The sequence below is a fragment of the Sinomicrobium pectinilyticum genome, from assembly GCF_003725735.1.
GTDB classification, from domain to species: Bacteria; Bacteroidota; Bacteroidia; order Flavobacteriales; family Flavobacteriaceae; genus Sinomicrobium; species Sinomicrobium pectinilyticum.
This window is the reverse complement of sequence record NZ_RJTM01000166.1, coordinates 1-40,837: the sequence shown is the minus strand read 5'-3', so window position 1 is coordinate 40,837 and position 40,837 is coordinate 1. Positions and strand designations below refer to the sequence as shown.

At 45.3% G+C, this 40,837-nt stretch carries 34 protein-coding genes; 18 read left to right on the top strand and 16 right to left on the bottom strand.

Going from position 1 to position 40,837, the window contains the following annotated elements:
• Window positions 1–869 precede the first annotated feature (869 nt).
• Window positions 870–1,574: a hypothetical protein gene (locus ED312_RS21350; RefSeq protein WP_123218048.1), complete on the top strand. Its 705-nt coding sequence runs from the start codon at window positions 870–872 to the stop codon at window positions 1,572–1,574.
• A 68-nt stretch (window positions 1,575–1,642) separates the two neighbouring features.
• Here the strand turns inward: ED312_RS21350 and rpsA are convergent, their stop codons facing one another.
• Window positions 1,643–3,415 carry a 30S ribosomal protein S1 gene (rpsA, locus tag ED312_RS21345; RefSeq protein WP_123218047.1) on the bottom strand — a complete coding sequence of 591 codons (1,773 nt, stop codon included), beginning with the start codon at window positions 3,413–3,415 and terminating at the stop codon, window positions 1,643–1,645.
• Between the two features lie 312 nt (window positions 3,416–3,727).
• Between rpsA and aroB the strand changes: the two genes are divergently transcribed.
• Window positions 3,728–4,807: a 3-dehydroquinate synthase gene (gene aroB, locus ED312_RS21340; protein ID WP_123218055.1), complete on the top strand. Its 1,080-nt coding sequence runs from the start codon at window positions 3,728–3,730 to the stop codon at window positions 4,805–4,807.
• Between the two features lie 5 nt (window positions 4,808–4,812).
• Here the strand turns inward: aroB and ED312_RS21335 are convergent, their stop codons facing one another.
• Complete coding sequence (locus ED312_RS21335; protein WP_123218046.1) at window positions 4,813–5,205, bottom strand: lipocalin family protein; 393 nt, start codon at window positions 5,203–5,205, stop codon at window positions 4,813–4,815.
• Between the two features lie 267 nt (window positions 5,206–5,472).
• Between ED312_RS21335 and ED312_RS21330 the strand changes: the two genes are divergently transcribed.
• The 11 genes from ED312_RS21330 (at window position 5,473) to ED312_RS21280 (ending at window position 17,763) form a co-directional block, all read left to right on the top strand.
• Entirely contained in the window at window positions 5,473–6,921 is a 1,449-nt protein-coding gene (locus ED312_RS21330; RefSeq protein ID WP_123218045.1) for a glyceraldehyde-3-phosphate dehydrogenase, read from the top strand.
• 262 nt (window positions 6,922–7,183) lie between these two features.
• Entirely contained in the window at window positions 7,184–7,807 is a 624-nt protein-coding gene (locus tag ED312_RS21325) for a tRNA (guanine-N1)-methyltransferase (RefSeq protein ID WP_240643167.1), read from the top strand.
• A 102-nt stretch (window positions 7,808–7,909) separates the two neighbouring features.
• Window positions 7,910–8,587 (top strand): tRNA (guanosine(37)-N1)-methyltransferase TrmD, encoded by a 678-nt coding sequence (trmD, locus tag ED312_RS21320; protein WP_123218044.1) that lies wholly within the window; start codon window positions 7,910–7,912, stop codon window positions 8,585–8,587.
• Window positions 8,588–8,678: 91 nt separating this feature from the next.
• Window positions 8,679–9,596 (top strand): bifunctional metallophosphatase/5'-nucleotidase, encoded by a 918-nt coding sequence (locus ED312_RS21315; RefSeq protein ID WP_123218043.1) that lies wholly within the window; start codon window positions 8,679–8,681, stop codon window positions 9,594–9,596.
• A gap of 252 nt (window positions 9,597–9,848) precedes the next feature.
• Window positions 9,849–10,601 (top strand): GIN domain-containing protein, encoded by a 753-nt coding sequence (locus tag ED312_RS21310; RefSeq protein ID WP_123218042.1) that lies wholly within the window; start codon window positions 9,849–9,851, stop codon window positions 10,599–10,601.
• 135 nt (window positions 10,602–10,736) lie between these two features.
• Complete coding sequence (locus ED312_RS21305; protein ID WP_123218041.1) at window positions 10,737–11,318, top strand: superoxide dismutase family protein; 582 nt, start codon at window positions 10,737–10,739, stop codon at window positions 11,316–11,318.
• Between the two features lie 80 nt (window positions 11,319–11,398).
• Entirely contained in the window at window positions 11,399–12,613 is a 1,215-nt protein-coding gene (locus ED312_RS21300; RefSeq protein WP_123218040.1) for an LETM1-related biofilm-associated protein, read from the top strand.
• A 387-nt stretch (window positions 12,614–13,000) separates the two neighbouring features.
• A complete protein-coding gene (locus ED312_RS21295) occupies window positions 13,001–14,551 on the top strand; it encodes a sodium/sugar symporter (RefSeq protein ID WP_123218039.1) in 1,551 nt (516 codons plus the stop codon).
• Between the two features lie 67 nt (window positions 14,552–14,618).
• The gene (gene galK, locus ED312_RS21290) at window positions 14,619–15,791 is read left to right on the top strand and encodes a galactokinase (protein ID WP_123218053.1); all 1,173 of its coding nucleotides are present in this window, start codon (window positions 14,619–14,621) and stop codon (window positions 15,789–15,791) included.
• 97 nt (window positions 15,792–15,888) lie between these two features.
• Window positions 15,889–16,722 (top strand): prolipoprotein diacylglyceryl transferase, encoded by an 834-nt coding sequence (lgt, locus tag ED312_RS21285; RefSeq protein ID WP_123218038.1) that lies wholly within the window; start codon window positions 15,889–15,891, stop codon window positions 16,720–16,722.
• A 15-nt stretch (window positions 16,723–16,737) separates the two neighbouring features.
• Window positions 16,738–17,763, top strand: coding sequence for a UDP-glucose--hexose-1-phosphate uridylyltransferase (locus ED312_RS21280; protein WP_123218037.1), 1,026 nt, complete (start codon window positions 16,738–16,740; stop codon window positions 17,761–17,763).
• On the opposite strand, the gene ED312_RS21275 is transcribed toward ED312_RS21280, so the two are convergent.
• From ED312_RS21275 to bcp, 10 genes are all read right to left on the bottom strand, one after another.
• Window positions 17,755–18,507, bottom strand: a complete 753-nt coding sequence (locus ED312_RS21275; protein WP_123218036.1) for a LytR/AlgR family response regulator transcription factor — start codon at window positions 18,505–18,507, stop codon at window positions 17,755–17,757. The two genes, ED312_RS21280 and ED312_RS21275, sit on opposite strands and share 9 nt — an antisense overlap.
• 28 nt (window positions 18,508–18,535) lie before the next feature.
• Entirely contained in the window at window positions 18,536–18,853 is a 318-nt protein-coding gene (locus tag ED312_RS21270; protein ID WP_123218035.1) for a 2TM domain-containing protein, read from the bottom strand.
• Window positions 18,854–18,886: 33 nt separating this feature from the next.
• Window positions 18,887–19,183, bottom strand: coding sequence for a 2TM domain-containing protein (locus tag ED312_RS21265; RefSeq protein WP_170164589.1), 297 nt, complete (start codon window positions 19,181–19,183; stop codon window positions 18,887–18,889).
• A gap of 40 nt (window positions 19,184–19,223) precedes the next feature.
• Window positions 19,224–20,567 (bottom strand): 2TM domain-containing protein, encoded by a 1,344-nt coding sequence (locus ED312_RS21260; RefSeq protein WP_123218052.1) that lies wholly within the window; start codon window positions 20,565–20,567, stop codon window positions 19,224–19,226.
• 495 nt (window positions 20,568–21,062) lie between these two features.
• Complete coding sequence (locus tag ED312_RS21250; RefSeq protein WP_123218032.1) at window positions 21,063–23,921, bottom strand: zinc-dependent metalloprotease; 2,859 nt, start codon at window positions 23,919–23,921, stop codon at window positions 21,063–21,065.
• A 349-nt stretch (window positions 23,922–24,270) separates the two neighbouring features.
• A complete protein-coding gene (locus ED312_RS21245; protein WP_123218030.1) occupies window positions 24,271–24,738 on the bottom strand; it encodes a protease complex subunit PrcB family protein in 468 nt (155 codons plus the stop codon).
• A 70-nt stretch (window positions 24,739–24,808) separates the two neighbouring features.
• Entirely contained in the window at window positions 24,809–24,994 is a 186-nt protein-coding gene (locus ED312_RS21240) for a hypothetical protein (RefSeq protein ID WP_123218029.1), read from the bottom strand.
• Window positions 24,995–25,262: 268 nt separating this feature from the next.
• Window positions 25,263–25,757 (bottom strand): hypothetical protein, encoded by a 495-nt coding sequence (locus ED312_RS21235; RefSeq protein ID WP_123218028.1) that lies wholly within the window; start codon window positions 25,755–25,757, stop codon window positions 25,263–25,265.
• A gap of 9 nt (window positions 25,758–25,766) precedes the next feature.
• Complete coding sequence (locus ED312_RS21230; protein WP_123218027.1) at window positions 25,767–27,644, bottom strand: ABC-F family ATP-binding cassette domain-containing protein; 1,878 nt, start codon at window positions 27,642–27,644, stop codon at window positions 25,767–25,769.
• A 100-nt stretch (window positions 27,645–27,744) separates the two neighbouring features.
• Window positions 27,745–28,206: a thioredoxin-dependent thiol peroxidase gene (gene bcp, locus ED312_RS21225; RefSeq protein ID WP_123218026.1), complete on the bottom strand. Its 462-nt coding sequence runs from the start codon at window positions 28,204–28,206 to the stop codon at window positions 27,745–27,747.
• Between the two features lie 104 nt (window positions 28,207–28,310).
• Between bcp and ED312_RS21220 the strand changes: the two genes are divergently transcribed.
• Window positions 28,311–28,982 carry an endonuclease III domain-containing protein gene (locus tag ED312_RS21220; protein WP_123218025.1) on the top strand — a complete coding sequence of 224 codons (672 nt, stop codon included), beginning with the start codon at window positions 28,311–28,313 and terminating at the stop codon, window positions 28,980–28,982.
• A 90-nt stretch (window positions 28,983–29,072) separates the two neighbouring features.
• Here ED312_RS21220 and ED312_RS23955 read toward each other — a convergent pair whose 3' ends face one another.
• Window positions 29,073–29,216 carry a hypothetical protein gene (locus ED312_RS23955; protein WP_170164588.1) on the bottom strand — a complete coding sequence of 48 codons (144 nt, stop codon included), beginning with the start codon at window positions 29,214–29,216 and terminating at the stop codon, window positions 29,073–29,075.
• A gap of 61 nt (window positions 29,217–29,277) precedes the next feature.
• Complete coding sequence (locus ED312_RS21215) at window positions 29,278–29,862, bottom strand: RNA polymerase sigma factor (protein ID WP_123218024.1); 585 nt, start codon at window positions 29,860–29,862, stop codon at window positions 29,278–29,280.
• A gap of 316 nt (window positions 29,863–30,178) precedes the next feature.
• On the opposite strand from ED312_RS21215, the gene uvrA reads away from it, so the two are divergent.
• Window positions 30,179–32,980, top strand: coding sequence for an excinuclease ABC subunit UvrA (gene uvrA / locus ED312_RS21210; RefSeq protein ID WP_123218051.1), 2,802 nt, complete (start codon window positions 30,179–30,181; stop codon window positions 32,978–32,980).
• Window positions 32,981–33,319: 339 nt separating this feature from the next.
• Here uvrA and ED312_RS21205 read toward each other — a convergent pair whose 3' ends face one another.
• A complete protein-coding gene (locus ED312_RS21205; protein ID WP_123218050.1) occupies window positions 33,320–34,537 on the bottom strand; it encodes a multidrug effflux MFS transporter in 1,218 nt (405 codons plus the stop codon).
• 351 nt (window positions 34,538–34,888) lie between these two features.
• On the opposite strand from ED312_RS21205, the gene ED312_RS21200 reads away from it, so the two are divergent.
• On the top strand, window positions 34,889–37,366 hold the full coding sequence (locus tag ED312_RS21200; protein ID WP_123218049.1) for a M14 family metallopeptidase: 2,478 nt from the start codon (window positions 34,889–34,891) through the stop codon (window positions 37,364–37,366).
• Window positions 37,367–37,508: 142 nt separating this feature from the next.
• Here the strand turns inward: ED312_RS21200 and ED312_RS23950 are convergent, their stop codons facing one another.
• Window positions 37,509–37,685: a hypothetical protein gene (locus ED312_RS23950; RefSeq protein WP_170164587.1), complete on the bottom strand. Its 177-nt coding sequence runs from the start codon at window positions 37,683–37,685 to the stop codon at window positions 37,509–37,511.
• A 168-nt stretch (window positions 37,686–37,853) separates the two neighbouring features.
• On the opposite strand from ED312_RS23950, the gene fumC reads away from it, so the two are divergent.
• Window positions 37,854–39,251, top strand: a complete 1,398-nt coding sequence (gene fumC / locus ED312_RS21195; protein WP_123218023.1) for a class II fumarate hydratase — start codon at window positions 37,854–37,856, stop codon at window positions 39,249–39,251.
• 64 nt (window positions 39,252–39,315) lie between these two features.
• Window positions 39,316–40,560 (top strand): imidazolonepropionase, encoded by a 1,245-nt coding sequence (gene hutI / locus ED312_RS21190; RefSeq protein ID WP_123218022.1) that lies wholly within the window; start codon window positions 39,316–39,318, stop codon window positions 40,558–40,560.
• Window positions 40,561–40,837: the final 277 nt, after the last annotated feature.

The following is a 40,837-nucleotide window of genomic DNA, read 5'->3' as shown; positions in this document are numbered from 1 at the left end:
ACTGCTTTTACCGCTAAACGGATTAGTTACGCCGCATACGCAATTGCTTAAGCGGCTAAACGGGTTACGTTGACCGTTAAAGGGATTAAGTTAGCCGCTAACCAAACTGCTTTTACCGCTAACCAGGTTGGTTACGCTGCGTACACAATTGCTTAAGCGGCTAAACGGGTTACGTCGACCGTTAAAGGGAATGGGGTAGCCGTTAAAGGGATTAAGTTAGCCGCTAACCGAACTGCTTTTACCGCTAACCGGGTTAGTTACGCCGCATACACAATTGCTTAAGCGGCTAAACAGATTATGTTTGCGGCTAAAGGAAATGGGTTAGCCGCTGACCCAAACCGGTTCGCCGTATACCCAATCCCTTAAATAGCACTATTCAGGCTTACCCGGGAACACATAATCCCCTGGTTTGCTCCACCGTCCCGATGAATATCGATAACACTTCCGGATAATCTGCGCAAGTATTAGCCCGGTCGAAGGAGGCCTAAGCCTTAAAAACACCTTTACTTTCAAAAGCTCTAAACATTATTCATGTTAAATATTTGATATACAAAATATTGAATACATTATTTTCGATCCTCTCCCCTGCCCGAAAGCAGCAAAAACTGTTACTGTCCGGCTTAATAAACCGTTTGATTTTTAGCCCGTAAGGCAACCCTTCTCCCCTTGCTATTCAGAGCCCGGCAGGCACTCCTGTTTTATAAGATTGAAAAAACCGGGAAATACGGTTCCGTTTTACCTGTTCCCACAACAGGCCTCCCGTGTAAAAACCGGTAAGGCCGGGGATATATTTTAATCAGATTTTACATTCCCGGACGCAACCTTTGATTCTTTCACCGATCTTTTAATAAACCCTAAAATTTACTGTTATGGTATCAAAATTCAAATGCTATGCCTGGCTTGCCCTAGGTCTTCTTTTCTTCTCGGGATGTTCGGATGATGACAACGGAAACGACAGACCCGAAATCATCGATTTTCATTTTTCCAATGATGCGGAAGCATGGAGCGGTGATTTTGCCGATTATCCCCTGGGAGAGGAAGATTTCTACGAATTGGAATTGGGTTATGCAGCACTTCCCGATCCCCTTGATAACTCCGATGGGGCCCTCAGACAAACAGGAAATAATCACAGTGATGACCTGTTCATGTTCATAAAACGGAAGATAACAGGGCTTGATCCCGACCGGGAATACCGTATTTATTTTGACCTTCGGATAGCCTCCGATGCCCCGGAAGGATCTGTAGGCATAGGCGGAAGTCCCGCAGAATCCGTAATTATAAAGGCAGGTGCTGTAAAAGAGGAGCCGAAAAAAAAGGTAAACGAGAACGACTATTACGAGATGAACATCGACAAAGGAAATCAGTCACAACCCGGAGAGGACATGATTAACCTAGGTAATTTCTCCAATGAAACGGACGCAGATACCTATACCATCGTACAGAGGAGCAATACCGATCCCTTTACAGCTACCAGCAACGCAGACGGCGAACTGTGGCTGGTCATAGGTACGGATTCCGGTTTCGAAGGCACCACTACCATTTATTACGATAGTATATCGGTCACATTCGAATAAAAAAACAAAAACCTGGCAGATCATGATGACCCCGCCAGGTTTTTATCCTACTATTATGAACAAAAAAATTATTTATTCTCTTTATCCATTTTCTCTTTAAGTTCTGCAAGAGCATCCAGGTCACCGAGAGTGGTTTTCTCAACGTTGGTGTTGGTTGCAGACTTAACATTCTTCTCTTCCTGCTCTTTGAAGATCGCTGTGTGAGAAGCTACAACCCTTTTGAATTCTTTATTGAACTCAATTACTTTGAACTGGGCTGTTTCTCCTTTTTTCAGTTTTTTACCATCTTCTTTTTCCAGGTGACGTGAAGGGACAAAAGCAACGATATCCTCATTGAGGTTGATAGTAGCTCCTTTGTCTACGATTTCACTTACTTCCGTAGTGTGAACCGTACCTACACCGAACTCGGTTTCGTATTTATCCCACGGGTTTTCCGTAGTTTGTTTGTGACCGAGGCTCAGTTTACGCCCTTCGACATCCAGTTCCAGCACTTCCACTTCCAGTTTGTCTCCTACGGAAACGAACTCAGACGGGTGCTTGATCTTTTTGGTCCAGGAAAGGTCCGAGATATAGATAAGACCGTCGATACCTTCTTCCAGCTCTACGAATACACCGAAATTGGTGAAGTTACGTACGATACCTTCGTGTTTGGAACCTACGGGGTATTTGCTGGTGATATCGGTCCATGGATCCGGGGTCAGTTGTTTGATACCAAGCGACATTTTGCGCTCTTCTCTGTCGAGTGTAAGTACAACTGCTTCCACTTCATCTCCTACCTGAACGAAATCCTGGGCGGAACGCAGGTGCGTAGACCATGACATTTCAGAAACGTGGATAAGTCCTTCCACACCTTCAGCTACCTCGATAAAGGCACCGTAATCCGCAATAACGACTACTTTACCTTTCACCTTGTCTCCAACTTTAATGTCGTCGCTAAGGGCTTCCCAAGGATGCTTCTGAAGTTGTTTCAGACCAAGTTGAATTCTGGACTTGTTGTCATCGAAATCAAGGATTACCACATTCAGTTTCTGATCCAGTTCCACAACCTCACTCGGGTGATTGATCCTGCTCCAGGAAAGGTCGGTAATGTGGATAAGACCATCAACACCTCCAAGGTCGATAAATACACCGTAAGAAGTAATGTTTTTAACAACTCCTTCGAGTACCTGGCCTTTTTCGAGCTGACCGATAATCTCTTTTTTCTGCTCTTCGATATCCGCTTCGATAAGCGCTTTATGCGAAACCACAACGTTCTTGAATTCGTGGTTGATTTTTACCACTTTGAACTCCATGGTCTTGCTTACGTACTGATCGTAATCGCGTATAGGTTTTACATCTATCTGTGAACCCGGCAGAAACGCTTCTATACCGAATACATCCACGATCATACCACCTTTGGTTCTGCACTTTACAAAACCGTTTACGATTTCACCGTTGTCATACGCTGCATTTACCCTGTCCCAAGCTTTTATCGTACGGGCTTTCCTGTGAGAAAGCACCAATTGTCCGGTTCTGTCTTCGCGAACGTCGATAAGTACTTCTACTTTATCACCAACTTTCAGATTGGGATTGTAACGGAATTCATTAAGGGAAACAACACCTTCAGACTTAGCGTTGATGTCAATGATAGCTTCCCTGTCTGTCAGGTGCGCTACAACTCCTTCCACTACTTCCTCATCGGCAGTGTCTACGAAGTTCTCCTCTACGAGCTTTTCAAATTCTTTCAGCTTATCATCTTCAACCCTTTCAATACCTTCTTCGTAGTTGTGCCAGTCGAAGTTCGCTAAAAATTCCTCAGGATTCTTAACATCCTGTTCTGTGTTTGTTTGTGTGTCAGCCATTGCTGATTTAAAATTTGTATTCTGAATCCATACAAGAGGTACAGCAATAGGAATTCAGAAGCATTAATAATCGGTTTTTATACACCTTTCCCTCCTGGGTTTGCTTAAAAGGAGTGCAAAATTACAATTATATTTTTGATTTTCAAAAGTTTGTATCGTATTAATTTGTGCAAAAAAATACCAGGCGCCCTTGTTCTCCACAAAATTCTGACAAACAAGGGAAATATTGTGGTTAAAACGTCCGTACCCCTCCCTGCTCCTGACATTTTTAATACCTTTGCGCCAAAATTACACGGTATAAATCATACGGCAATGCTACAACCTATTTCCTGCAACGGTTATAACATCTATTTCAATGAAAACGGGTACAAGAAAATCCGGGAGTACCTGGATGAAAAGAACCACTCCAAAGTTTTTATTCTTACGGATGAAAACACCCATCAATACTGCCTTTCCCGTTTTATGAGCAATATGCCGGAAGATTTTACGGCAGAGGTGATAGAAATAGAAGCTGGTGAAATCCACAAGAATATAGAAACCTGTAGCCAGGTGTGGCAGGTCCTTTCAGATATGGGGGCCGACAGAAAAAGTGTAATGATCAACCTGGGCGGTGGTGTGGTTACCGATCTCGGCGGCTTTGTCGCTTCTACCTTTATGCGGGGGATAGATTTTGTGAATGTCCCCACCTCCCTACTGGCCATGGTCGATGCCTCCGTAGGCGGTAAGACCGGTGTGGACCTGGGACCGTTAAAAAACCAGGTAGGAGTGATCAATGTTCCTGATATACTGATCGTGGATACCGATATGCTACAAACCCTCCCCCCGGAACAAATGCGCAGCGGCCTTGCGGAAATGCTGAAACACGGGCTCATCTACGACAAAAATTATTGGGCGGAGTTCCTGGACCTCGCATCTTTAAACCTGGATGACCTGGATACACTGGTGAGGGATTCTATCGTCATAAAAAACAATATAGTCATGCAGGATCCCAGGGAAGCCGGCCTTCGCAAAACGCTGAACTTCGGTCACACACTGGGCCATGCTATAGAATCATACTTTCTGCAAAACCCGGAAAAACCTGCACTACTGCACGGAGAAGCTATTGCCATTGGCATGATACTCGAAACATACCTGTCTGTCGAACTGGAACAATTCCCGCAGGAAAAACTGGACCAGGTAACGTCGGTCATTCTCTCCTACTTCCGGAAAACAGAGATAAAAGAAGAAGACATAGAGCCTATTATCTCCTATCTGAAATACGACAAAAAGAATTCCCACGGGAATATCAATTTTGTATTGCTCAATGATATAGGAACTCCGGTCATAGATGTCCGGGCCGATAACGAAAAGATCCTCCGTTCATTTGCTTATTACAAAGGACAGGAAGTTTAAAAAGCTTAATCTATTCGTTCATAGCGGTACAGGCACGCCTCTATACAGAAGGTAGGGCTTAAAGGACTAAGCACGAGATCCCCACCTTCGAAATAGAATCGCATGATCTGCGGTTCGACATCATAATTGCAGTTGAAATCCAGTCGCAGGGAATCTCCTTTTACCGAAAACTTTCCCTCCTGGCAATCCGTTGCGTTCGAGGTAAAAGTACTGTCGGTCTTAAACTGATAAATCTCTCCGTCTTTCACGGTGTCCCAACGGACATTATTACCTCCGGTGCTGACGTACTTCCGGGTCATCTGCCATTTCCCGGTTACAAAACGGTCATCGGTCACATCAGAATCTTCCGAACATCCGAGTACGGACAATAAAAATAACATACCTAAAATAGTTTTCATTTTGTTTTGGGTTGTTTAAACATCATTTGCTTTTTGGAACATTTATTTGTTTTAAGATGTCCTGCTTGCGGAACGGTTGCGTGTTTTAACATTCCTCTGCCTTCCCTCAAGTGTATTTTTAACGTTTCCAACAGCGCATAACCTTCTTTCATTTTTCGACCTGAAACCTTTACGAAAACGTTTGAAATATATACTTTTGCCCCCGAACACTAAACTAATGATGCCCTTTCGTACAAAAACGGGAGGTACTACGCAAAACACAGAACAATGAGTTTTACAAAAACTTACGAAAAGGAACTTGCTTTCCAGGCAGATCGCCGAAAAGCTTCCGTGGAATTCAGTAAAATAGTGAGCGACCTGTGGTATGACAAAGCCATTGAGCTCGTTCTCTTCCGGAACCAGCTTATAGACCGCAATGTGAGCGAGATTATCAACCTGCACGAATACGCAGGGGAATTCGTCCAAAAACCCATCTCCATTTTTGATACAGTAGAAATAGCGCAGGCCATTAAACAGATGACACTTCCTCCTGCCAAACTGGATATCGGAAAACTCACCTACGAATATCACCTGGAGGACGACAAGTACACCAATGCAACCGCTTTTATCTACGATAAACTACGGGCTGCACAAAACAGTAAGGAAATACAGCCGAAAGATGTTATATTATACGGTTTCGGAAGAATAGGCAGGTTGCTGGCCAGGGAACTGATGGCTAAAACGGGCAAAGGGAACCAGCTCCGTCTCCGTGCTATAGTTACCCGGGGAAAATCTGATGCCGCCACACTTGAAAAAAGAGCTTCCCTGCTCCGCAACGATTCGGTGCACGGTGATTTTCCCGGGACCGTAGCCACAGACCCGGAAAACAACGCACTTATTATCAACGGTACAACCGTACACATGATATCCGCCAATGCCCCCGAAGAAATAGACTATACGACTTATGGCATTGACAATGCCCTGGTCATGGATAACACAGGGGCTTTCCGCGATAAGGAGCAACTCAGCCGCCATCTGATATCTAAAGGAGTAAGTCATGTTTTACTTACCGCCCCCGGAAAAGGCGTCCCCAATATCGTACACGGGGTGAACCACAGGGAACATGATCCAGACAGCGTACAGATATTTTCCGCCGCTTCCTGCACTACCAATGCCATTACCCCTGTGCTCAAGGTAATCGAAGATTCTCTCGGTGTGGTAAAAGGGCACCTGGAAACCATACACGCATATACCAACGACCAAAACCTCGTAGACAATATGCACGGTAAATACCGCCGGGGAAGGGCTGCCGCACTGAATATGGTTATCACCGAAACCGGTGCCGGAAGTGCCGTAGCCAAAGCCTTGCCTTCGCTCGAAGGCAAACTTACTTCCAATGCCATACGTGTTCCCGTTCCCAACGGATCATTGGTCGTACTGAACCTCGAGGTGGAAAAAAACACGTCGAAAGAAGCACTCAACACCATCATGAAAAAATACGCGCTGGAAGGAGAGCTTGTCGAACAGATAAAATACTCTCTCAGCAACGAACTCGTCTCATCGGATATCATAGGTACCTCCGCCCCGTCCATCTATGACAGTAAAGCTACCATTGTTTCACCGGATGGAAAAAACATTGTGCTCTATGTCTGGTACGACAACGAATACGGGTATAGCCACCAGGTCATTCGCCTTGCCAAATACATTGCCAAAGTGAGGAGATATACCTATTATTAACCGGCATCCCGGATAATTACGACAACCGGTAAATTTGTCCATGCTGTTCCTTTACAGGGTGCCGAAACAACAGGAAAAGGTTAGATTATTGTTTTTCAATTTATTATAAACTCATAATATTCTATATATTTGCAGCCTCACTTACCGTAGTGAGGCTTTACCTTTTTTCAACCCCGGTAACAATAAGTAAGTTATCTGAACGTTACGAAGCATAAACAACTATAACAAATATCAAGTACAGTCCGAAATGAAAATGAAAAACATGTACCTTACGTGTATTGCACTTACTTTTATCCTTCTCTTTACCAATGCCTTACATGCACAGCAAACTGCAGATGAAGAAGACCCCGCAAGCAAATTATCACTTACCGAAGGGAATATCGACAACCAGTTTGAATTTGTCATACAGCGTTCCAACAACTACCAGGAATATAAAGTAGTTAAAAAGAACTGGCTTTATACACTCAAGAAGAATACACTCGATTCCCTGGCGAGGGTAGAAAAGGAACTTGCCGAAGCTATAAATCTCACCAAAACCCAGAATACGGAAATCGCATCGTTAAAAGGGGAATTGCAGGAAAGCAACGATCATGTATCTACCCTGACCAACGAAAGGGACAGTATTTCCTTTTTCGGGGTGCTCATCGACAAAACCACCTATAAGGCCACCATGTGGGGAATTGTTGGCCTTCTGGCCGTAGTGCTTTTCTTCTTTATTTACAAGTTCAAAAACAGCAATGCCGTTACGCACAGTGCCAGGAAAGCCCTTTCCGAACTGGAACAGGAATATGAAGATCACCGTAAGAAGGCACTGGAAAGAGAACAAAAAGTGAGAAGGCAGTTACAGGACGAAATCAATAAACAAAAGATTTCCAAAACAAAATAAGTCCGGGGAGATCACCGGGTTAATATAAAAAAGACAAAGGTTCAGGGACAATATATAACTATTGGCTCTGAACCTTTAACTTTGCAGTCTAAATTTACAGAAATGCGTATCGACATTATCACCGTGCTCCCCGAACTGCTCAAAAGCCCATTTGAAGCCTCCATTCTCAAACGGGCTATAGATAAAGGATTGGTAGAAGTACACACCCATAACCTTCGCGATTATACTACGGACAACTACAAGACTATCGATGATTATCAGTTTGGCGGCGGTGCCGGAATGGTAATGATGATCGAACCTATTGACAAATGCATTTCCCGCTTACAGTCCGAAAGGGATTACGACGAGATCATTTACATGACCCCGGACGGGGAAACCCTCAATCAGAAGACGGCCAATCATCTTTCCCTCAGGGAAAACATCATCATACTGTGTGGCCATTACAAAGGTGTGGACCAAAGGGTAAGAGAGCAATTCATTACCCGCGAAATATCAATCGGAGATTATGTGCTTTCGGGCGGAGAATTGGGCGCTGCCGTATTGTGCGATGCCATTATCCGGCTTATTCCCGGGGTCCTGAATGACGAAACATCCGCCCTTACGGACTCTTTCCAGGACAACCTCCTCGCCCCCCCGGTTTATACCAGGCCGGCAGAATACAAAGGATGGAAAGTCCCCGACATCCTGCTCAGCGGTAACTTTCCAGAAATTGAAAAATGGCGTGAAGAACAGGCTTACCTGCGTACCAGGGAGAGAAGGCCCGATCTGCTGAATGACTAGAGCAGTAAAAAGAGGTTCCGGACTAGGATTTTCCCGGTCAAAACCCTTAACTTTGAACATATAACCACACCTTTGTTTAGATACTGAAAAAATGAACAGACGGGATTTCATACAGCACACCGCAGCTTCCTCGGCACTTCTGTCTCTCGGAGGATTGTCCCTTTCCTCATGCGGCACGGCAACAGGCAAAAAACACATTACCATACTGCATACCAATGACGTGCATAGCCATATTGACGTGTTCCCACCGGATGATCCGCGGAACCCCAACCAGGGAGGAGTAGCGAGAAGGGCTACCCTGGTGGAAAATATACGCCGCGAAAACCCCAATACCCTGCTCCTCGATGCCGGCGATATATTTCAGGGCACCCCTTACTTCAACTATTACGGGGGAGAACTGGAATTCAAACTGATGAGCATGCTGAAATACGATGCGGCAACACTCGGTAACCACGATTTCGATAATGGTATCGACGGGCTGTATGCCCAATTGCCGAATGCGAAGTTCGATTTCCTTATAGCCAATTACGATTTTTCCAATACGGTTATGGATACTCACACCAAGCCGTACAAGGTATTTATAAAAGACGGCGTAAAAATAGGTGTTTTTGGCCTGGGGATCCGCTTAAAAGGTCTGGTAAACGACAACCTCTACAAAGAGACCAAATACCTGGACCCTATCGAAATTGCGCAGGATATGTCGGCCACACTCCGCGGGCAGGAAGGCTGCCATATTGTTATATGCCTTTCCCATATCGGTTATCAATACCGGAACCCCGAAACCACCTGCGATATCAAACTTGCCGAAAACACGGAAAACATAGACCTCATCATAGGTGGGCATACACATACCTTTATGGACAAACCCGCCATACATCGCAACCGCAAAGGAGAAGAGGTCATGGTAAACCAGGTAGGGTGTTTTGGCATCAACCTGGGACGTATAGATTTTTACTTGGATGACAAAAACAACCTTGAGAAGCAGGGAGGGAGATCTATAGTGGTCTGAAAATTGCCGGGTCTTCCCCTGTTCGGCCGGCCCGAAGCAGTACAAAACACAGTTTGGTCCCGCTGTCTGACCGGATATCTCTGCTTATCCCTTCATATGGCAGAAAAAATAACATACGACGGCAGGTTCCCGTTACACACGGTTTTTCCATGGCGGAACAAACCAAAAGTCCTGTATTTTCCCTATCTTTGATATAGAGGAGCCTTACAGCGTATCCCGGATTTTAAAGGAAAATAACAAACACCCAAAGTCATGTGTACCAAACCCTTATTCTTATTAGCCACTTTATTGCTATTTATTGCCCCTGGCAAAACCGCAGCACAGTCCAAAACCATTTCCGTAGATTCCTTCGATAAGGTTATCATAAACCCGCACATACAGGTCATCTTCCGGGAAGGGGACAAAGAGTCTGTTGTTGTGAAGGAGATCAGCGAACCGATGGAAAAACTGCATGTAGAAGTAAAAAACAAGGTTCTGCATATGTATCTGGACGGCGCCAGGGTCGTTACCAAAACGGAAAAGATCAAAGGAGAAGGCCGGAAGGAGAAGAGGCCTATTTATAATGGCACGGTAGTAAAAGCCGTTGTCACCTATAAAAAAGCCGGCACATTCTCAGTGAGGGGTGACGAAACCATAGTCTTCGAAAGCCCGATACATCTCGATAAAATGAGACTTAATATCTACGGGGAATCCGAAGTATATCTCAATGAAGCCAATGTAGAAGATCTCAGGGCAACTATTTACGGGGAATGTCACCTGGAAATCAAGAAAGGAGATATTGCCGAACAAAAATTCACTACCTACGGAGAAAGCGAAATCAATACCCTTAAGGCCAATAACAGGTCTACAAAGATCGTCGCCTATGGTGACAGTAATTTTGAAGGCAGTGTTTCCGAAAGGCTTAAAGTTACCTCTTACGGAGAGGCTACCGTGAAATACAAGGGAAATCCGGAAATCCGCAAGGGTATTGTCATCGGGGATACCGAAATATCTTCGTTACCCTGACCTGTATGTGCCTCTGTCACGACAGCTTTTACCCTGCCTTCCTGTCTGTATTTATAAAGAAATGCAAGAAAACAAAGTATAAATTTGGCTGGCAAGATAAGGCTAAGTAATTTTAAACTTTAAAAAATTAATATTATGAGAAAAGTAGCATTATTAACATTATCTGTTTTGTTCCTGTCCGTTTCCTGTAAGGACAAGGCAAAAAAAGAAAAGGAAAATATGTTGGAAAAAGAACCGGCTCCGACGGAGACGAAATCAGAAGCCCCGAAAAAACTCACTGTAGTTATGGAGCCCAAAAGTGAATCCAATGTAAAAGGTACTGTCATATTCAAAGAAGAGAACGGCGAGGTTACGATGACTGCCAATTTCGAAGGCCTGGAGCCCGGAGAGCATGCCATTCACCTGCATGAAAAAGCCGATTGTTCTGCTGCCGACGGCACTTCCACCGGAGGCCACTGGAACCCCACTTTCCAGAAACACGGTAAATGGGGTGATGCCGAAGGATACCACAAAGGAGATATCGGAAACTTTAAGGCAGATGAGCAGGGCAAAGGATCTATCACGTTTTCTACCGACGAATGGTGTATAGACTGTGATGACGATACCAGGAATATTATCGGCAAAGGAGTTATTGTTCACAAGGGAGTTGACGATTTCACTACACAGCCTACCGGAGACGCAGGCGGACGAATAAGCTGTGGTGGAATTATACAATAAAACCTTTTATAAAATTCAATCCGTTATCAGGGGCCCGGGCCATAATTAAATGACTATTTACATAATCCACTTTTATCATTATGAACCCCTCGGCTGCAGGTTGGATAGATAAATTGAACACTATTTTAGATAAATCTGCCTCCTTTCCTGCAGAGAACGGTCTGCTTTATGACAGGCTCAGGGACTCGGGGTTTATTTACGGCACCAATGTAAAACTGGCTTATCCCCTTGATATCGAAAACAAGCTTACGGAGGAAGAATTGTCCAAAACGCATTTGTATATTTCCCTCCTCGCAGCAAATTACACAAACAACGGAATCCTCGTTTACGAGGAAGCCATAGATTCTATCATTGCTTTCTACACGGAAATAGAAAGCAATGATATTTCTTTTTTTCACAAACTGCTCTCCGGCAGAAGGCCATCCACCAAACTGGAAAAAATTATAGGCAACAGGATACAGTTTGACGAGAATATCCTTACCAAAAACTTTAACCGTATCCTCACCAATGTATTGCTGTATACCGACGTACTTGCCTATATCCAGTTCCTCGAAGGCAATACCGACTGTATAACCTACGCCAGAAACCTGGAAACTTTTGTGATCAATACCATGTACCGGGCCCTGGAAATAAAACCGGAAAAAAACGAATTCGATATGCAGTTGGTAAAACTGTTCGAATCATCTGCCAGGTATACCGGTTCTTTTGACAAGGAAGTGATTATCCCTTCCGGAGAAGAAAAACATGCTTTTACCTCTGAACTGGAGAAAAAATATCTTCTGGACCTGGCCAGCCTTACTGTCTGGAATGATGAGGCCATAGACCGGGCGGAGAAACAGTTTGTTTTTGATCTTGGCCGTACCCTCGATCTCGAAAAAGAAGAGATCGAAAGATCCGTTGCCCTGGTCCGGGATTTTTTCCGGACACATAAGGATGATATTCCCATTCTCAACTTTTCCAATCCGGTAAAGCACTTTTACGACAATTCTTCGCGAATGGTGAGCAACCTCATCCTCAGGAACAAAAAGCGCTTGCAGCAGGAACTCCTGCAAAGCAAGGAACTGGTGGTCCTGCTATCCAAATCTACCGTAAAAGAACTGACCAAAGAAGAAAAACAAAGACTGAAATTCCAGTTGCTTGATATCTGCAAGTCCATACCTTCCCTGGCCATTTTTCTTCTTCCCGGCGGAGGCATACTCCTCCCCCTGCTGGTTAAGTTCATACCTAAGCTTTTACCGTCCGCCTTTGATGACAATAAAATATACCCTGATATACCGGGAGCTGAAAAAAGGTAAAAAAACATCTTCCTGCAAAACTTCGGTAATGCAGTACCGGGACTGTTTCCCCTGTTTATTTCCCCGTTTATTCGCCCATCTTTCTCATTTCATCTTTAAAACATCTCACCGGCCGACCATAAAAGCCGTTCCTCCCGCAAAAACACCCGCGATTTCCTTCCGGACAATCCCCTCATTTTTTCCTAAACTACCGTATTTACTGTTATCAGCAACTTACCCCGCACTTTTTTAACGATTTCGTTATATTACATACAACATTCTTTCACAAATAAAAAAAATCTGTACATTTAGGCGGCCATTGGCATTCTGGATAGATTCTTACCACATCTCCTGTTTACAAGGGGTAAAATCTATCTTTTTTTGTGCAATATCAATCTAAAATCCAATATGAATTTTTCAACTGTAGACATCGTTATTTTTATCGGTTATCTGATCGTATTATGTGCCATAGGACTTTGGCTTTCATTTAAGGATAAACAGGAAGGCGCCGAAGATTATTTTCTGGCCAGCAAATCGCTCCCCTGGTGGGCCGTCGGTGGTTCACTGATAGCTTCCAATATTTCCGCGGAGCAATTTATAGGAATGTCGGGCTCCGGATATGTAGTGGGAATGGCCATAGCATCTTACGAACTCATGGCGGCCATCACCCTGATCATCGTAGCTAAATATTTCCTTCCCATCTTTATCAAAAAAGGGATTTACACTATGCCCCAGTTCCTGGAAGAGCGTTTTGATAAACGGGTACATACGGGGTTAGCCATTTTCTGGGTCCTTCTCTTTGTATTTGTAAATATCACTTCCGTACTTTATCTGGGAGCACTGGCCCTTAAAACGATCATGGGTATCGATATGATGTACGGTATCATAGGACTGGTGATCTTCGCTTCCACTTTCTCCATTTTCGGAGGCCTGAAAGCCGTGGTATGGACAGATGTCATACAGGTAACCGTACTTATTTTCGGTGGCCTGCTGGCCAGTGTCCTGGTATTAAATGCCATCGGGGGAAGTACCTGGGAAGGTTTCAGCACCCTACTCGAAAGGGCCCCTGAAAAATTTGACATGATACTCGACAAAACGCATGAAGAATACAAAAACCTTCCCGGAATAAGTGTTCTTGTGGGGGGAATGTGGATCGCCAACCTTTACTACTGGGGAAATAACCAATACATTATACAGCGTGCCCTGGGAGCAAAAAGCCTTAAAGAAGCACAAAAAGGAACGGCATTTGCGGCTTTCCTGAAAGTTTTACTCCCTTTGATCGTAGTTATTCCCGGAATTGCCGCTTTTGTCCTGGATGCGAACATCAGTAAACCGGACGAAGCTTACCCCTGGATACTCGACAACTACGTAATTACCGGGTTTAAAGGCCTTGCCTTCGCCGCATTGATCTCTGCCATCGGTTCTTCCCTGAGCTCCATGGTAAACAGTACATCCACTATATTTACTATGGATATATACAAGCCGCTAGATAAAAAGGCGAGTAACAGGAAAATAGTAACCATAGGCCGTATTGTGGCGGCAGTGTCCCTCATTATAGGAGGGATAGTAGCCCCTCTTTTGGGTAATCTCGACCAGGCTTTCCAGTTTATCCAGGAATACACCGGCTTTATAAGCCCCGGTGTCGTAGTGATCTTCCTTTTCGGAATGTTCTGGAAAAGAACATCGGCAAACGCAGCCTTCTGGGTCGTGATCTTATCCATTCCACTATCCGTAGCCCTAAAATACTTTACCCCGGAAATTCCCTTCATGAACCGTATGGGATTGTGTTTCCTGATACTTTCGGCCATTATTATTGTCATCTCTCTCATTGAGAACAAAACCGATGACAAAAAGGCTATTTACCTGGAAAAAGGCCTCTTTAAAACCTCGCCCGTATTTAATACGGCAGCGATCCTGATCATGGGAATACTTGCGGTTATTTATGCCGCCTGGTGGTAAAACCCGACAACAGAAAAAGAAAAAAATAATAACCGATAAACTTTCTCCCTTTACCGGGAGTAAACCTATGACAACAGAAGCATTAACGGACAAAATACGATTACTTTTTACAGAAAGACACAACACCGCACCTATCATCATACAATCTCCGGGACGCATAAATATTATCGGGGAACATACCGATTATAACGATGGCTTTGTGCTTCCGGGGGCCATAGACCGTTACATTATCTGTGCTGCAGCCAAGAACAACAGCGCGGATAAGTGCTCTGTCTATGCCGCTGATATGGAAGAGAACTGTACTTTCAGCCTCACCGATGTAAAACCTTCCGGAAAAGGAAGCTGGCAGAACTACGTCCTCGGTGTGGTGGCCGAAGTACTCAAAGCCGGAGGCAGATTATCCGGTTTCGATATTGTGTTCGGGGGAAATATCCCCAATGGCTCGGGGCTGTCCTCTTCTGCTGCCCTTGAGAACAGTATTATATACAGCCTGAACAAATTGTTCGGGTTGCAACTGTCCAGAAAAGAAATGATGTTGCTTTCTCAAAAAGCAGAACACAATTTCGTGGGGGTACAATGCGGGATTATGGACCAGTTTGCAAGCATGCAGGGGAAAGAAGACCATGTACTGTTCCTGGATTGCCGTACCCTGGATTTTACCCCCGTCCGGATCGATTTCGGCGATTACGAATTACTCCTTATTAATTCCAATGTAAAACACAGCCTTGCCGATTCAGCCTATAACGACAGGAGAAATGCCTGCGAAACCGGTGTAAAAGCATTACAGGAAAAATTCCCGGCAATCAAGGCTCTGCGCGATGCTACCGAAAAAGATCTCCTACAGGTAAAAGGCCTATTATCCGGGGAAGTATATACCCAGTGCTTGTATGTCATACAGGAGAACAATCGTGTTAAGCAGGCGATTGAAGCCATAGAACAAAATGATATCGATAAACTGGGCGAATTACTCTTTGCTTCGCATAACGGCTTGCAGCATCAATACCAGGTAAGTTGCCCGGAGCTGGATTTTCTGGTAGAAAAAGCCCGCATAACCCCTGCTGTACTCGGTAGCAGAATGATGGGGGGCGGCTTCGGCGGATGTACCATAAACATCATCAGAAAAGGAGAAGCCGACGCCTTTGTGGCATCCGTACGGGAAGAATACATCCGTACCTTTGGCAAGGAACCCGGCACATACCGAGTTTCGTTAACGGACGGGACCGACGTCAGGACCTCCTGACAGGTTTGTAAGGCTCCTCCCCTTCCGGAACACTCAGAAAAAGAAATCTCATGCCAGCACCAGTACTGCCCAAAATAGTAAAAAACCCGTATACATCATGAAAGACGGTGTTTTATACTGGAATATGGACCCGGTTATAGTCCAGATAACCGACACCTTTCCGTTGAAGTACTACGGACTGCTCTTCGTATCGGGCCTTTTCCTGGGATATCTGGTCGTAAAAAGAATTTATCAGAAGGAGAATATCCCGGTAACGCAACTGGACAAACTACTTACCTATATAGTTATAGGAACTGTAGCAGGTGCCAGACTGGGACACTGCCTCTTCTACGAACCCGGATATTACCTGAATCACCCGATAGAGATCTTTTTGCCCGTACAGGAAATTAACGGTTCGTACAGGTTTACAGGGTACCAGGGGCTTGCCAGCCATGGCGGGGCCATCGGTGTACTTCTGGCCATTGCGCTCTATTGCAGGAAGTATAAAATACGGCTTTTATGGGTGCTGGACAGGATTGCCATAGCCATTCCGCTTACAGGGGCATTTATCCGCTTCGGTAATTTTATGAATTCAGAAATCTATGGCAAGCCTACCAATGGTAACTGGGGTGTGGTATTTATGAGAGACGACCTCATTGCCCGGCATCCCACGCAGCTTTACGAGGCCCTGGCATATTTATCCATATTCGTAGTACTGATGCTGCTCTACCGATCGGAAAACGTACGGCAAAAAAGCGGTTATCTGTTCGGACTTTTTCTTGTTTTACTGTTTACGGCAAGGTTCCTTATCGAATTTTTTAAGGAAAACCAGGTAGGGTTTGAAAATAACATGACCATCAATATGGGACAAATATTGAGTATCCCCTTTATTTTACTGGGAATATTCTTTGTTTTCCGCAACCGCATGCAAAGCGTAAAAACAATAAATTAAAATATTCAATACACCATGATCCAGAAAGAAGTTTTGCAAAATCAATCCCACAAGAGATTTAATATATTAACCGGGGAATGGATACTGGTCTCTCCCCACCGGACCAAACGCCCCTGGCAGGGACAACAGGAAAAACAACCGGGAGCAGACAGGCCTTCATATGACGAAAGTTGCTATCTGTGCCCCGGGAACACAAGGGCAAGCGGTGATGTAAACCCGGAATACACGGACACCTATGCTTTCACCAACGATTTTGCCGCCCTGCAGAAGGAATCCGACCCCTTTGTTATAAACGACGGCTTACTCCGGGCGGAGAGTGAACAGGGTACGTGCAGGGTTATCTGTTTTTCTCCTGATCACTCCAAGAGCCTCGCCGATATGGAAACCGGCGACATTGTAAAGGTAGTTACCCTCTGGCAGGAAGAATACAGGCATCTCGGCCAGCAGAAAGATATCCGTTATGTACAAATATTTGAAAACAAAGGTGCTGTTATGGGATGCAGCAATCCGCATCCGCACGGACAGATCTGGGCTCAGAGCTCCATTCCGAATGAAGTGATCAAAAAAGACAGGAGCCAGAAGGAATATTATCAACGTAATCAGAAGAGCCTGCTCTCAGATTATATAATACAGGAAATAAGCAATAAAGAACGACTGGTTTACGAAAACGAACATTTTGTTATACTTATTCCTTTCTGGGCGGTATGGCCTTTTGAAACAATGATCCTGCCCAAAAAACATCAATCTCATATCGGGCGGCTGTCCGGATCGGAAAAAACCGCTTATGCGGATGCCATTCGTTTTATAACGGCTACTTACGACAAGCTTTTTGATTGCTCCTTTCCGTATTCCGCCGGTATACACCAGGCACCCACGGACGGAAAAGACTATGACCACTGGCATTGGCACATGAGTTTTTACCCGCCGTTGCTCCGGTCGGCGACCGTAAAGAAATTTATGGTAGGTTATGAGATGTTTGCCATGCCGCAACGGGATATTACTGCGGAAAGTGCAGCGCAACGGTTACGCGAACTAGCCTAACCAGTCTTTAAAATCTTTTACCCGTTCCCGGCTTACTATGATCTCCTGCCCGTTATACCGGTGCAGTTTCACTTTGAGCCGGGCGTTGGTATATGCTATAATGTCCCGGATAGCGGATACATTGATATAAAACTTGCGGCTTACCCGGTAAAAGGTATCCGGAGGCAGTTCATTTTCCAGCGAATCCAGCGTAGTGTCCAGAAGGTAATCCCTTCCTTCGGAAGTATATATATAAGTTCCCTTATTTTCACTGTAAATACATTCTATCTCCTCTACCGGGACCATTTTCAGGCGCTGGCCGACTTTCACCGTAAAACGTTTTTTGTACTGGCGGTCCAGTGGGTTTACGAGCATTTTCCGCACTTCTTCGAAATCCAGCTGTATACGGCCTGCCGGAATACGGTCGCGGTATTTTTTCATTGCCTCTTCCAGCTCCTCATCGTCAATAGGCTTTAAGAGGTAGTCTATGCTGTTCAGTTTAAATGCCCTGAGGGCATATTCATCGTAAGCGGTCGTAAAGATCACTGCACTTTTTACCTCTACGGCTTCGAAGATCTCAAAAGACAGGCCATCCGACAATTGTATATCGAGGAAGATAAGGTCGGGATGCTCGTTCCTTTCAAACCACTCTATGGCTTCCTCCACAGAATGCAGCATATGGTCCACCTGAATCCCGAGTTTTTCCACCATACGCTGTAATCGTCTCGCCGCAGGTTTTTCGTCTTCTATGATAATAACTTTCATCTTATGAATTATGATATTTGCGTACCCCTTATTCCCAGCGTTGTCTCTGTTCCTCTTTTTCCATATAACGCCGTATTTGCCTTCTTTCCCATTCCTTGCTCAGAAAGAGATTGGGAATGAATACGGACATGCCGTGCACAACTACTCCTATGCCCCAGAAAATTGCCGTGGAAAAGGTACCGAAAGTCCAGAACTCTCCTCCGCCTTTGTATGCTTCCACACCTATAAACCCGATAATAATCAGGTTTATAACCGAATACCAAAGCAAATGCCGGTAAAATCCTTTTTCCCTGTCCAGCCTTTTCCTTGCGCGAAGATATTTCTCTTCTTTTGTATAGATCTTCATCGTTAATTTCTTTTTAGAATTACATTATGAAAGCTATTCCCACCTGGTGTTTTCTTCTTCCTCCCTCATATATTGCCGTATCTTTCTTTCCTCCCACTGTGCGCCGAAGAAACCATTGACCAGGAACACGCTGGCAGCGTGAAAGGCCAGCCCCACTCCCCAGCCAACAGCCGGAAAAAAGAACCATTTGACTTTCCAGAATGTCCAGTAATTAATCAAAATCAGGATCAGGTTTATCACTACGTAACAAAATAAATGTCTGTAAAATTCCTTTTCCTTATCCAGTCTTCTCTTGGCACGAAGGTACCTCTCATCTTTTGTCGTATTCATATCCATCATTGGTTTCTTTAAAAGTATTGAACAAACTCACTTACTGCCACCGGGTACTTTTTTCTTCTTCCCGCATATATTCCCGTATCTTTCTTTCCTCCCATTGCCTGCCAAAGAAACCCCGGTCGAGGAATACCCTGGCCGCGTGAAAGGTAAGACCAATCCCCCAGCCAAAAGTCGGAAACCAGAACCACTGAAAGTTCCATGACGTCCTGTAATTAATAAAGATCAGGAAAGGGATAACAATGCAGTAAGACATTAAATTCCAGTAAAATTCCTTAAGTTCTTCCACCCGTCTCTTGGCAGCCAGGTATTTTCCGTCGGTTTCTTCGCTTTCTGTTTGTATCATTTCCACTTGTTTGGTTAACATTGGTATTTTCACTTCAAAGGAAGTTGCGCTCTCGTATACTTCCACTTTCCTTTCGGTAAGCAGTTTATAGCGCTGGTTTATATTCGCCAGGCCCACACCACTGCCTTTTTTTATGACCTGTTTGGGTTGGATGTTATTGCGTACAACAAGGTTTCTGCCTTCTTCACAGATCTTTATGTGCAAAGGGTGCTTTGCCGTCACCGTATTGTGCTTTACGGCATTTTCCAGTAACAACTGCAGGGACAAAGGCACTACTTTTGCTTCCGGGTTAGTCGCTTTCTCCGGCATTTCAAATTCTATGCTGTCTTCAAAGCGCATCTTTAAAAGGCTCACATAAATCCGCGCAAATTGTAACTCCTCATCCACGGATACCAGCTCCTTGTTTTTCTGCTCCAGGACATAGCGGTATATCTTGGACAGGGAAGTCGTAAATTTCTGGGCGGATTCCGGCTTTTCGTCAATAAGACTGGTTAGTACATTGAGGCTATTGAACAAAAAATGCGGATCGAGCTGATTTTTGAGTGCGTCGAACTGTGCGGATGCCGTACCTGCAATGATCTTTTGTTCCTTTACCCGTTTTTCCTGGGAGGCCCTGTAAAAAAAGAAAGCATGGAAAAACAGCGATATGAGCAGGGTAATGATCATCACGCCAAAATAAAATCCTCCGTTCTCTGACATCCAAAAGGCCTTGAGGGACAATCCGTCCAGATAAACCCGGTGAAAAATCCGGAGCACAAAAATACAGGGAAGAGTTATCAGGACTGTTGCGAGTATTCCCGTAACCAGGTTGTACCTTTTCTGTTTTCTTTTATAAATATTACTGATATATTTTACGATATAGGCATTGGCAAAGGTCAGCGGTACCCCATACAACGCATAATAGCCGTACGACAACAGGATATCACTGTTAAAGGCCGTGGAAAACCCGGACAGAAACCTGTAGGTCTGATCCAGCAGAAAAAGGACGGCGCTTATCACTGCCCCTATAATTATCAATCGAAGATATTCTTTCATGAATCCGTTTTTCTCATTAATTCTGCATTCCTTTGCGGGGGAACGGGAAATCACAACGCCCCGCAACCGGTATTCCCAGATTGTTAAAGTTACAATTTTCCCTGGCATGTCCATTTACACACCAGCAAATTTCCACTTTGCATCTGTCTTCCGGAAAACCAACTGTCCGAATTGTAAAAATTACCGGATGAACTGTCTTTTATATGACCGGAAGGGATAATCCGGAAGGCACCAGACTGTATATCCTTTCCGCCTGTATAATAAGCTATATGTGATATCTCCTCCATACAGGTTACACGGAATACCTTTACGTAAGCTACATGAAACATCTTCATATAGGTATATGAAATCAAACCACAGGGCGGGTGAAGGTCCTTCACCCGCCCTGTGGTTTATCATCAGCCGGTAGCACCGCCCGCATACAAGGTCCGGATATAAAAATATCCCGTTTCCTGCAATAAAACACGGGAAACGGGATATCGGGGGAAAAGTATGTTATTCTTTAATAAAACGCCGGGTAACCTTTTTCGTATCCGAAAGTAACCGGATGAGATAGATGCCGGGCCTTAGCCTGTCCGTAGATACGGCATTTTCCCTGAGCACCCCTTTATCCACCTGTCTCCCCGAAAGATCTATAATAGTATAGTTCACCATGTCCCCGGGATTTTCAATGTACAGAAGGCTTTCCCGTACCGGGTTAGGATATAGTTTTATTCCGGCAACATCCCCTGCTTCTCCTCTTCCCATCCCGGAGAAAGCAAGTAAAGGCCTTTGAGCGGCCCCGGCACCTCCTATGCAGAAAGCAGTTGATTCCGAGGCATTAAAGTCTCCACCGGAAGCCAGCACCTCCCCTGTTTCTGTATTGGTGAGGGTATACGAACCATTGCCGTAGGAACAACAAATACCATCGCCGTAACTATCTCGTATGACGAAGGTATAGCAATCATCTGTCAGAGTTTCGTTCAGCAACAGCACAGATCCCCCGGTTTCCCCGTTGTAAGGGCCTCCCCGGGCCACTATGCCGTTACTGTTATCCAGTATTTCCCAACTGGTCTCGCCGGGGTAATTGTCAAACGTCAGGGCCAGCTCCACATCGGCCGAACCGGTAGGAGGTGTGGTAGTACCCATACAAAAATCCGTAGACTCTTCACCGGTGAAAGTCCCGCCGGAAGCAAGGGTATCGCCGGTAGTTATATCGGTGAGCACATAAGAACCGTTGCCATAGGAACAGCAAATACCATCTCCGTAAACATCTTTAATGACAAAGGCATAACATCCCTCCGGCAGGAATTCTTCAATCACCAGTGTAGAACCATCCGGCTGGCTGCCATATGTGCCCCCGGAGAGCACGACCTGCCCTGCCCCGTCCAACACTTCCCAGCTGGTCTCTTCGGGATAATTGTCAAAAGTAATACTAAGACGGATATTCTTATCGTCTCCGCCGCCGGGCTCATCTGAAATAGTGAAATTCGTATTGGATATATCATAGAAAATATTACCGGCAGCTTCCACTTTTATCCGGTTCTGATTGCCGGGGTTATCCGGCACCGTAATATCCGCCGAACCGGTATTGGGAACACCGGAAGCGAGAACGGTAAACGTATTCCCCCCATCGGCAGATAGCAGTATGTTCACATTCTGGCAATTTACCGGTGCATTATTACTCCCTGCAACATCCCATGTCACGGTTTGTGTGGTCCCCATTTCCCAGTTTACATTACTGTTGGGGGATGTAACGGCAAACGGGCCTGAATTACCATCCACGGCCACCGACATATCATCACTGTTATTTGCAGCTCCCCCGGCACGGTTGTCCCTGACAGTCAGTCTGAAATTCATTGTTCTGCCCACACCGGGAACCACTTCCCACTGCGAAGCAGTATTCCCGGTCAGGACCGTGTTCAGGGCGGGGAAATACCGTTCTTCCGAAGTGGAGGGCATTACGGAGCGGAAAGCTACCCCTGAAGTCGCTGTAGCTGTCGGGAAAGTATGAGCAGCGTTATTCTCATCCATTTGTTCCCAGCAATAGGTAAGTATATCTCCTGCGTCGGCATCTGTTCCTGTCCCGCTAAGCACAAAGGGAGTCCCTTTGGGTATGGTATAATCTGCCCCGGCATCTGCCGTGGGAACATTGTTGCCTGTAGCGGTTTCGGCCTGACAGCTGGTAGATTTCACATAATTGGTAATCTGTTCTATAGTAAATGCATGAAAATAGGGATCGCTGTGCGGCTGTACATCCGTACTGCCCGTAATTCCGGCATATCCCATGATCGTAGATCCGCTTCCCGGTTCGAAATGCGCGTCCGCTCCTTCATTACGTATGGTAAATGTATGATTCCCGCCGAACTGGTGCCCTATTTCATGAGCAACATAATCCACATCGAAATTATCTCCCTCCGGGGTAGAATGCGAACTGAAGCCGCTCCCCTTCCGGTTATCCACACAAACACAACCTATACATCCTGCATTACCGTTATTTCCTCCCCGCTGTAACAGGTGCCCTACATCGTAATTAGCTTCACCTATAACACTGCTGAGGGTAGATTGCAGCTGACTGTTATAGCTTCCCGTATACGGATCGGAAGAAGCGTTGGTATAGATAACATCGTCCGTATTGGCTATGAGTTGCATGGTAACACCAAAATCATTCTCAAAAAGGGCATTAACCCTGGTCATCGTTGCATTGATAGCCGCCAGGGCATCGGCTTTGGTTCCTCCGAAATACTGCGTGTACTCCCCCGGAACAGAAACTGCGAGCCTGAAGGTACGCAATATACCATCGTCCGCATTGGGCCGGGCCTGAACGAGAGCAGCTTTCTTTACCACCTGGTCTTTCACCATACACTCGAAAGGTTCCCGGGCAGTGTCCCTGTCCTTCCTGTCATATACCGTATAGTACGTACGATCCGAGGTATACGGTTCTATAAATACGGTCCCTTCTCCCGAAGAAAGCCGCATACTCTGCAAACCGAGATGAGATATGCTGAAACGGATCACCATAGACGGGTCGTCCACACCTTGTCCGGCATAAGACTGTATCCCGGGATACCTTACGGCGAGGTCCGGGTGCATTACCGAAGCCTCCGTTACCCGGAAAGTTTCCAGTTCACCTTCCGCATTGGGAAAGCGGACCATAATTCCGGAAGACGCGATGCGTCCCCTTTGCGGGGCCGCCCGCAGGGCCTGTTGCAGTCCCTTTACATCGAGTTTGTAAATTTTCCCGTAGGAGAGCGGTTCTTTGGCAGGCATTACCCGCGATTTTCCTGTTCCTCCTGTCAATGACCAGAAAGAATCCTGTCCGTAGCCGTACCACAGGCTACACAGAAACACCATACATAGTAGTTTTTTTCTCATAATAAGTTAAGTTTAAGATTATAGGCAATACGTTAAAATTAACAATTTTAAAGAAAAAACATGCGAATTATAACATATAAAATTTCATAACCTTAGACAAATCCTCATACCTGTCCGAAATATAGAGACTACCGTATACTTTATCCGGGTACCAAAAAACCGAAAAAGAATCGCCGGACATCCATTCCGGATGAAATGGTATGCGTGATCCTTTTTCGGTTTAAAAAGGAAAAATTCCGGGAGAAGATTATTCCCGGAAGGTTGTTTTTATTGTTCGCATATTCGCGGTAAACAGGTACCCGGTCCGCTATGAAGAACCTACGGGCTCTGTCATTTACAGCAGGTTTGTCTATTTAAAAACAACTTCTTTGTCCGAACGCGGCAGTTCTGCAAAGATGAACGGATTGGTGATGGCCATGCTCGTCATATCGCCCTCTCCGGGCTGTACTTTCCGGACATATACCTGTATGGCATCTGTGGTTTCTTCTATTTTTTCTATTTCTACCCGGTTTCCGCCGGACGACCGTTGTCCCATAAACACGGCAACGACCATATTTTCGGCAAAATCCACTTGGGGCACTTCTATTCCGGGCCTCCTTGTACGGTTGATGATCCCGTATACTTTTTCCAGTTCTTCCTGGTTGGTTATCACTCTGTTTTCCGCCGTATCCGTCCCCCCGTAACTATCTTCAAGGAGCACTTTATAATCCAGCGATTTTTTTCCGGCATCACTGCTCTGCGCCTTACCGTCCTGTTTTGCCCCTACACAGGCACAGAACGATAGAATTACACCGATAAGTAATAAAGATTTTTTCATGTTCCTCAGGGCTTAATATATTAATCAGTTCAGATCAAATCAGATCAAACGAAAAAACAGCAGGGTATTTTTATTCCTGTTTTTCATGATCCGTTTCTTCTTCTTTACCTGTGTGTTTTTCTTTTTTTCTATCGTAATAATTATCGCGAAAACTCTTCCCTTTACGATTCTTCCACTTTCGCACATTCCTTCGGTTGTTCCACATGACCAAAAGGAACAGCAAGACAACTATTATTACCCAGCCGATACTTTTCATAAAATAATCAGACAAATTATGATATACAATATATTAATAATCTTTTTTAGAACGTGATAAAATTTAATTTCCGTCGATAACTCCCCGGATTTGTCACCTCTGCCCTAAAGGAGGCAAATCGAAAAAATCAGACCTTCCCTGGTACCTGGGCAAACCGAGTTTCCGCGAAACCCGCTTCGAATAATTTTGTCATGAACTAAATAATCTTTCCTGTATGGCCTCGGATTGTTTTTCAGGCCTGCCCGTTATTTCTTATAAAGTTACGATTTTAAGGACGGATTATGAAATTTTCCCTGGCCTGTCCTTTCCTGAAGAACACTACGCCTACGTAAAAAAGATCTACCGTGACGGTCACCTGCCTGCACTTCTTTATTTCCTCCCAGGTGCTTTCGGATAGGGCACTGCTGTGGATATCCTTGATGATCAGTATATCATTAATCCCGAAATTTCCTTCTTTCCGGAAATACTTTATAGCATCCGGCCGAAGTTCTTTGTTGTAATAGGTGATCTTTCCCCGGGTATCGTTTACGGATGTGCCCGGGAAATATTTCCGTAGCTTCTCAACCAAATATTCATCCGGCTGCAGAACACGGACACTTTCCGTATTAAAATACGCCATGGTACGAAACAACAACTGTTCTGCCCTGGTGCCCCGGAAAGGTTGTTTACCGTAAAGTCCCCGGGTGACATAGGCATATACAAAAGGCGAGTGCACCCCGTGCTGATTGGTGGATTTTAGCAGAAATTTAAGGTACCTCAGCATAAGCCTTTTTTAGTCTTTATAGGAGAGCTCCAGCCACCGGTCGGTCTTTTCCTCTATTGCTGATAAGATCTCTTTAAGCCTTACGGAAAGCTCGTCAATACGTCCCCCGTCCATACTCTCATCGGAGAACATGGCCTCTATTTCTTTCTTTTCTTCTTCCAGTTTACGTATATCCTTCTCCAGCCGGTTATACTCCTTCTGTTCGTTATAGGAAAGTCCTTTATTAACATCTTTCCGCCAGGTATTCTTCTCTTTTCCGGAAGTGCTATCCGTATCTGTAGCCCTGCCCTCCTTTTCTGCCGGGGGCGCACTGTCTTCATAGGTTCTGTAATCGGTATAATTACCGGGAAAATCTTCTATTTCCGCATCACCTTTGAATACCAGCAGGTGATCTGTTATTTTATCCATAAAATACCTGTCGTGTGACACTACGACAAGACAACCGGGGAAATCGAGTAAAAATTCTTCCAGAACGTTGAGGGTAATTATATCCAGGTCATTGGTCGGCTCATCGAGAATAAGGAAGTTGGGATTCCGGATAAGTACTGTACAGAGATAAAGACGCTTTAATTCGCCCCCGCTCAGTTTCTCTACAAAATCGTATTGCTTTTTCCGGTCGAACAGAAATCGCTCCAGAAGCTGGGCGGCGGAGATCTGTTTGCCCTTCATTAAAGGGATATAATCTCCGAAGGCACGGATAACGTCTATAACCTTCTGTCCCGGTTTTACCTCTATGCCGGATTGGGTGTAATACCCGAACTTTACGGTCTCACCGATTACGACCTTACCGCTATCGGGCGCTATAGCCCCGGTAAGCAGGTTCAGAAATGTAGATTTTCCGGTACCGTTTTTACCGATAATCCCCACGCGCTCCCCTCTCCGGAATACGTACTGGAACTTCCTGAGTATTTTTTTCTCTCCATAGGCTTTGGAGACATTGTGCAGCTCCACGATCTTGCTCCCCAGGCGTTCCATATTGATTTCCAGTTGCACCTGGTGGTCCTTGCGACGCTGATGTGCTTTTTCCTTGATGACATGAAAATCATCTATCCTCGATTTGGATTTGGAGGTCCTGGCTTTCGGTTGCCGGCGCATCCAGTCCAGCTCCTTCACATAAAGGTTTTTCGCCTTTTCTACGGAAGCCTTCTCCGCTTCTATCCTGGCTTCTTTTTTTTCGAGGTAGTAGGAATAGTTGCCCTTGTACGTATAGAGCTTACCATCTTCCAGCTCCACGATCTCGTTACATACCCTTTCCAGGAAATACCTGTCATGGGTTACCATAAACAAGGTCATGTTTTCCCGTGCAAAATAGGATTCAAGCCATTCTATCATTTCAAGGTCCAGGTGGTTGGTAGGCTCATCCAGTATTAACAGATCCGGAGTATTAAGTAATACCGTAGCGAGGGCCAGCCTCTTTTTTTGTCCGCCCGAAAGTGAAGAAACCTTCTGGGAAAGGTCATCGAGTTTCAGTTTGGAAAGTATCTGCTTGTACCTCGTCTCGAAATCCCAGGCCTGGTGTAGTTCCATTTGCTCAAAAGCACGTTGGTATACCTCCGCTTCCCCGGGGTTTTGTAAAGCCTCTTCATAAGCCCGGATGATCTTCAATATCTTATTTTCGGAAACAAAGATCGTTTCTTCCACGGTAAGCCCCGGTTTCAGATCCGGTTCCTGTGGCAGAAATCCGATGTATATGCCGTTCCTGGAAACTACCTGCCCGGTATCCGGTATGTCCCTGCCTGTTATGATGTTCAACAGGGAAGTCTTCCCTGTGCCGTTCCTGGCTATGAACGCAATTTTCTGGTCCTTGTTTATCCCGAAAGATATATCGGTAAACAGCACGCGTTCCCCGAAAGATTTGGATATATTTTCTACTGACAGATAATTCATGATATTTCTTTGGTCTGGTTCAGATATCGGATCAGAGATATCGGATCCCCGATGTATGTCTCCATGCCCGATAATTCCTTAACTCCGGGATCTCCGGTCCCTAAAGGCCTTCAGCCAGTATCTGGGCAGCGTGGTCTTTGGTCTTTACCTTATCAATGACCCGCTCTACTGTTCCTTTTTCATCAATAATAAAAGTCATACGGTGTATCCCGTCATAGGTCCTGCCCATAAATTTCTTTGGTCCCCAGACGCCGAAAGCTTCGATCACTTTCTTGTCCACATCGGCAAGTAAAGGGAAAGGGAATTCATATTTTTCCTTAAAGTTCAACTGTCTCTTCTCCGAATCCGCACTCACACCGAGCAGTTCATATCCTTTCTTTTTCAGTTCCCGGTAATTATCCCGAAGGTTACATGCTTCGGCAGTACATCCCGGGGTATTTGCTTTCGGATAAAAGAAAACAATCCATTTTTTCCCCAGGTAATCCGAAGGGGAAACAGGATTACCATCCTGGTCGGTAACTGTAAATTCCGGTACTTTATCTCCTGGTTTCAGTGTTTTCATTTTATATAGATTTTAGATTTGAGATATTAGATTATAACTCCGGACTTCCAACTTCGGACTTCGGACTTTTTTACATATTTTAGTCGGCCAAAAGTAATGTAAAAATGACCAAAACCCAAAAAGTGGCGTTTGTTATGGAAACGCTGGAAAAGATATACCCGGAAATCCCGATACCCCTTGACCATAAAGATCCCTATACCCTTCTTATTGCCGTATTGCTGTCGGCACAGAGTACGGATGTACGGGTCAATCAGATCACACCTTTACTATTTGAAAAGGCCGATAACCCTTATGCCATGATAAGGCTTACCCGTGAAGAAATCCAGGATATTATCCGCCCTGTAGGACTTTCTCCCATGAAATCCAAGGGAATTTACGAACTGTCGCATATCCTCATCGACAAATACAACGGTGAAGTCCCTTCGGATATCAAAGCGCTGGAAGCTCTTCCGGCAGTTGGTCATAAAACCGCCAGTGTCGTGGTTTCTCAGGCTTTCGGTATTCCCGCTTTTCCGGTAGATACCCATATTCACCGGCTCATGTACCGCTGGGGGCTGAGTAACGGAAAAAACGTAGTTCAAACGGAAAAGGATGCGAAACGGTTGTTTCCTGAAGATAAATGGAACAAACTGCACCTTCAGATCATCTGGTACGGCAGGGAATATTCCCCGGCCCGGGGGTGGGACCTGGAAAAAGACATTATTACCAGGACTGTGGGAAGAAAATCGGTAATAGACGAATACTATAAAAAAAAGAAACCGTCTTCCAAACTTTAACTCAACCGGAAAACATCACCTATGGGGGTAAAGGGCAGACCTCCGGAAAAGAATTTCTTTAAAAAACGGTTTCTCTGATTACTTACGTGTTCAGTTCAGCAGGGTTTCGAACTGTATTTCCTCATAATCCACTACGCGAAGCGCTTTGGAATAATTGAGCAGGAAATTAATAGTTTCCCGCTTGGGTCCGATTTTCTTATAATCTGCTGATTTCTTAGTGTAAAGATTTGCCATGCTGTTTATAAAATTTTTCAGGGTTGTTTTTTAAAAACGTGGCAAAACCTTTAATATTGCATTACTGATTTGTTAAAACTATGTTATTTTTTTCCACAATTTTCCGGAGGTTAATAATGGCATAGCGCATTCTTCCCAAAGCAGTGTTTATACTTACCCCCGTGATCTCCGAGATCTCTTTGAAGCTCATGTCCTTGTACATACGCATGATCAACACTTCCTGCTGGTCCTGGGGAAGTTCTTTGATAAGTTTCCGTACATCGTCTTCCACCTGGTCTTTGATGATCTGCCTTTCCACATTAAGCGCATTATCACTTATCACCGAAAAGATATTAAAATCATCATTCCCTTCGAATTTGGGCATACGCATGCTCTTCCTGAAATGGTCTATGATCAGGTTATGCGCTATACGCATTACCCATGGCAGAAATTTTCCTTCTTCATTGTACGCTCCTCTTTTCAGGGTCCGTATCACTTTTATGAAAGTATCCTGGAAAATATCTTCCGCTATATCCTTATCGAATACTTTTGAAAAAATAAAACTGTAAACTCTTTGGGAATGACGGTTAATGAGCGTTTCCAACGCATTTTCATCACCGCTTAAATATTGTTCTACCAAAGCAGAATCCTGAAGAAGTTGCTCCATAATTTATTACTTTTTAATCGAAAGTGATGCACTTCCCGCCAGGGAAAATGCCATATCCTATTTTTCTGTTCTCAAAAAGTAATTTTATGGTCTATGCGATGTTTTTTTTAACGTTAAACTGGCCAAATATAATAACATTCCTTAAATAAATGCAAATATTAAATCGAATTTTCCATAAAAACCCAAAGCAAAACAACGTCCTAAAACATCTGAGATACCATAAAACCGGTCATTCACCGCTATTTAACCCAAAAAGTAAAACATGTTTTTCAGTTGCCTTATTATCCTTTATCTTTGTATTTTTCCTTTTTTGGCTATGACGGATATATCGCTATTAAACCCGAAACAGAATATAATCATAAAAGGGGCACGACTCCACAACCTGAAAAACCTGGATGCCGCTATTCCCCGGAATAAGCTGGTTGTCCTCACCGGACTTTCCGGCTCCGGCAAGTCCAGCCTCGCTTTTGACACCCTTTATGCAGAGGGGCAGCGAAGGTATGTGGAAAGCCTTTCTTCCTATGCCCGGCAGTTTCTCGGCAGACTGGATAAACCCAAAGTAGATTATATTCGCGGAATAGCCCCGGCCATTGCCATCGAACAAAAGGTCAACTCCACCAATCCGCGTTCTACCGTGGGAACTACTACGGAAATATATGACTACCTGAAACTTCTTTACGCGCGTATAGGCAGGACATTCTCCCCCGTTTCCGGCGAAGAGGTAAAAAAGAACACGGTGACCGATGTGGTCGATTTTGTAAACAGTTATGAACCCGGCACCCGGCTGTTGCTCTTGTCTCCGGTACATATACCGGACCATCGCAGTGCATTGGAGAACATTAAAATACTGGCACAACAGGGATATGCACGTATAAAATACCGGGGCGAGATCGTCCGTATAGACGAAATCGAAGAAGAAATAGAACCGGACTTTTACCTGGTGGTAGACAGGATCATTACCAGGCCGGACGATGAAGATTTTACAAACCGCCTCTCCGATGCGGTGGAAACCTCCTTTTTCGAAGGAAAGGGCGAATGTATCATTGAAGAAATGGCCACCGGAGAGCAGACGAATTTCAGTAATAAATTCGAAAGGGACGGCATACAGTTTCTCGAGCCTAACATACACCTTTTCAGTTTTAACAATCCTTTCGGGGCCTGCCCGAAATGTGAGGGGTACGGAGATATAATAGGTATAGACGAAGACCTGGTAATCCCCAATTCGGGCTTATCCGTATACGAGAACGCCATCTTCCCCTGGAGAGGCGAAAGCATGGGCTGGTACAGGGATCAACTGGTCAACAATGCCTATAAGTTCGGTTTCCCCATCCACAAACCGTGGTTTGAGCTCACCGAAGAGCAGAAACAGCTGGTCTGGGACGGAAATTCCTATTTTACCGGGCTTAATGATTTTTTTGCGGAACTGGAGGAAAAGAATTATAAAATACAAAACCGGGTGATGCTTTCCAGGTATCGCGGCAAGACAAAATGTCCGGTATGTAAAGGAAGAAGGCTGCGAAAAGAGGCCGATTATGTAAAAGTAGACGGCAAGACCATATCCGAACTGGTAGAAATGCCATTACATCGCCTTGCGGATTTCTTCAAAAACGTAACGCTTTCGGAATACGAACACAAAGTAGCCGGAAGGTTACTTAAAGAAATAAACAACCGTTTGCTGTTTCTTTCGAACGTGGGACTGGAATACCTTACCCTCAACCGTAAGTCCAATTCACTTTCCGGAGGGGAATCGCAACGTATCAACCTGGCCACTTCCCTCGGAAGCAGCCTGGTGGGATCCATGTACATCCTGGATGAGCCCAGTATAGGGCTGCACCCGAAAGACACCGAAAAGCTCATATCCGTACTGCAATCGCTTCGCGACCTGGGGAACACGGTTATTGTAGTGGAACATGACGAGGACATTATGAAAGCGGCCGACACCATTATAGATATAGGTCCCGAGGCCGGTACGCTCGGAGGGGAAGTGGTGGCCACGGGAACATATGATGAAATACTCAAAGCCGATACGCTTACAGGAGATTACCTGAGCGAAAGAAAACGGATAGAAGTCCCCCGAAAAAGACGCACCTCCAAAAACTACGTCCATATAAAAGGGGCCAGGGAGAACAATCTTAAAAATATAGACGTTACTTTTCCGCTGAACATGCTCACTGTAGTTACCGGCGTATCCGGAAGCGGGAAAAGTTCACTGGTAAAGAAGATCCTTTATCCTGTCATTCTCAAAGAAACGGGCGGATACGGGGAAAAAGCAGGGAAATATACTGCTGTCGAGGGAAATTACAGTTCCCTGAGATCCGTAGAGTTTGTCAATCAGAACCCCATAGGGAGGTCTTCCAGGTCCAACCCGGTTACCTATATCAAGGCATATGACGACATCCGGGCGTTATTCACTTCACAGAAACTGGCTAAAATAAGGGGCTATCAGCCAAAACACTTTTCCTTTAATGTGGATGGCGGCCGTTGCGAAACCTGTAAAGGAGAAGGCGAAGTCACCATAGAAATGCAGTTTATGGCCGATGTGGTATTACCCTGTGAAACCTGCAAAGGGAAACGCTTTAAAAAAGAAATACTCGAGGTAACCTTCGAAGGAAAGAATATAAACGATGTGCTCAACCTCACCATAGATGATGCCATAAGTTTCTTCGGGGAACACCAACAGAAAAAAATTATCAATAAACTACAGCCCTTGCAGGATGTGGGACTGGGGTATGTAACCCTGGGACAGTCCTCTTCCACACTTTCCGGGGGAGAGGCGCAAAGGATAAAACTGGCTTCGTTCCTCTCCAAAGGCAACACCGATGAAAAAGCCCTGTTTATATTTGACGAGCCCACAACAGGATTGCATTTTCACGATATCAAGAAACTACTGGCTTCTTTTAATGCGCTTATAGAAAAAGGACACTCCGTAGTTGTGGTAGAACACAACCTGGAACTGATCAAGTGTGCGGACTATATTATCGATCTCGGTCCGGGGGGCGGAGAAAAAGGGGGCACTGTCATTGCCGAAGGAATACCGGAAGAGATCGCCAAAAACAAAGCATCATTTACAGCACAATACCTGAAGGAAAAACTGTTCGGGGTTGACAGCCTGTCCTGACACCATAAAAACCCATATTTCCGGACATATCTGCGCGGAGATGTACAGTTGTGCATCTCCGTTAACGAATATCATTAACAGGAATTTAACCCTTTCGACATCCCGTTTTACAAGATTTGGCACACTATTTGAAATTAACTGGGTACCTTAAACGGTTAGTTAGTTTTTTTCATATTTTGGTTGGTTAGTTGTAAAGCCCTGTATCAAATGGTACAGGGTTTTATTTTTAACTCCTGCACGCAGATAAACCGGAAATTACTTCTATAACCGGGGAATATCGCTGTCTGATCCGGCATCAATAACCACTAATCTACAGCATTCGAAATTTTTATCTCCTTGTTATTCATATGCCTTTTTACGGAACCGGAGGGCCTTTCGCGGGCTTTTCCCGGTGGCCAGCAACAACATGAAGGAAATAAAAGACATCAAGAATATCAACAGGACCATGGGGAAGTTGGTACCATCATGCATTATACCCATCAATGCGGAAATAGCTGCTCCCGCTCCCATTTTAAAGCTGCCGTTCATCGCCGATGCCGATCCGATATTATTAGAAAATGGCCTGAGGGACAAAGCTGTGGAATTGGGATTTATAAACCCCAGGAGGAATAATATACAGAACAAAAGTCCCGCAAACACCGGTAACGGAAGCTCAAACCTCCACACCCCTATGAGAAAAATAACTGTAAGGACAAGCTGTATGAGAGAAGTCTTCCGGGTCAGTTCCACCACGTCAAAACGGTTCAGAAGGTACCTGTTGAGCTGGCTTCCCGCAATAAAACCGAAAGCATTCATCCCGAACATCCATCCGAAGGTAGATTCGGAAACGCCGTAGAGTTTCATCAGTACAAACGGTATGCCTGAAACATAGGCAAACATAATAGCCATGGCAATACTACCGGAAAGTCCGTATAACAAAAAATCCTTATTGCTCAATACGGAAATATAATTACCTGTTATCTTTTCAGGTCTTAACGATACTTCCCTGTCCTGCCCTTTACTTTCTTCCAGGAAGAAACGGATGACTACCATGAGTATGAGAGCAATAACAAAGAGGAAAACAAAAATGGAACGCCATCCGAAGGCACTCGTAAAAATACCTCCCAAAGTCGGCGCCAGTACGGGTGCCACTCCCATGACCAGCAATATGGAAGAAAAAGCCCGGGCTACTTCGTCCACCGGAAAACGGTCGCGGATAATGGCACTGTAAGCCACCATACCGGCACATCCCCCAAGTGCAAGAATAAGCCGCATTCCTATAAGCCACCAGATATTCGGGGACAATGCGCATCCTATAGCCGCAAGCGCATAGATGGCAAGTCCGGTCAGCAGAGGTTTCTTACGCCCGAAGCGGTCCAGCAAAGGCCCGTAAACAAGCTGTCCTACAGATATACCTATAAAATAAGTAGTCAGCGTCAGGGATACATGCGCATCATCGGTCTTCAGGTCCTCCGCAATAGCCGGGAAACCGGGAAGGTACATGTCTATCGAAAAAGGTCCTAGAGCGGCAATAAAGCCCAATATAACAATCAGAACCTGCTGTTGTTTCTTTGTCATTTCAGAAATAAAATATGGATGAGCCGGAATTTTGTAACGGGAATGTGCAAAAATATGCATAATAAGTGCTCCCGTTCCCATTACATAGTGCTTTAACATCATATTTACATTTCCATGAAAAAGAGACGATCTATTATGACAAAAAAATAAAAACCGACAGACGGACAGTCCTTATCTGACAAATCAGATTTCCTCCGTGAAAAATATAAAAGAAGTATTTTTCATACGGATTTCTGCCTAATCCGTAAAAAGATACTTTTTTGCATGCAATACCGAGAAATTTGCTGAAAAAAAACTATTTTCGTTCGGATACATGCCACTTTGGGGCAAGAAAATAACAATCAGACAAACATGAATACTCACCAGCTTTTCTCCCGCTTTACACCTATCTGCCTTTTTGTCCTTTTTTCAGCCCTCGGTATTGCACAGGAACTGAAATCCCCCGCGGAATTCCTGGGTTACGAACCCGGCACCCGCTTTACCCGTCACTATCGCGTCGTGGAATATTACAGGCACCTGGCGAAAGCCGCGCCTGACATGATAAAGCTACAGACCTATGGCGAAACCAACGAACGCCGCGAACTTATACTTTGCTTTATTTCCTCTTCTGCCAATATAAATAACCTGGAATCCATCCGCACCGGACACCTTAAATCACTCGAAGGGAAAACGGACAACGATACAGCCATCGTATGGCTCAGTTACAACGTGCACGGCAACGAAAGCGTAAGTACCGAGGCCTCCATGCAGACCGCTTACGACCTGATTACCAAAAAACGGGAATTACTGGACAACACCGTAGTTATCCTGGACCCTTGTGTAAACCCGGACGGAAGAGACCGTTATGTGAACTGGTATTATCAGAATGTAAATTATCCCCACAATGTAAACCCGGACAGCAGGGAACACCACGAGCCCTGGCTCAACGGGCGTCCCAACCATTATATGTTCGACCTCAACAGGGACTGGGCATGGCTTACTCAGAAAGAGAGTAGGCAACGCGTAGCCGTCTTCAACCAATGGCTGCCGCATGTACATGCCGATTTTCATGAACAGGGCGTAGATGCCCCCTATTATTTTGCCCCCGGTGCAGAGCCCCTCCACGAGGTTATTACGGACTGGCAAAAGGACTTCCAGGTAATGATCGGGAAAAACCACGCTACGTATTTTGATACCGAAGGATGGCTCTATTTCACCAAGGAGGTGTTCGACCTGCTCTATCCCAGTTACGGGGATACCTATCCCATGTATAACGGCAGCATAGGCATGACTTATGAACAGGGAGGCAGTGGCAGGGCCGGTCTGGGTATCATTACTTCCAACAAAGATACCCTTACCCTCAGGGACCGCTTGGCGCATCATTACACTACCGGAATATCTACGGTAGAAATATCTTCCGAAAACGCCGGAAAGCTCAATGAGGAATTCGAAAAATTCTATGCCCGACGCAATTACAAATACCGCAATTATGTCCTTAACGGCAACCGCGACCATATACATAGCCTTACCCGTTTGCTGGACCGGCATAACATCTGGTATCACTATACGGCACAGACCACGGTAAAAGGTTTTGATTATGCTACCGGAAAGCAGGGAAGCCTGAAAACCAAAGAGGGCGACCTTGTTGTTCCCTCCGACCAGCCCAAGAGTACCCTGGTAAAAGTTTTGTTCGAGCCGAGAACCAAACTGAACGATTCCCTCACCTATGACATTACCGCCTGGGCCCTTCCTTATGCCTATGGACTTGATGCCATCGCTACCGAAAGCAGCACGGTTTCTCATGGTAATAAAACTGCCGGAACAGAAACTCCTTCCTTTTCTCCCGATCCGGTGGCATATGCGTATGTCAGTAACTGGAATAGTATGGAAGATGCCCGGTTTCTCACGGCACTGCTCAAAACAGGCATCCGGATAAGGTATAGCGAAGAGCCTTTTACGGTTGCCGGAAAAGATTTTAAAAGAGGAAGCTTGATTATCGCCAGGACTGACAATGCCAGGGACAAGGACTTCTTCCGGAAACTAACCTCCGTGGCCAACAAATACGACCGGGAACTCACCGCTACGTCTACCGGTTTCGTAACCAAAGGAAAAGATTTCGGTTCGTCCCATGTACGCCCTGTTCCCGAAGTAAAGGCCGCACTTTTGTCAGGACCGCCCGCTTCCACCCTGAATGTCGGCGAAATATGGCATTTCTTCGAACAACAACTGGGCTATCCCTTAACCTTAGTGGACACGGATTATTTTGACCGGACAAACCTTTCAACCTATAATGTTCTGATACTACCCGAAGGGAATTATGCGGAGTATATAGACGAAGCTAAAATAAAACGCTTGAAAGAATGGGTGAAAAACGGCGGAAAACTGATAGCCATAGGACACGCACTTCATGCTATCAAGGAAGAAAAAGATTTCGGGCTTAAGGAAAAAGAAGCGAAAGAGGACGATTCGGTTTTTATACCCGTCCCCTACCATTCCTGGGAAAGAAACCATGTGAAAAACAACATCACCGGGGCCATTTATAAAGTAAAGACAGACCCCACCCACCCGCTGGCATTCGGCTATCCCGATACCTATTTTTCCCTGAAACAAAACAGCAGTGCATTTGATCTGCTCGAAAGCGGAAACGCATTTTATCTTAAAGAAAACGGAGCCCCGTTATCGGGCTTTGCCGGTAGTGAAGCACAGAAAAACATTGCGAATACCCTTGTATTCGGTGTGCATCCTTACGGGAAGGGAAATATGATATACCTGGTCGATAACCCCCTGTTCCGGGGATTCTGGGAAAATGGCAAGCTCTTGTTCGTCAATGCTCTCTTTATGGTACAATAGAAAGATTACAGGTTGATCAGGTATGCAGTTGTAACCGGGAGTAACAACCTATCAACTCCAGCACCGACACCTACCCGATAAAAAGAACCCGGCCCGGGAAATAAAAAAAGGGCCCCGATACCGAAACCCTTTTTATGCGTTTTTACGCCTGCATCTTCTTAGCTTTTTTAGCCTCGCGTTTTTCTTTGATCATCTCCATGATCGCTCCGCTTATCCAGTAAGGAATTGCAAAAGCGGTAAGGAAGATCATCAACCAGAAGCCCAACAGGGCTATACCTGCGAATGCCAAAAAGCCTAAATACTGGTCAAATTCAAACATAATTTCCGGAAATTTTCGAATTCAGTACAAAAGTACCGTTTTTAATCGAAAACCGGAAACCTTTTCGGGATTAAATCAAAGACTTCCTGTATAAAAAGCCAAAAATCACAGGGGTATTACAGGGCAAAATAGTAATTTTGTGTTTAGTGTAAAATCTTAATATACATCATGGAATACAGAATAGAAAAAGATACGATGGGAGAGGTTAATGTTCCTGCAGATAAACTGTGGGGCGCCCAGACCGAACGTTCTAGAAACAATTTTAAAATAGGGCCTTCCGCTTCTATGCCGCTGGAGATCATCTACGGATTTGCCTATCTGAAAAAAGCTGCGGCATATACCAATTGTGAATTAGGCGTACTCCCGGAGGAAAAAAGAGACCTTATCGCCCGGGTATGTAATGAAATACTGGAAGGAAAACACGACGACCAGTTTCCCCTGGTTATCTGGCAAACGGGCTCCGGGACCCAGAGCAATATGAATGTCAACGAAGTAGTTGCCAATCGTGCTCACCAGCTTGCCGGAAAAACCATAGGCGAAGGCGAAAAAACCCTTCAACCCAATGACGATGTAAACAAATCACAGTCTTCCAACGACACCTTCCCTACGGGAATGCACATTGCCATTTATAAAAAGATCATCGAAGTTACCATTCCCGGCGTGACCAGGCTGCGGGATACGCTGAAGAAAAAATCGGAAGAATTCCGGGATGTGGTAAAAATAGGGCGTACACACCTTATGGACGCCACTCCCCTGACCCTAGGACAGGAATTCTCCGGATACGTATCCCAGCTCGACCATGGCCTGAAAGCCCTGAACAATACACTCGATCACCTTTCCGAACTGGCACTCGGGGGAACTGCAGTAGGAACAGGGATCAACACTCCCGACGGATATGCGGAAAAGGTAGCGGAATACATTGCCAAATTTACCGAACTGCCCTTTAAATCCGCTAAAAACAAGTTCGAGGCGCTGGCCTCACATGACGCCCTAGTGGAAACACACGGCGCACTGAAACAACTGGCTGTTTCCCTCAATAAAATTGCAAACGATATACGCTTGATGGCTTCCGGACCGCGCTCCGGTATCGGGGAGATCTTCATACCCGCCAACGAACCGGGAAGTTCCATTATGCCGGGAAAAGTAAACCCTACGCAATGCGAAGCCCTGACCATGGTTTGTGCCCAGGTTATCGGCAACGATGTTGCCGTGTCCGTCGGTGGTACCCAGGGGCACTACGAACTCAATGTGTTCAAACCGGTGATGGCGGCAAACCTCCTGCAATCCGCGCAACTCATAGGTGATGCCTGTGTAAGTTTCGAAGAACACTGCGCCTCCGGGATAGAGCCGAACCACAACAGGATCAAGGAGCTGGTAAATAATTCCCTGATGCTGGTTACTGCCCTCAACACCAAAATAGGGTACTATAAGGCTGCGGAAATTGCCAATACAGCACATAAAAACGGGACTACCCTCAAGGAAGAAGCCGTTAACCTCGGATACCTTACTCCTTCGGAATTTGACGAGTGGGTTAAACCGGAAGATATGGTCGGCTCACTAAAGTAATAAATCTCTCTTTGCAGAGACGCATGGCCGTGCGTCTCTGCATTCATAAAAAACAGAAGGTTATTTGAAAGTATTAATCACAAACATCAGACAACTCCTCCAGGTAAGGGACAATCCCGTAGAAAAGGTATCGGGTTCCGATATGAAATCCCTTCCCGTCCTGGAGAACGCTTTTCTCCTGATCGAGGGAGACCGTATTGCGGACTACGGAAAAATGGAAGACCTCCCGGACATGGAAACGGACAAGGTCATCGACGCTACGGGCAAGGTCGTTCTGCCTGCCTGGTGCGACAGTCACACCCATATTGTATATGCAGGGAACCGCGAACAGGAGTTCGTTGACCGGATAAACGGGCTCACCTACGAAGAAATTGCCAATCGTGGCGGAGGTATTCTCAACTCGGCAAAAAAACTGCAGGACACCCCGGAGGAAGACCTGTACGAACAATCGGCAAAGCGTCTGGAAGAAGTGATCGCCTTGGGCACAGGAGCGGTAGAGATCAAAAGCGGGTACGGGCTTACGCCGGATGCCGAACTCAAAATGCTTCGCGTAGTCAAAAAACTGAAGGAAAATTATGGTATCCCCGTCAAAGCCACTTTCCTGGGAGCCCATGCCATTCCGGAAGCATACAAGTCTGACCGGAAAGGATACACAGACCTTATTATCAACACCATGATTCCCGCTGTGGCACAGGAAGGCCTGGCAGAATATGTGGATGTTTTTTGCGAAAAGGGATATTTCACCACTGAAGAGACCGAAAACATCCTCGAAGCAGGAAAGGCCTTCGGGTTAATTCCAAAAATACATGTCAACCAGTTTCACGCTATCGGTGGCGTACAGACAGGAGTTAAATATAACGCCCTGTCTGTAGACCATCTGGAAGTCATGCGGGACGAAGATATAGAGGCCTTGAAAGGATCAGACACCATGCCGGTGGCATTACCTTCCTGCTCTTACTTCCTGAGTATCCCGTATACTCCCGCGCGTCAAATGATAGATGCAGGTCTTCCCCTGGCCCTGGCCACTGATTACAACCCGGGCTCGACACCAAGCGGCAATATGAATTTTGTCGTGGCCACAGCCTGCATAAAGATGAAAATGACCCCGGAAGAAGCGATTAATGCCGCTACGATCAACGGGGCTTATGCCATGGGATTGGCCGCTACGCACGGGAGCATTTCCAAAGACAAAAAAGCAAATCTTATCATCACAAAAAAAGTTCCCGGGTATGCTTATCTGCCCTATGCTTTTGGCAGCAATCACATAGAACATGTGATGATCAACGGAAAGGTCTGCCATACAAATTAACCAGAAAACAGGGTTCCTGCTTCCGGAGCCCTGTTTTTGTTTATCCTGTCCTCAAACATGTTCTTCACTATACGGACAATATTCTCTCTCGGAAGAAAGCGGAAAGCATTGGACTGAATATAATTTCCGAGCCCCCCGGTTACCTTGTAGTTCTTATCCTTCAGAAATGCATTTATCCCTTCTTTCCAGTTGGAAATTTTTTCTTAGAGATACATTATGAACTCGTTTAAACTTTCCTTAATTGGCTGCAAAATGCCCTTTTTGCCCCACAGATTGT

Excerpts from the sequence above, each read along its gene's own strand:
- ED312_RS21350 (WP_123218048.1), top strand. The coding sequence starts at position 870 with ATGGTATCAAAATTCAAATGCTATGCCTGGCTTGCCCTAGGTCTTCTT.
- rpsA (WP_123218047.1), bottom strand. The coding sequence starts at position 3,415 with ATGGCTGACACACAAACAAACACAGAACAGGATGTTAAGAATCCTGAG.
- aroB (WP_123218055.1), top strand. The coding sequence starts at position 3,728 with ATGCTACAACCTATTTCCTGCAACGGTTATAACATCTATTTCAATGAA.
- ED312_RS21335 (WP_123218046.1), bottom strand. The coding sequence starts at position 5,205 with ATGAAAACTATTTTAGGTATGTTATTTTTATTGTCCGTACTCGGATGT.
- ED312_RS21330 (WP_123218045.1), top strand. The coding sequence starts at position 5,473 with ATGAGTTTTACAAAAACTTACGAAAAGGAACTTGCTTTCCAGGCAGAT.
- ED312_RS21325 (WP_240643167.1), top strand. The coding sequence starts at position 7,184 with ATGTACCTTACGTGTATTGCACTTACTTTTATCCTTCTCTTTACCAAT.
- trmD (WP_123218044.1), top strand. The coding sequence starts at position 7,910 with ATGCGTATCGACATTATCACCGTGCTCCCCGAACTGCTCAAAAGCCCA.
- ED312_RS21315 (WP_123218043.1), top strand. The coding sequence starts at position 8,679 with ATGAACAGACGGGATTTCATACAGCACACCGCAGCTTCCTCGGCACTT.
- ED312_RS21310 (WP_123218042.1), top strand. The coding sequence starts at position 9,849 with ATGTGTACCAAACCCTTATTCTTATTAGCCACTTTATTGCTATTTATT.
- ED312_RS21305 (WP_123218041.1), top strand. The coding sequence starts at position 10,737 with ATGAGAAAAGTAGCATTATTAACATTATCTGTTTTGTTCCTGTCCGTT.
- ED312_RS21300 (WP_123218040.1), top strand. The coding sequence starts at position 11,399 with ATGAACCCCTCGGCTGCAGGTTGGATAGATAAATTGAACACTATTTTA.
- ED312_RS21295 (WP_123218039.1), top strand. The coding sequence starts at position 13,001 with ATGAATTTTTCAACTGTAGACATCGTTATTTTTATCGGTTATCTGATC.
- galK (WP_123218053.1), top strand. The coding sequence starts at position 14,619 with ATGACAACAGAAGCATTAACGGACAAAATACGATTACTTTTTACAGAA.
- lgt (WP_123218038.1), top strand. The coding sequence starts at position 15,889 with ATGAAAGACGGTGTTTTATACTGGAATATGGACCCGGTTATAGTCCAG.
- ED312_RS21280 (WP_123218037.1), top strand. The coding sequence starts at position 16,738 with ATGATCCAGAAAGAAGTTTTGCAAAATCAATCCCACAAGAGATTTAAT.
- ED312_RS21275 (WP_123218036.1), bottom strand. The coding sequence starts at position 18,507 with ATGAAAGTTATTATCATAGAAGACGAAAAACCTGCGGCGAGACGATTA.
- ED312_RS21270 (WP_123218035.1), bottom strand. The coding sequence starts at position 18,853 with ATGAAGATCTATACAAAAGAAGAGAAATATCTTCGCGCAAGGAAAAGG.
- ED312_RS21265 (WP_170164589.1), bottom strand. The coding sequence starts at position 19,183 with ATGAATACGACAAAAGATGAGAGGTACCTTCGTGCCAAGAGAAGACTG.
- ED312_RS21260 (WP_123218052.1), bottom strand. The coding sequence starts at position 20,567 with ATGAAAGAATATCTTCGATTGATAATTATAGGGGCAGTGATAAGCGCC.
- ED312_RS21250 (WP_123218032.1), bottom strand. The coding sequence starts at position 23,921 with ATGAGAAAAAAACTACTATGTATGGTGTTTCTGTGTAGCCTGTGGTAC.
- ED312_RS21245 (WP_123218030.1), bottom strand. The coding sequence starts at position 24,738 with ATGAAAAAATCTTTATTACTTATCGGTGTAATTCTATCGTTCTGTGCC.
- ED312_RS21240 (WP_123218029.1), bottom strand. The coding sequence starts at position 24,994 with ATGAAAAGTATCGGCTGGGTAATAATAGTTGTCTTGCTGTTCCTTTTG.
- ED312_RS21235 (WP_123218028.1), bottom strand. The coding sequence starts at position 25,757 with ATGCTGAGGTACCTTAAATTTCTGCTAAAATCCACCAATCAGCACGGG.
- ED312_RS21230 (WP_123218027.1), bottom strand. The coding sequence starts at position 27,644 with ATGAATTATCTGTCAGTAGAAAATATATCCAAATCTTTCGGGGAACGC.
- bcp (WP_123218026.1), bottom strand. The coding sequence starts at position 28,206 with ATGAAAACACTGAAACCAGGAGATAAAGTACCGGAATTTACAGTTACC.
- ED312_RS21220 (WP_123218025.1), top strand. The coding sequence starts at position 28,311 with ATGACCAAAACCCAAAAAGTGGCGTTTGTTATGGAAACGCTGGAAAAG.
- ED312_RS23955 (WP_170164588.1), bottom strand. The coding sequence starts at position 29,216 with ATGGCAAATCTTTACACTAAGAAATCAGCAGATTATAAGAAAATCGGA.
- ED312_RS21215 (WP_123218024.1), bottom strand. The coding sequence starts at position 29,862 with ATGGAGCAACTTCTTCAGGATTCTGCTTTGGTAGAACAATATTTAAGC.
- uvrA (WP_123218051.1), top strand. The coding sequence starts at position 30,179 with ATGACGGATATATCGCTATTAAACCCGAAACAGAATATAATCATAAAA.
- ED312_RS21205 (WP_123218050.1), bottom strand. The coding sequence starts at position 34,537 with ATGACAAAGAAACAACAGCAGGTTCTGATTGTTATATTGGGCTTTATT.
- ED312_RS21200 (WP_123218049.1), top strand. The coding sequence starts at position 34,889 with ATGAATACTCACCAGCTTTTCTCCCGCTTTACACCTATCTGCCTTTTT.
- ED312_RS23950 (WP_170164587.1), bottom strand. The coding sequence starts at position 37,685 with ATGTTTGAATTTGACCAGTATTTAGGCTTTTTGGCATTCGCAGGTATA.
- fumC (WP_123218023.1), top strand. The coding sequence starts at position 37,854 with ATGGAATACAGAATAGAAAAAGATACGATGGGAGAGGTTAATGTTCCT.